Consider the following 49723-nt stretch of genomic DNA (forward strand, 5'->3'; position numbering starts at 1 on the left):
ATGCGCCAGCCGCCGAACATCGTGCCCAGGCCGATGGCGAGATAGCAGGACACGATGACCCAGTATGGCGGCGCAGACTCGCCGGCGCCCATCATGCCGGCGGCAATCAACAGCATCCAGATCAGGCCGATGGTCTTCTGAGCGTCGTTGCCCCCGTGGCCGAGGCTGTAGAGGCCCGCTGAAACGAGCTGCAGCCGCCGGAACCAGCGGTCGATGCGTATGGGCGACTTGCGCCGACAGATCCAGCCAACGACGACCATCAACAGTGAGCCCAGCAAGAAACCCAACAGTGGCGAAACGAGGATGAAGGCGACCGTCTTCCAGATGCCGCCAGCGATCAGCGCCTGCGGCCCGGCTTTGGCGATGACCGCACCGACGATGCCGCCGATCAGGGCGTGCGAGGAGCTCGACGGGATGCCCCACCACCAGGTGATGACGTTCCAGACGATGGCTCCGATCAGCGCGCCGAAGACCACGTGGTGATCCACGATGCCCGGCTCGACGATGCCCTTGCCGATGGTGGCAGCCACCTTCAACTGGAAGAAGGCAATGGCCAGGACGTTGAAGAAGGCCGCGAACAGCACGGCCTGCTGGGGTTTCAGCACGCCGGTGGAAACGACGGTGGCGATCGAATTGGCCGCGTCGTGGAAGCCGTTCATGAAGTCGAACACCAGGGCCAGCACGACGAGCAGGGCCACCACCCAGAAGGCGATCTCAGCGGATGCCATCTAACCGCCTGATCAAGAGTTCTCGAGGACGATGCCCTCGATCAGATTGGCCACGTCTTCGCAGCGGTCGGAGATGGACTCCAACTGTTCATAGATCGCCTTGAGCTTGATCAGCTCACGCACGTCCGGCTCTTCGCGGAACAGGCGCGACATCGCCGAGCGCATCACGCGGTCAGCGTCAGACTCCAGGCGGTCGATCTCTTCGCAGGTCTTCAAAGCGGCCTCGGTGGTCGCCGGCTTGCTCAGATTGGGCAGCAGCGTCACGGCGTGCTGCACACGCTCGCAGCAACGCACGGACAGCGTCGCCAGCTGCAGCACCTGTTCGGGCACGGTGCGCACGTCGTAGAGCGACAGGGTCTCGGACGAGTCCTGCAGCAGGTCCAGGATGTCATCCATCGCATTGATCAGGCCGTGGATCTGCTCGCGATCGATGGGCGTGATGAAGGTTCGGTGCAGCAAGCGGTTGACTTCTGCGGTGATCCGGTCCGCTGCATGTTCGGCCTTGTCGACTTCGTCCGCGTACTGCTGACGCAGCGTCGGGTCGGCATAGTTCTCGATCATCTTGAGAAAGGCACGCGCACCCTGCGCGATGAACCCGCCGTGCTCATTGAAAAGCTCAAAAAAATTGCCCTCGCGGGGCAGCAGCTTGCCAAACAGCATGGCGATCCTTGTATTTCTGGAAGGCGCGCAGTTTAGCGGGCGCTGTCACACAACCGTCATCAAGCAGACCGGAAGATGAAGTAGACAGCGCCCAGCAGGCACAGCCCCGCCCACAGGAAATCGAGCTTCAGCGGCTCGCCCATGTAGTACAGACTGAAAGGCACGAAGATGGCCAGCGTGATCACTTCCTGGGTGATCTTGAGCTGTGCCAGCGAAAACCCGGCGCCGTGACCGATGCGGTTGGCGGGCACCTGCAGCAGGTACTCGAACAAGGCGATGCCCCAACTGATGAGAGCCGCGATCCACCAGGGTTTGGCGGCCAGCCCTTTCAGGTGCCCGTACCAGGCGAACGTCATGAAGACGTTGGACAGCATCAGCAGACCCGCGGTCTGCCAGCCGGCAAGGGTCGAGAACATCGAAGTCTCCTGCGGTCAGATCGGGATGCGGCCGCTGCGCTCGATGCGCTGTTCCTGCCAGCCCTGTCCTGTCGCCAGCGGCGCCAACTCCGGTGCGATCTCCAGCAGCGGACGCAGCACGAAGGCGCGCTCGCCGAGCCGCGGATGGGGCAGCGTCAGGCGTGGCGTGTCCAGCAAGGCGTCGCCATGGAGCAGCAGGTCCAGGTCAAGCGTGCGTGGCGCGTTGCGGTAGGGGCGCTCGCGGCCGTGGGCATGCTCGATAGCCTGCAGCGCATCAAGCAGATCAATGGGCGACAGCGTTGTGTCCAGCGCAGCAACGGCGTTCAGGAAGTCCGGGCCACCGGCATTCACCGGCGCGCTGCGCCAGGCGCTCGACAACGCCACGAGCTGCGTTCCCGGCAACGCGGACAGCGACCGGGCCGCCCGCGTCAGCGTGGCGGTCAGATCGGCACCAAGGTTGGCGCCCAGGCCGACATAGGCGCGTGAACTCACTCGGCGGCTGGCGCGGGCGCTGCGGCGCCATCGCCACCGCCTGGCTGGCGGCGGCCACGGCGGCGCTTCCTGGCAGGCGCGTCGACGTCCGAACCCGCCGCGCTGTTTTGCGTGCTTTCGCTGGCAGGCTTGTCGGCGCGCGGCGCGCGCACGACGCGCGGCTGCTTCTGCTGGGCCGTGCGGGCGTCGGCGAGCAGCGCCTGGCGGTCGTCATCGCTGCCGAGCGCGAAGTCTTCCCACCAGTCGGCCAGCGCCGGGTCGATCTCGCCGACGTCGGCACGCAGGCGCAGGAAATCGAAGCCGGCGCGGTAGCGCGGCTGCTCAATCAGGCTGTAGACGCCAGAGCCGGTGCGGCGCTCGAAGCGGGTCTGCATCATCCAGATCTCACGCATGTCCGCGGCCAACTTGCCGCGGCCGGAGATATCGCCGATGCGGGCGTCGAAGACGGCATCGATGGCCTGGGCCAGTGCCGGTACGGGCGGTTCGCCGCCAGCGCGGATTTTCGTCCAACGGTCCAGCACTTCATGCCAGAGCATGCAGGCGAGCATGAAGCTGGGGCTGACGCCACGGCCTTCCTGCACGCGGCGGTCGGTGTCCTCAAAAGCCTGGCGCACGAAGTCGCCACGCACGCCCTCATACAGGTCGCCGCTGTCCGTCAGCATCGCGTCCAGGACGGCGAAGATGCCGCGGGCCAGGCCAAGCTTCTTCAACTGCGCAATGCTGGCCAGCGAGTGGCCGGTCTGCAGCAGCTTGATCATTTCGTCGAAGAGCCGCGAGGCCGGCACATTGGCCAGCAGCGCCGACGAAGCCTTGACGGGCGCCAGTGTCCTGGGCTCCAGCGTGAAGCCCAGCTTGGCCGCAAAGCGCACCGCGCGGATGATGCGGACGGGGTCTTCGCGATAGCGCGTCTCGGGGTCGCCGATCATGCGCAGCAGCTTGGCCTTGGCATCGGCCAGGCCACCGTGGTAGTCGACGACGAGTCGACGCACCGGGTCGTAGTACAGGGCGTTGACGGTGAAGTCGCGACGCGCGGCGTCTTCGATCTGCGGGCCCCAGACGTTGTCGCGCAGCACGCGTCCACTGGCGTCCACCGCATGCGACTTGCCTTCGAGCTCGCTCTTGGCGGTCTTCTCGTTGCCGCCGACGGCGTCGGACTCGGTGGGCAGCGCACGGAAGGTCGAGACCTCGATGACCTCATGCTCGCGGCCACGACCGTAGACGACGTGGACGATGCGAAAGCGTCGGCCGATGATGAAGGCGCGCCGGAACAGGCCCTTGACCTGCTCCGGCGTTGCATTCGTCGCGACGTCGAAGTCCTTGGGGCGCACGTTGAGCAGCAGGTCGCGCACCGCACCGCCGACGATATAGGCCTCGAAGCCCGCATCCGTCAGCGTCTTGACCACCTTGACCGCGCGCTCGTCGAGCAGGTCGGGGTTGATGCCGTGCACATCCGCCTCGACCTCGACACGCTTGCCGAGCGGGTTGGCCTTCTTGGCAGCCGCGGGCGTGGACTTGCTGAACAGCTTGTCGATGAACTTCTTGATCATGCGAAGAGTTGGAACTGGGGCCAGCCGCGTTCGGCGGCGATTTGAGCGAGTGCCGGGCTGGGATTGGTCGCCACCGGGTGGCTGACGCGTTCAAGCAGGGGCAGGTCGTTGGTCGAGTCGCTGTAGAAGGTCACGCGCTCGAATCCCTGCCATTGTGCCTCCAGGCCCTGTAGCCAGTCCTGCACCCGCGCGATCTTGCCCTCGCGGAAGCTCGGCACACCTTGGATGGCGCCGGTGTAGTGCCCGTCGGGGTCGCGCTCAAGTTGCACGGCGATCAGGTGCTCGATACCGAAGGCCGCCGCGATGGGCGCGGTGACGAACTCGTTGGTTGCGGTGACCAGGGCGATCAAGTCCCCCGCAGCGCGGTGTTGCTCCACCAGCGCGACCGCTTCGGGGCGCAACGCTGGCTTCATCACCTCGTTCATGAAGCGCTCCCGCATCGCATGCGCCTCGGCCAGCGGCCGCGACCGCCAGGCCGAGGTGGCGAAATCGACATAGGCCGGCAGGTCCAGCGTGCCGGCGTTGTATTGGGCGAAGAACTCATCATTCCGGGCGCCCCAGACGGCGCCATCCACCCAACCCACGTCGACCATGAAGGCGCCGAAGGCGTGATCCGAATCGACCGGGATCAAGGTTCCGTCCAAGTCAAACAGCGTGAGGTTCATAAGGCGGGGTCGGCGTCGGTTTTTTCATCGGCGAGCATGGCCTTCAGCAACGGCAGCGTCAGCGCGCGTTTGCTGACCAGTGCGAATTCGTCCAGGCGTTCAAGCAGCTTCATCAGTCCCTTCAGATTGCGCTCGAAGCGCGTCAGCAGAAAGGACAGCACATCCTCGCTCAGCAGCAGGCCGCGGCGGTCGGCTTCACGGCGCAGCGCGGCGCGCATTTCGGCCTCGCGCAGCGGGTGGAGCGCAAAGCTCGGCCCCCAACCCAGGCGCGTGCGCAGGTCCTCACGCACACCCAGGTCGACGGCGGGCACGTCAGCCGTCGCAACGACGGTATAGCCCTGCCCTGCCGAGGCGACAAAGAGGCCGAAGGCCGCATGCTGCTGGCCGGCATCGAAGCGCTGGCTATCGTCCAGCAGCAACAGACTCTCATGGGCCGGCAACTCCCAGGGCAGGGCCGTGTCGGCGTCATACCAGGCCACGCGCTGACCCGCAGCCTGCCACCGTTGGGCAAGCGCCTGCAACAGATGGGTCTTGCCGGACCCGGTCGGGCCCCACAGCAGCACGGGTGGGTCACCCGGCACCAGGCCGAGCAGATAGGCCAGGACCTCAGCGTTGGCGCCGGGTAGAAAGTTGTCGAAACTGAGTGCTGGCGGGGCCAGCAGGGCAAGTGGTATCTGTCTCATGATCGTTCGACCTCTCACTGCGGCGGCGGAGAGCGCTGCCCGCGCAGCACGGCCAGGCGGTCGCGCAATTGGGCGCGGTCGGGCGCGTCGGGGTGTTGAGCGAGGTAGAAGGCCAGGTCTTCGGCGGCGGCGGCAGGCGCGCCGACAGCCTCTAGCATCAGGCCGCGATCACGCCGCTCGGCCGCATCGTTGGGCAACAGCACGACGAGGCGCCGCTGCACGGCCAGCAGACGCGGCCAGTCGCCAGCCGCACGGTAAACCTCCTTCAGGTTGCGCAGCATGCGGGCCAGGATCTGGCGCGGGGTCGCGGCACGCAGGAAGAACTCCAGCGGCAGGTCCAGGTCTTGTGGCAAGTCACTGCCATGGCGGTAGACCGCCAGGCGCTCATCGAGTCGCGCCGCGGAGAGCTGCTGGCCGGTGAATGGGTCGATGACGACCTCGCCCAGCCCGATCCTGCACTTGACAAGGAAATGGCCCGGGAAGGCCACGCCGGCAGCGCGCAACCCGGCCTGCTCGGCCAGCTCGAGCAGCAGCACGGCCAGCGTGATGGGGATGCCCCGCCGCATTTCCAGCACGCGGTGCACGAAGCTGTTTTCCGCCGCGTAGTAGTTGTTCAGATTGCCCGCGAACCCCAGCTCGCCATGGAAAAAGCGCGTCAGCAGCCGCAGCCGCTCGGCCGGTGCGGTCTCCGGCGCGATGCGCTCACGCAGCCGTGCGGCGAGCCGGTCGACCTGGGACAGCACGGCTTGCACATCCAGTTGCGGATCCTCGTCCTGCGCCAGGCTGACGGCGGCCTCAAGCAGGTTCAAGCCCTCATCCTGCGCCACCAGCGTGGCGAAATGGTCGAGCGGCGTCGGTTGGCTGAACTTCATGTCAGCTGGGTCGCCCAAGCGCCTTGGGCCGCATGCCGACAAGCAGAAGCACGCCGAAATACAAGACGGCGCTGCCAGCCAGGCTGGCCGCCATGACAAGGGCCCTCTCGATTTCGTTCACGCCGAGCGCGATCCAGTCGAGTCGAGCCGCCAGTTGCCATTGCAGCAAGCCCATCGCCGCCGACCCGAGCAGGACCCGTACGCCGAAGGCCAGCCAGCCCGGTGAAGGACGATAGCTGCCGAGCCGCATCAAGCCCCACAGCAACCAGCCGGCGTTGACCAGCGCGCCAACGCCGATGGACAAGGCCAGCCCGGCGACGCCGATCCAGGGCACGAACACGATGTTGAGGGCCTGTGTCAGCAGCAGCACGGCGATGGCGATCTTGGCCGGCGTGCCGGTGTCCTGGCGCGCGTAGAAGCCCGGCGCCAGCACCTTGATGGCGATCAGGCCGAGCAGGCCGATGCCCCAGCCCATGACCGATTGCGCGGTGTTCACCACATCGGACGACAAGAACTTGCCGCGGTGATAGAGCACCGCCGTCAGCGGCTCGGCGAACACCAGCAGTGCCACGGCGCAGGGCAGCGCCAGCAGCATCACCATGCGCAGTCCCCAATCCAGCAGATGGCTGTAGCGCTCGGTCTGCCCTCCCGCCTGGGCGGCGGACAGCTGGGGGGTCAGCACGGCGGCCAGCGCCACGCCCAGCAGGCCGATCGGAAATTCCATCAAACGGTCGGCGTAGTTCAACCAGGAGGTCGCACCCTCGCCCAGATGGCTGGAGATCTGCGTGTTGATCATCAAGGACAACTGCGAGACGCCGACGCCGAGCAACGCCGGGCCCATGCCGCGGATGACGCGGCCGACGCCAGGATTGGCGCGCGACTCCTTAAAGCCGCCCCAGCTCAGGCGCATGCGCGGCATGGCGCCGACGGCGCGCAGCGCCGGCCACTGCACCAGCAACTGCAGCACACCGCCCAGCATCACGCCAACGGCCATCGCATAGATGCCCGGATAGCCGGCGCGCTCCAGCGGCGCAGCCAGCGACCAGCCGACGGCGATCACGCTGAGGTTGAGAAGCACTGGCGTGGCGGCCGGCACCACGAAACGCTTCCACGTGTTCAGGATGCCGGCCGACAGCGCCACCAGCGACATGCAGCCGATGTAGGGGAACATCACTCGCGTCATGACAACCGAGGCGTCGAATGCCTCGCCGGGCAGACCCGAGCCGAGCAGCAAGACCAGCAGCGGTGCAGCGATGATGCCGGTCACCGATGTCATGACCAATGCCCACAACAGCACCGTGGCGACTGCATCGATGAGTCGGCGCGTTGCCGCCTCGCCTTCGCTCGCTCTCGTGGCGGCCAGCAGCGGGACGAAGGCCTGAGAAAAAGCGCCCTCGGCAAACAGCCGGCGCAGCAGGTTAGGAACCCGGAACGCGACGAGAAACGCGTCGGTCATTGCCGTGGCGCCAAACAGGCCGGCCACCATGGTTTCGCGGACAAGGCCGGTGATGCGCGAGGTCAGGGTCAGCAGGGATATGGTCGACGCAGCGCGCAGCAGATTCATGGCGGGGGATTATCTGTGTCGTGAATCGCAATCCGTCAGATACTCCGCCCAGCCGCTTGGCTTCACCTGGGATTCCGGGCTATACTCGCTGTCTTTGCACCAACTGGGTATAGATACAGCATGGCAACCAGCTCCAAAGCCAAGAAGAAAACGGTTCGCCTGGCATCGGGCCTCAAGCGCGCCCGCCAGGACGTCAAGCTCAACGCCGCCAACACGGCGCTGCGTTCGCAATTCCGAACCGTTGTCAAGAACGTGCAAAAGGCTGTGCTCGCGGGCGACAAGTCCAAGGCTGCTGATCTTTTCAAGAATGCCCAGGCCGTGATCGATTCGGTCGCCGACAAGGGCATCTTCCACAAGAACAAGGCCGCTCGCCACAAGAGCCGCCTGTCCGCCAAGATCAAGGCGCTCGCCGCCTGATAGAAAAATCCAGCTCTGGTGCAAGCAGAAGGCCCGCGCAAGCGGGCCTTCTGCATTTGTATTTGCGCAGCCCGAGCCGCTCCCAAGCCGGCCCGCCATGGCGAAGCGCTTGCGGCCGGCCGGCCGGCCAACACTCTAGTGCCACTCGCCCGGCTCCACACCCTGGATGCTGCGGTCACGCAGCCATTCCGCCACGGCGCGGGCCACCCACAGCGGGTCGTCAAGCGGCAAATCGTGACCCGCCTTGGTGTGCAAGCGCAGCGGTGCCCCCCATGCACGGCTGATTGCCTGCGAACAACGCCAGTCGACCAGGCTGTCGGCCTTGCTGCACAGCAGCAGCATCGGCGCTGCCGGTCGCGTGCGGCTGGCGCGGTAGCGCACGCTGGCCAGCAACTGGCGCGCCGTATTGCGCACGCCCAGCGGGTGCAGGCGCTGCAGTTCCACCCAACGCTCGATGACTGCCTGCGTGGGCGTCAACCGCGTCGTCAGGCTGAGCACGCGCTCCTCGCGCAGGCGGGCGCTGAAGCGGCTCAGCGACAGCAGTGCCAGTTCCAGAAAATTGAGCGGCCGTGGCTTACGGAAGAGTTCACTGAACGGCCGCAAGCTCGGATTGATGAGCACTCCCGCCACCACCTCATCCGGATAACGGTTGGCCCAGTCGCTCAGTACGGCGGCGCCAAGCGACATGCCGATCAGGGACACCGCCCCCGTCACCCTGCGGCGCTGCAGTTCGGCGCGGCAGGCATCGACGATGGCCGACACCTGCGTCGGGCTGGCCTGGCGACGCAAAGTGCCGGTGCCAGGCAGATCCAGCATCAGCAGTTGGGAGCCGGGTTGCTGGGCACGCAGTTCCCGCAATAGATGCTCCGGGAAGACGCCCCAGTGACCGCTCTCTCGTGACAGGCCGCGAAGCAGCACCCAGACCGACCCTTGCGCACTGGGCCGCTCGGTGTGGGCCGATGTCGGCACGGCGAGGACCGGACTGGCGAGGGGAGCGGCGTTGAGGTCTATCGGCATGTTTCGAAACGTTGCCGATGAGGATAACGGTCACCCACGGCGGTCAGCCCTGGGAATGTCGCTAACCCACCTCAAACGACCGGCTTGCCGTCTGGACCATCGGGCAGCAGGCAGGCCTCAGCGACCTGCAGATTGTTGTCGCGGGCGAAGTTCATCACGAAGTCCCAGGCCATCGGCTCAAGGCGCTTGAGGTCTTCGTTGACGACGACGCACTTCACGCCGTTGATGACGGTCGGCACGCATAGCGGCGAGTAGCCGATGAAGGAGCCGATGCCGCCACGCGTGCCACCCGGGCGGAAGCAGGACATCGCGCCGGCCAGCCGCTCGGCCCAGTCGCTCGGGCGGAAGGTCTTTCCATCCAGGGTCACACCTTGGATAAAGACTTCGCGCGGCGGGGGGGCAACGGTCATGGACGGGGGCTGTACGGCACAGCGGGGCGCCGCTGCCAAAGACCGCTATTGTGCCTCGGCACCGGCTCATCTGCTGCGGCGCAGCAAATGCTGCGGTGCCCGACTCTAGAATCAAAAGCCCACTTTTCCTCAACCTTTTCGGAGACCCGATGAACGCCGACCCCCTTCCGTCCGACGCCCACGTGATGCCGACCTACGGCCGCCTGCCCGTTGCGCTTTCGCACGGCCAGGGCTGCTGGGTCTGGGACACGGACGGCCGACGACTGCTGGACGGGCTGGCTGGCATCGCGGTCAACACGCTGGGGCACAACCATCCGCGCCTCGTGCCGGCGCTGCAGGAGCAGATCGCCAGGCTGATCCACACCAGCAACTACTACCAGTCGCCACTGCAGGCCCGACTGGCCACCAAGCTCTGCGAGATTTCGGAGCTGGAGAACGTCTTCTTCTGCAACAGCGGACTGGAAGCCAACGAGGCGGCCTTGAAGATCGCCCGCAAATTCGGCCACGACCGCGGCAACACAGCGCCCGAGATCCTCGTCTTCGAAGGCGCCTTCCACGGCCGCTCCATCGCCACGCTGTCGGCCACCGCCAATCCCAAGATCCAGGCCGGCTTCGGGCCGCTGGTGCCGGGCTTCGTGCGCGTGCCGCTGAACGATGTCGCGGCGGTAGAAGCCGCCATCGCAGCACACCCCAACGTCACGGCCATTTTCCTGGAGACCATCCAGGGCGAAGGCGGCATCAACCCTGCGCGTGTCGAGTTCCTGCAAGCGCTGCGCCGCGTCTGTGATGCACACGACCTGCTGCTTATGCTCGACGAGGTGCAATGCGGCATCGGCCGCACCGGCAAGTGGTTCGCGCACCAGTGGGCGGGCATCAAGCCCGATGTCATGCCGCTGGCCAAGGGCCTGGGCTCGGGCGTGCCCATCGGTGCCGTCGTCTGCGGCCCGCGCGCGGCTGGCGTGCTCAAGGCGGGCAACCACGGCACGACCTTCGGCGGCAACCCGCTGGCCATGCGCGCCGGCATCGAGACGCTGACCATCATGGAAGAAGATGGCCTTCTGGCCAATGCCGAATCCGTCGGCGCGACGCTGCGCAACGCCTTGGCGCAAGGCCTGGCCGACGAGCCGGGCCTGGTCGAGATCCGCGGCCAGGGCCTGATGCTCGGCATCGAGCTGGACCGTCCGGCCGGCGTGCTGCTGACGCAGTGCCTGGACGCCGGCCTGCTCATCAGCGTGACCGCCGACCGCGTGGTGCGCCTGCTGCCGCCGCTGATCCTCACGCATGACGAAGCGCGTGAGATCGCCGCCCGCCTGGTGCCCCTGATCAAGGCGCTGCTCTCGCAACCCAAGCCATGAAGCCGGGGGACACATTGATGCGCCATTACCTGCAGTTCAAGGACTTCCGCGCCGAGGAATACGCCCACCTGTTCGAACGCGCCGCCATCATCAAGCGCCGCTTCAAGAACTACGAGAAGTACCAGCCCCTGCAAGACCGCACGCTGGCCATGATCTTCGAGAAGGCCAGCACGCGCACCCGCGTCAGTTTCGAGGCCGGCATGTACCAGATGGGCGGCTCGGTCGTGCACCTGACGACCGGCGACAGCCAGCTCGGCCGTGCCGAGCCGGTGGAGGACTCGGCACGCGTCATCAGCCGCATGGTCGACATCGACATGATCCGCACCTACGAGCAGAGCAAGATCGAAGCCTTCGCGGCGCACTCGCGCGTGCCGGTCATCAACGGCCTGACCAACGAATACCACCCGTGCCAGATCCTGGCCGACCTGTTCACCTTCATCGAGGTTCGCGGCATGGACCGGCGCGGCGCCATCGACATGGACTGCCTCAAGGGCCGTGTGGTGGCCTGGGTGGGTGACGGCAACAACATGGCCAACACCTGGCTGCAGGCGGCCGAGATCCTCGGCTTCACGGTGCATGTCAGCACGCCCAGTGGCTACGAGGTCGACCCGGTGGTGGCCGGCGTCAAAAACGCCGGCTGCTACAAGGTCTTCAAGGACCCGCGCGAGGCCTGCGTTGGCGCCGACCTCGTCACCACCGACGTGTGGACCAGCATGGGCTACGAGGCCGAGAACGAAGCCCGCAAGGCGGCGTTCAACGACTGGTGCGTGGACCGTGACATGATGGCCCGCGCCAAGCCAGACGCCCTCTTCATGCACTGCCTGCCCGCCCATCGCGGCGAGGAGGTGGCGGCGGACGTGATCGACGGGCCGCAGTCGGTTGTCTGGGACGAAGCCGAAAATCGCATGCACGTGCAAAAGGCACTCATGGAGTACCTGCTGCTCGGCCGCATCGGCTGAAGCGGGCCGGTTTCACGTTGTCGGTCCGGCGTCAGTCCAGCGTGGCAAGCTGCGGCCCATGCGCTGGGCTCTCATCACCGACATTCATGCCAACCGGCAGGCCTTCGAGGCCGTGCTGGCCGACGCCCGCGCCCAGGGCGCCACGCGCTATGCGCTGCTGGGCGATTTTGTCGGCTACGGCGCGGACCCCGCCTGGGTGCTGGACCAAGTCGTGGCCCTCGTCACCGACGGCGCCATCGCCGTGCTGGGCAACCATGACGAAGCCGTCGCCCGCGGCAGCATGCCCGGCATGCACCCCGACGCGCGCGCCGTCGTCGACTGGACCCGCGCGCAGCTCGACGAAGATCATCTGCGCTTCCTGTCACGGCTGCCGCTGCAAGCCCATGGCGAGCCGGGCCATTGCCTGTTCGTGCATGCCAATGCGTTCGAGCCCAACGGCTGGGAATATGTTCAAGGCCGCGCCGAGGCGGTCAAAAGCCTCAACGCCAGCGCGGCGCGCATCCAGGTCTGCGGCCATATGCACGAGCCGATGCTTTTCCACCTGTCAGGCACCGGCAAGGCGGGCGACTTCCGACCCGTGGCCGGCGTGCCCATGCCGCTGCCGGCCCATCGCCAGTGGCTGGCCATTCCCGGCTCCTGCGGCCAGCCCCGCGACGGGAACCCGGCGGCCTGCTATGCCTTGCTGGACCCGGGCAAGTCGGACCTGGACGATGCCCGCATGACCTTCCAGCGCGTCGCCTATGACGTCGAAGCGGCCTGCGCCGCGCTGCGGGCGACCGATCTGCCGCCGCTGATCGCCGAGCGCCTGGTGCGCCGCCTCACCCTGGGCGAGTGATGACCACCAATCCGCCCTTGGCAGCCCAGCACGCGCCGTTGCAAGTCGGCCAAGTGTTGGACGGCTTCCGCCTGGAAGCGCGGCTGCATCAGGGTGGCATGGCCAACCTGTGGCGGGTCAGTCGCGTGGATGGCGCGCACGACGACGGCGTCGAGCTGTTGATGAAGGTGCCGCGCATCAAGGGCGGCGAGGACCCGGCCACCATCGTCGGCTTCGAGGTCGAGCAGATGCTGATGCCCCAGCTCAGCGGCCCGCATGTGCCGCGCTTCATCGCCCGCGGCGACTGGACGCGCCAGGCCTTCATCGTCATGGAGCACATTCCCGGTGAGACGCTGCGCCCGCGCCTGGACGACGCGCCGCTGCCGCCCGAGGAGGTCGCCGACATCGGCGCCCGGGTCGCCACCGCGCTGGCCGCCCTGCACCGCCAGCATGTCGTGCACCTGGACATCAAGCCCAGCAACATCATGTTCCGACCCGACGGCACCGCCGTGCTGGTCGACTTCGGCCTCAGCCGCCACGAGCAGCTGCCCGACCTGCTGGAAGAAGAGTTCACGCTGCCGATGGGCACGGGGCCCTACATGAGCCCGGAGCAGGTGCAGTTCGTGCGCAACGACCCGCGCAGCGACCTGTTCGCGCTCGGCGTCATGCTCTACCACCTGGCCACCGGCGAGCGACCGTTCGGCCAGCCCGAGTCGGTGCGCGGCCTGCGCCGTCGCCTCTTCATCGAACCGGTGCCGCCGCGTGCCATCCGCCCCGACCTGCCGCCCTGGCTGCAGGAAATCATCCTGCACTGCCTGGAGGTCAGCCCCCAGCGCCGTTACCAAAGCGCCGCCCAGCTGGCCCTGGACCTGCGGGAGCCGGCCAGCGTGCCGCTGACGGCACGCGCCGTGAAGCTGAACACCAGTTCCGCCCTGCTCAGGCTCAAGCGCTGGTTTCTCGCGCTGGGCGCCGAGGCGCCGCCCGCGCCGCCGGCCGGCCAGCAGCTGGCGCGCAGCCCCATCGTCATGGCTGCGGTGGACGTCGACAACGCTACATCTGAGCTGCTCGCCCAGCTCTGCGAGACAGTGCGTCGGATCGTGCAGACCGAGACCGGCGCACGCCTGGCCTGCGTATCCGTCATGCGCGTCAACCGCATCGGCATCGACGAGTTGACCGACAAGCACGGCCAGAGCCTGCACGTGAAGCAGCTCATCGCGCTCAAGCACTGGGCACGACCCATCAGCAAGGCGCTGGACCTGGCGGACGGGCGGCTGACCTTCCATGTGCTGGAAGCACCCGACCCGGCCGGCGCCCTCATCGATTTCGCCCAACGCAACGGCGTGGACCACATCGTCATGGGTGCCCGCGGCACCTCGGCGCTGCGACGCTACCTGGGCAGCGTGTCGGGCCAGGTGGTGGCCGAGTCCGAATGCACGGTCACCGTCGTGCGTGAACCTGCCGCGTCTTGAGCCGCCATGGCGGCTGAAACGCGCTGCAACGCCGCCCCTTGAAACCCTGCGAGCAGCTCCTAAGTCGGCACAGATGCCCGCAGCGGCTGGCTTTGCAGCCGGCCCGGCATCGCAACTTGAAAGGAGGCTTGCATGTACTCGTCGCTTTGGACCTTTCCGTCCAGCTTCTTCTCCGACTTCGACCGCCTGCACCGCGAGTTCGATGAGCACTTCGGCGCGGTCGGCGCGCCGTCGAGCATCCGCTCGGTGGCGCCCGGCGCCTTTCCTGCCATCAATGTGGGCAACACGCCCGAAAGCGTGGAGATCTACGCCTTCGCGCCCGGCCTTGACGCCACCAAGCTCGACGTGACCGTCGACCGTGGGGTGCTGAGCATCGCGGGCGAGCGCGCCGCCGCGGCGCAGGACGACGGCGCCCGCACCTATAGCCGCGAGCGCTTCAGCGGCAGCTTCCGCCGCGCCATCAGCCTGCCCGACGATGCCGACGCCGCCCAGGTCAAGGCCAGCTACCGCGACGGCATCCTGCGCATCAGCGTCGCCCGCCAGGCCAGTGCCCAGCCGCGCCGCATTGCCATCCAGTAAGCCCAACCGAAAAGGAGCCCGATCATGAGCACCAACGCTGTTCAAACCGACAACGGCCGCGGCCGCGCGCCGGCGCGCAACGGCGCTGATGGCGAAAGCCAGCGCGCCATGACCCCGCGCGTGGATGTCAGCGAGGACGACACCGGCCTCACGCTGCTGGCCGACCTGCCCGGCGTGGCGCGCGAGCAGTTGGAGCTGCGCGTCGAAGCCGACACGCTGCATATTGAAGGCGCCGTCGACGCTGCGGCACCCGGTGGCCTGGAGGCCGTCTACGCCGAAGTGCGCCTGCCGCGCTATCGGCGCAGCTTCACGCTCAGCCGCGAGCTTGATCCGTCGCGCATCGAAGCGCAGCTGAAGGACGGCGTGCTGAAGCTGCGCATTCCCAAGCAGGCGCACGCCCAGCCTCGGCGGATCGAGATCGCGGCAGGTTGAGGCGACGGCAGGACCTGGCCTGACACACGCCGTTCGGCGCGCCAGCCAAGCTCAGAGCCCGGGATAGCTGGCGTCAGCCGCTGGCGCCACGCGCTGCCTGCGAGCCGCGACGATCTGCGTCTTGACCGTCACCGCGTTGGCGCCCGCTGCCAGTAGAACCGCTGTCGCCGCGCCTTCGACAAGCTGGTCGGGGTGCCAGATGCGCACCCGCGCCTGCCCTTCCGGAAGCGCCTGCAGCAGCACCTTGCCATCAATGCCGCCGAGCTTGGCCCAGGGCGTGTCCGACACGTAGACATGGCCGCGCATCGAGCTGTGGATGTGGCAGGCCAGCAGATAGGGGCCCGGCTGGCTCAGCACCTTGCTGTCGCTGGCTGGGGCCTTGCCCGCCAGGCGCCCTGCCAGGCGGAACTGCGTGTTGAGCCCTGGGTCCACGTACACGCCGCCGGGGCCCATCACCCCGAGGATGACGTGGTGGTCCCAGGTATCGAGGTTGTTGAAGCTGACCCTGGCGTTCAGCCCGACGACGGTGACGGCGGGGATGAAGCGCAGCTTCTCCTGGCTGACGTTGGCCTCCATCGTGGGGGCGGGCCGGGGTCCCGTCACGCTGCTGTCGACCAGCACGACGGCATCGGCCAGCGGCTTGCCGTTGCGGTCCAGCACGGTCACCGTCAGGTCGGCAGCCTGGGAGGCCGCGGCCGCAAGCATCAGGGCGGAGATGAAAAATGCGCGCATGGTGGACAGCAAAGCGGAGGGCCGCCCAGTGTCACCCCTGCCTACACTGCCACGATGAGTGACAACCCCTGCCTGAGCTGCGGCGCCTGCTGCGCCAGCTTCCGCGTCGACTTCGACCGCAGCGAGCTGGACAGCGAAGGTGGCCGCGTACCTGACGGCCTGGCGACGGAACTGACGGGCCGCATGGTGCGCATGCGCGGCACCGACCACGCGCAGCCGCGTTGCGCGGCGCTCAGTGGCCAGGTGGGTGTCAAGGCGAGTTGCGGCATCCACGAATGGCGCCCGTCGCCCTGTCGGGAGTTCGGCGAACGCGCGCCCATGGGCATTGGCGACGACGCCTGCGCGCGGGCGCGAGCCCGGCACGGTCTCGCACCCATTTGATCGGTACGCCTGAGGCTTGGTCTCAGGAACCGGTCTGCCGCAGCGGGGTGCGCTGGCGCTGCTGGTCGCGCACCTCGTTGAGCCAGGCCAGCTTGGCGCCATAGACCTCGCGGTCCTTGGTGGTGGCGCTGTTCTCGAGCGCCTTGGCGATTTCGCCGCGCGCGCCCGACAGGTCACCCAGACCGTAGTTGGCCAGGCCCAGCCAGAAGTGGAACTCGGGCACATAGGCGGCGCGGGCCAGTTCCTTGCGGAAGAGCTGGCGCGCCGTCGAATACTCGCCCGCCTTCATGGCCGCCACGCCTTCGTCGAAGAACTTGTAGGGCGGCACCGGCTGGATTTGCGCGAGCTGGTTGGCATAGACCTGCGCCTCCTCACGCCGGCCCGTGTCGCTGAGCACGAGCACGAGGTTGGACATGGCCTGCAGGTTCAGCGGCTCGCGCTCCAGCACCAGGCGAAGCGTCGACTCGGCCTTGTCCGACAGTCCCTTGCGGCGGTAGAGCACGGCCAGCGTGTTGTAGGCGGACAGCCAACGCGAGTCGGTGTTGATGGCCTCGCGGGCCCACCAATAGGCGTCGTCGAGGCGGTTCACCGTCAGCGCCTCGGCGGCGCGGTTGTTGAGGTACATCGCGAGGATGGTGGACTCCTCGACCGGCCGGCTGCGTTGGCGGCGGATCTGCTCGGGCGGCAGGAAGTCGATGGTCAGCAGTTCGGGCTCGCCGAAGACTGTCACCCGGTTGGAGGGAAGCGCCTGCGCCAGGCTGATGTTGACGTGGCCGGCGACAAAGAAGATGCCGTTAGAGCGGCTCCAGTTCTCTTCGAGGTAGACGCTGTTGAAGCGCACCGCCAGGTTCAGGTGACGGGCGAAGGCGGCCGTCATCAGCACCAGCGACATGCAGTTGCCGCGCCTGGCGTCAAACGCCTCGGCCGCCGTGCGGGTGACCTCGGCGTCGTAGTCGAGCTGCAGGCGGCCCTTGGTGTAGAGCGCATCGAGGAGGCCGTCGCGCATGCCCTTGCCGCGGATCTCGCTGGCCATCGTGGTCTCGGCAAACTGCCGCATGGCCGGGCTCAGCGTGAGCGCCGCCTGGGCGTCGATGGGCACGCTCGGCGGCTTGAACGCCGCATCCAGGAAGACATGTTTGTAAGGTGGCGCGACGGGTTGCACGGCACAGCCGACCAGCCCGGCGAGCGCAAGCACGGCAAACAGGACGCGTAGGTTTTTCATGTCAGTCTCCTGACACAAGCTTAGTCCTGGCGGGCACCGCTGTCTTGAGTCATCCAGCACGGTTTTGCCAGGTCGTGCGGTGTTGCGAAGGGCTGCCGCCCTGCATCCGGAGCAAGAAGCAAAACTACAACCTACGCTTCACAACACCAAAAAAGTCTCGAATATCGGGACAAAAAGCACGCAAGCCGGCACACAACCTCCGGGATTCCACCAACTATCTGATGTAGTTTTACTTCAATAGCATCCGAGAACTTTCAAGGAGTGCTCGGACATGAAGGCATGGGCAGACGGTTTCGCGCGGCAGGCGCGGAGGGTGGTTGGCGCAGTGGCGCTCGGCCTGTGCGGGCTGATTGCGGCCTGCGGCGGCGGTGCCGAACCAGCATTGCAGGCGCCGACCAGCAGCATCGGTGCGGCCACCGCAGCGGTCGACGACAGCGTCGAGCTGCTGACCGGGGTGCCGGTTGGCGTTGCCGCGCCACGCGCCAGGATCGCCGCCGTGGCCTCGCCCGGCGCGCCGGCCACGTCGCTGCGCGTGCACTACCGCCGCGCCGACGGCAACCACGCCGGCTGGCAGATCCACACCTGGAACGCCGCGCAAAGTCCGAACTGGAACGGGGGCTGGAACGCCGCCGGCAGCGACGACTTCGGCGTCTACTACGACGTGCCGCTGGCCGCGACCAGCGGCACGGTCGGCTTCCTGCTGCATAACCAGGACAACAAGGACAACGGTGGCGCCGACCAGAGCTATGTGCTGCAGGCCGGTGCCAACGAGATCTGGCGCCTGGAGGGGGACAGCACCAACTATCAACAAAACCCGCTGCTGCTGCCGGCGCCCGACATCAAGGTCGTGCGCGTGCACTACAAGCGCTTCGACAGCGGCTACAACGCCTGGGGCCTGCACCTGTGGAACGGCAGCGGCCTGGACGTGGCCGCGCTGCCGGCCGGCATGCAGATCGACAGCTGGGGCCAGCCGGTGCCGCTGAGCGCCATGCCGGGTTACGCCGCCGCCAATGGCGAGGTGGTGTTCGACATCCCCGTGCTGAACCCGCAGGGCGACGTCAACCGCAAGGGCCTGGAATTCATCATCCACGGCATGCCGCCCAACGAGAACGACAAGGACGGCCGCGACAACAACATCCGCGTCGAGTTCGCCGCATTGACGATCCAGAACCAGGTCGGCCATGTGTGGCTGGTCGAGCGTGACGCCACCGTCTACACCGCGCCGCCCGACCTGCGCCAGGTCTCCAGCACCGACGCCCGCGCCGTGTGGCTGAACAAGAGCCTGGTCAAGTGGCCGCGCATGGCGGCGGTCGCCAGCGTGCGCCTCTACCACTCGGCCACCGGCCAGATCAGCGTCGCCCCGGACGCGCCCGTGCAGGGCGCCGATGGCTACATCACGCTCGACGCCTTCACCGGCAGCGTGCCGGCCGCCGATGCACTGCGCTTCAAGTACGTCGCCAGCGGCGCCGTCTTCAGCGTGCGCGCCGCCGATATCGCCCGCCTGCCCGCCTTGCACCAGCAGCAGCTCGTGCTGGTCCAGGAAGACGCCGGCGGCAAGGTGCAGAACGCCACGACCGCGCAGATCGCCGGCGCGCTGGACGACCTCTTCGCCGCCGCCAACAACGTGCCCGACCTGGGCGCCACAGCCAGGAACGGCAGCACCAGCTTCAAGCTCTGGGCGCCGACCGCGCAGAATGTCGCCCTGGTGCTGACCACGGCCCTGGGCAACTCACCACTGACCCGCACCACCACCGAGCCGATGACGCGCGACGCCGCCACCGGCGTGTGGAGCCTGACCAAGCAGGGTCACTTGCAGGGTGCGATCTACCGCTACCAGGTGCAAGTCTTCGTGCGCGGCGTGGGCCTGGTGAAGAACCTCGTGACCGACCCTTATTCCCTGGGCCTGACGATGGGCGGCCAGCAGAGCGTCGTCATGGACCTGCAGTCCCAGGCGACCAAGCCCAATGGCTGGGACCAGGGCGCGCCACCCGCCACGGTGACCGCACCGTCGGACCTGAGCATCTACGAGCTGCATGTCCGCGACTTCTCGATCAATGACGCCACCGTGCCTGCGGCACGGCGCGGCAAATACCTCGCGTTCACCGAGAGCAACTCCAACGGCATGAAGCATCTCGCTGCGCTGGCCGCCGCCGGCCTGACCGACGTGCACCTGCTGCCCGTGTTCGACATCGCCAGCGTCAACGAGAAAAGCTGCGTCACGCCCGCCCCCAGCGGCGCGCCGGACGCCGAGTCGCAGCAGGCCGCCGTCGCCTCCACGGCCGGCACGGACTGCTTCAACTGGGGCTACGACCCCCACCACTTCACGACGCCCGACGGCGCCTATGCCAGCACCGCGGCCAACCCGCTGGCCCGCGTGGTCGAGTTCCGCCAGATGGTGCAGGGCCTGAACGCGGCCGGCCTGCGCGTCGGCATGGACGTGGTCTACAACCACACCACCTCCTCCGGCCAGAACGCCACCTCGGTGCTCGACAAGGTCGTGCCGGGCTACTACTTCCGCTACAACGCCACCGGCGGCATCGAGCGCTCAACCTGCTGCGAGAACACCGCATCAGAGAACCTGATGATGGCCAAGCTGATGATCGACTCGGCCGTCACCTGGGTGCGCGACTACCGCATCAGCTCGCTGCGCTTCGACATCATGGGCCACCACCCACGCTCGGTCATCGAGGCGCTGAAGGCGCGCGTCGAAGCCGCCGCCGGCCGCACGGTGCAGATCGTCGGCGAGGGCTGGAACTTCGGCGAGGTGGCCAATGGCGCCCGCTTCGTGCAGGCCGAGATGCTGTCGCTGAACGGCTCCGGCATCGGCAGCTTCAACCCGCTGATCCGCGATGCGGTGCGCGGTGGCGGCTGCTGCGATGCGGGCAATGCCTTGGTGGCCAACCAGGGCTATGTCAACGGCTTCTTCTACGACTCCAACGGCGCCAACAACAGCCAGAGCCGCGGCGAGTTGATGTGGTTTGCCGACCGCATCAAGGCGTCGCTGGCGGGCTCCATCCGCAGCTTTCAGATGCAAACGAGCTGGGACGCGACATTGCGCCTGGACCAGATCGACGTCGGCGGCATCCCGGCCGGCTGGGTGCTGGAGCCGGGCGAGGTCGTCAACTACGTGGAGAACCACGACAACCTGACCCTGTTCGACAACAACGCGTTCCGCCTGCCCACCAACACCAGCAAGGAAGACCGTGCCCGCGTGCAGATCCTGGCCAATGCCATCAATGCCTTCAGCCAGGGCGTGGCCTACTTCCATGCCGGGGGCGAGGCGCTGCGCAGCAAGTCGCTGGACAGGAACAGCTACGACAGCGGCGACTGGTTCAACCGCCTGGACTGGACCTTCCAGGACAACAACTTCGGCGTCGGCCTGCCGCCCGCGCGCGACAACGCCGACAACTGGAGCCTGGCCCGCCCGCTGCTGGCCAACGCGCTGATCAAGCCGCATGCCAACGACATCGCCTGGACGCGCGACGCCTTCCGCGACTTGCTCAGGATCCGCAACAGCACGACGCTGCTGCGCCTGCGCACGGCCGCCGACATCAAGGCGCGGCTGAGCTTCCTCAACACCGGCTCCAGTCAGGAACCAACCGTGCTGATCGGCCGCCTCAACGGCGTCGGCTATCCCGGCGCCAACTTCAGCGAGCTGGTCTATCTGATCAACGTCGACAAGACCGCCAAGACCCTGACCCTGCCCGCCCTGGCCGGCCGTGCGTTGGCCCTGCATCCGGTGCACACCGCCGCGACCGCGGCCGACAAGCGCGCCGCCCAGGCCAGCTTCAACGGCGCGACCGGCAGCTTCAACGTGCCGGCCCGCACCGCCGTCGTCTTCGTCGCCCCGTGAAAGCCCTCCCCATGAAGCAGCTCCACCACCTCGCCGCCGCGGCCGCACTCGCTGTGGCTGGTTTGGCGGGCTTTGCCGCCAATGCCGCCAACGCCGCCACCGTCGTCGTCGACGTCAGCGGCGCACAAAGCATCAACCTGCCGGACGAGGCCGGCAACACGGTCTGGCTCATCGACGTCGGCGCGGGCACCATGCTGAATTCGCTGAACTGGGCCGTCACGCTGAACGCTCTCGCCCCCAGCAGCCTGTCGGACATGCAGGTCAGCTTCGGCAGCGCCAGCGGCCCTGCCTTCACCTTCGCCCCCGACGCCCTCGACGGCTTCAGTGACAGCGGCAGCTATGCCGGCTCCCTGGACCTGACCGGCCTGGGCATTGCCGCAGGCGCCGACGGCAAGTTGCGCATCGAGTTCAGCGAGGGCTTCAAGGACTTCGGCCTCAACGTGGCCGAAGGACAGTGGCTGTCCGGCAGCCTCAGCTTTGACGTCACGCCGGTGCCGGAGCCCGCCGGCCTCGGCCTGGCGCTGGCAGGCCTGGCCCTCGTCGGCGCCGCAGCACGCCGCGCACGCCGTCACTGAGGCCAGCTCAGCCTTGCGGCCCTGCTGGCGCCAGTGGGGAATCGCGTGCGACCCACCTCCCAGTTGCAAATCGCCACTCGACGACATCTGCAAGAAGACAGACATCTAGGTGCACAAACCGGCAAGCGTCGTGGAGAGCGATCCGCTGCAGCTCAATGCGCCAAGCGGCGCCGGCGTCCATCCAGCCACAGGGCCAGCCCACCGACGGCCATCATCAGCACTGATGCAGGTTCAGGGACCGGCGCCGCAGGCGCCATCACGAAACCGTTGGTGGCGAAGCCATAGGCCGGACCGCGGACTTCCACGCGATCAAACGCCTGGGTCGACTGCGCCGCCACGAAGGTGACGCCGGTGTTGCCTTGCCAGCCCGCCACGCCGCCTGCCGACAGGCTGCCCAGTAGCGTGTCGCCATCGAACAGCGAGACCGTGATGGCGTAACCGCCCGTGATGTTGCCGATGGCCCCGATGCCGAAGGCACCAAGCGGCGCGCCGAAGTCCAGCCGCAGTCCTTCGATGCCGCTGGCAAACAGCAGGTGGTCGCCCCACCAGAAGCCGGGACCGTAGTTGGCGGGTGAACTGCGCACCAGGCGCGCGTCGCCGCCGTCGTAGAGCGCACTGGCCAGGAAGCTGACGCCGCCCACCTGCCCGGTGAACGAGGTGTAGGCCCCAGGGGCGAGTGCCGAGAAATCGTAAGTGCCGCCTGTGAGCGCACCGTTAGGCACGCTGCTCACGGTGGCATGCGCCCGAGGGCCCAGCAGGGCTGCGGCGGTGAGAAGGCAGGCTGCCGCCGGCAGCAGGCGGGCTCGGCAGGCAGGAACAGTGCGCAAATAAACGGTCATGAGGGTCTCACGGAAAAGTGGATGACCCTTTCTGACGCAGGAGCGGCTGGCGATCCGGCTCATTCGACGCCCCCGCATTCGCGGGGCCGTCCCGACGTCAGTCCTGGACGAAGACGACAGCGCTGCGCGCGGGCACCTCGAAGCGCCCCTTCCACGCGCGCGCCTCGCGCCGCACGCGGGCATCGGCGCCCTGACGCTGCACCGGGTGTAGTACCCAGCGCGCGCCGGCTTCCTCCGGTAGCGCCAACGTCTGGGCCGTGGGCGCGGCGTTCATCAAGGTCATCATGGCCTTGAAGCCTGCACCGGGCAGGCCGGCGCCGTCGATGCGCGTCGCGATCAGCACCGGGTTCTGGCCCGCGCCGCCGCCGGGAAAACTGACGCGCTTGCGGATCTCGGCCGCGCTGGTCAGCCGCAGCAGCAGCGTGCCGGCGCGAATCCTGAGCAGATCGCGGAACACATCGCGCGCCCAGGCGATCTCGGCCGGGCGGGGTGCGATCGACGCATCGACCAGACGCTCGCGGGCCAGCGCCCAGTCGCGCCCATCCTTGCCGAAGTTGTCCTGCCTGGGTGGCAGGCCGGTGCCGAAGTGGTTGGTCTGGTAGGTCCAGTCCAGCCGGTTGAACCAGTCGCCACTGTCGTAGCTGTTGCGATCCATGCTCTTGCTGCGCAGGATGTCCTGGCCGGCATGGAAATAGGCGATGCCCTGGCTGAAGGCGACGAGCGCGGCACCCAGCATCTGCACGCGGGCGCGGTCCTCGCGGCTGCTCGCCAGCGGCAGCTTTAGCGCATTGACGTCGAACAGCGTCTGGTTGTCGTGGTTCTCGACATAGTTGACGACCTCGCCGGGCTCCGACGCGAAGCCGGCCGGCTGGTCACCGTAGGGGATGGCGTCCAACCGCTTCTTCTCGCCGCGCCAGGTCGTCAGCTCGTAGCTGCGCAGCGAGCCGGCCAGGCCGACGCGGATCATGTCGGCGGCGGTCAGCAGTTCCTCCCGGCTCGCGTTGGCGAGCGCATTCGGCGCGTAGACCAGGCCGTTGAGCCAGCCCTGGCGGCGCACGCTGTCGTCGCCGCCCTCACCGGCGCTGCCGCCGCGCGCGGCGTCGCGGCCGCGGTCGCTGAAGGACCCGATGCCGCTGCCGTTCAACGACAGTTGCGAGGCCTGCACGAAGCGCGCGCCATTGGCCACTTCGCCGAAGTTCCAGCCCTCGCCCAGCAGCTGCACAGGCCGGCCGGCTTCGGCGTCCACGCGCTTTTGCAGCCGCTGCATCGCGTCGCGCGGCTGGTGGCCCATCAGGTCGAAGCGCATCGAGTCGATCTTGTATTCGCGCACCCACAGGGCTGCCGAATCGATCATCAGCTTGGCCATCATGCGGTGCTCGGTGGCCGTGTTGTCGCAGCAGGTCGAGCGCTCGACCTCGCCCTTGGCATTGAGGCGGTGGTAGTAGCCCGGCACCAGGCGGTCCAGTACCGATTTCGGATGCTGGCCGGCGGCGGTCATGTGGTTGTAGACCATGTCCATGCCCACGCGCAGCCCGGCCTTGTGCAATGCCATGACCATCTGGCGGAACTCGACGATGCGCTTGAACGGGTCGGTGGGCAAGCTGCTGAAGCTGCCTTCAGGCGCATTGAAGTGCCACGGGTCGTAGCCCCAGTTGAAGCAGTCTTCAGCAGCCACGGCCATGACGGCGGCCTGTTGGGCCTCGCCGTCGGGCGGCGCCTTGGGCACGGCCGGCGTCTTGCAGTCGCGTTCGGGCACGCTGGCCAGGTCGAAGACCGGCAGCAGGTGCACGTCCGTCATGCCGGCTTTGGACAGCGCCTTGAGATGCTTCATGCCGTGGGACGCGGCTTCGGTGAAGGCGAGGTATTTACCGCGCCAGGCCGGACGCACGGTCAGGTCGCCGATGGAGAAGTCGCGCACATGCAGCTCGTAGATGAGCTGGTCGGTCGCTGCCTTGACGCGGTCCGGGCGCTTGGCGGCATCCCAGCCGCGCGGCTTGAGCGCAGCAGATGACAGATCCGCCACGACGCTGCGCTGCGAATCGGCCGTCAGCGCAACGGCATAGGGATCGGTGACGAGGTTGCGCACGCGGCCCTGCGTGGGCGTGACGACGTCGACGAGATAGCGATAGGCCTGGCCGCTCAGGTCGCCGGGCAACTCGGCACGCCAGACGCCGGTGGCGGCGTCAAGGCGCATCGCGTCAGCGGCGATGGCGGGCGACTCCACGCCGGCGTAGCGACACAGCAGCAGGCGCTGCGCCGTCGGCGCCCAGACGGCGAAGCGCGTGCTTGACTTGCCCGGATGGGCGCCGAGATCGCCGACGCCTTCGGCCGCTGCATAGAGATCGTCCAGCGCGCCGGGAAGCTGCAGGCCCGTGGCCGCGATGACGCGGCCATCCGCGGCCTCATGCACCAGCAGCAGCTGTTCGCGCAGCAGCGCGGCCACGTCCGTCGCCGCGGGCAGCGCCAAGCGCGGCCCGTCGCCGATGAAGCGGAACTGCGTCGGCAGCGCCGCCCCGCTCGGCGCGAGGTCGATTACGCCCTCGGCACCGGCCACCAATTCGCCGGGCCCCGCCCGCAGCCCCGCCGCCCGGGCGCGGTGCAAACGCACGCGCTCGCCCGCCTGCAGCTTCAAGCCCGGCCACTGCACAGTGCGCGCATCCAGCCAATAAGCCTCGGCGAGTGCCTTGGCCGCGGCCGCGGGTACCGGCACTTCCGCATCGCAGGCCTGCAGGTCATCGGCGTGCGCCGCAGCGGCCATCAGGCTCAGGGCCAGCAGCGCTAAGAGTGTGGAACGGGTTGGCATCGCAGGCCTCCTATTGTTGCTCCGAAGATAGTAGCAAAACTACATCCATTGGAAATCACCGTGGTTGCCTCTGCAGAATAGCCGGTATGCTTGTTGTGACGTCGAGTAGTTTGATTACACCAACGGCCGCCGGAGATGATTTCAAAGCCGGCACCCCATCTCTGCCGATCCCATGTCCAAGCAACTTCTGCTCACCCTTGCGCTGGCTCTCGCCGGTGCATCGGACGCCCAAACCGACATCGACACCCGCCCCGTGGTCGCCCAAGCCCGCAGCAGCGGCCTGCCTTCACACTGGCAGCACGGCGTCTTCATGGAAATCTTCGTGCGCGGCTACCAGGACGGCGATGGCGACGGCATCGGCGACCTGCGCGGCCTCACCAGCCGGCTGGACTATCTGAAGAAGCTCGGCATCAGCGGCATCTGGCTGATGCCCATCACCGCCAGCTCCGACCACGACCACGGCTACGCGACGACCGACTTCCGCACCATCGAGCCCCAGTACGGCACGCTGGCGGACTTCGATGAGCTGGTCCGCGAAGCGCACCAGCGCGGCATCGGCATCGTCATGGACTACGTCATCAACCACGCCTCCTGGCAGTTCCCGCCCTTCCAGCATGCCGTGGCGGACCGCAACAGCCCCTGGCGCAGCTGGTTCGTCTGGAACACCAACCCCGGGCCCGGGTGGGACATCTGGGGCAAGCTGCCCTGGTATGACGCCGCCACCCAGCCCTGGACCTGGACGGGCGCGCTGAAGGACCTGCCGCCCTTCCAGCCCGGCTCGCCGGACATCTACTTCGGCACCTTCGGGCCCCACATGCCCGACTTCAACCTGCGCAACCCCGCCGTGGTGCAGTACCACGAGGACAGCCTGCGCTTCTGGCTCAACCGCGGCCTGGACGGCTACCGGCTCGATGCCGTGCCGCACCTGATCGAGAACAACGCCAAGGACTGGAACGACCAGCCCGAAAGCCGCGTGCTGACCAAGCGCTTCCAGGACCTCATCAAGAGCTACCCGAGCCGCTATGTCGTCTGCGAGGCCACCGCCGAGCCCATCGCCTATGGCGAGCCGGGCCTGTGCGGCGGCGCCTTCGCGTTCAACCAGAACTATGAGATCGTCAAGGCCGCCAAGGGCGACGCCGCGGCCGTGCAGAAGGTGGCCGACTATTACCGCGCCATGGCGCCGACGATGGCGACCTTCCTGCACAACCACGACATCTTCACCGGCCCGCGCGTGTGGGACCAGTTGCGTGGCGACGAGGCGCGCTACCGGCTGGCTGCGGCCAGCTACCTGCTGCTGCCGGGCACGCCCTTCGTCTACTACGGCGAGGAGATCGGCCAGGCCGGCATCCAAGGCACGGGCCCCGAAGACGATGCGCCGCTGCGTGCGCCGATGAGCTGGACGCCCGACAACCGCGGCCCAGGCGGCTTCACGACGAATGCCCAGCCCTTCCGCCCGCTGTCGCTGAACCGCAGCCGCCACAACGCCGCGAGCCAGCAGCGCGACCCGGCCTCGCTGTTCAACTTCTACCGCGAGCTGATTGCGCTGCGCCATGCGTCGGGCGCGCTGACGCTCGGCCGCTACGAGGCCGACAAGGTCGACGGCCAGCTGTGGACCTTCCAGCGCGTGCACGGCAAGGAGCGTGTGCTGGTGGCCATCAACTACGGCGACACGCCAGCTGCGCTGAACCTGCCGGCGCGTGCCCTGCCCCTCTACCCCAAGGCCGGCCCGGCGCGCGCGACGCTGCCGCCGTTGTCCGTGCGCGTCTATCGATTGGAAGCGCGATGAAAGCCGTGATCACCCTTGCCACCGCCCTGCTGATGAGCCTGCCCGCCACCCTGGCCGCCGAGCCTTCCCACCGCGTCGAACCGCCGAACTGGTGGGTCGGCATGCGCGACACCTCGCTGCAGCTGATGCTGCACGGCACCGGCGTTGCCGATGCCCGACCCGTGCTGGCGCCCTACCCCGGCGTGACGCTCAAGGGCAGCCACCGCGCGGCGAGCGCCAACTACCTGTTCGTCGACCTCGACATCGCGCCCGATGCCAAGCCGGGTGAACTGCTGCTGGATGTGGCCGGCCAGACGCTGCGCTACCCGCTGCTGGCCCGCGCGCCCGGCTCGGCCGAGCGCCAGGGCTTCGGGCCCAAGGACGCGATCTATCTCGTCGTGCCCGACCGCTTTGCCCAAGGTGGCAGCGGCAGGCAGGCCGACATGCAGGAAGGCCTCGACCGCGCCGATCAGGGCGGCCGCCATGGCGGCGACCTGGCCGGCATGCGCCAGCACCTGGGCTACATCGCCGGGCTGGGCTTCACGCAGGTCTGGCCGACGCCGCTGGTGGAGAACAACAGCGCCAGGTACAGCTATCACGGCTATGCGGCGACCGACTTCTATCGCATCGACCCGCGCTTTGGCAGCAACGACGACTTCGGCGCCTTCGTGGCCGAGGCAAGGGCCCAGGGCCTCGGCGTCATCCATGACGTCGTGCTCAACCACATCGGCAGCGGGCACTGGTGGATGAAGGACCTGCCGGCACCGGACTGGGTCAACGCCTGGCCCCAGTACACGGAGACCCACCACGCCCGCCTGACGCTGCAGGACCCGTATGCGTCGGCGCAAGACAGGAAGCGCTTCACCGACGGCTGGTTCGTGCCCGGCATGCCCGACCTGAACCAGCGCCGGCCGGAGCTGGCCAACTACCTGATCCAGAAGACGCTGTGGTGGATCGAACGCTTCGGCCTGTCCGGCATCCGCACCGACACCTACTCGTACTCCGACCGTGACTTCCTGGCCCGCTGGTCGGCCCGCGTGATGCAGGAGTACCCGCGCCTGAACATCGTCGGCGAGGAATGGAGCCCCCACCCGGCCGTCGTCGCCTACTGGCAGCGCGGCAAGAAGAACCATGACGGCTACGTGTCGCATGCGCCGAGCATGATGGACTTCCCTCTGCAGGCCAACCTGCTGGCGGCGCTGACCGAGCCGGACGGTGCGCACACCGGCCTGACCAAGCTCTACGAAGGGCTGGCGCACGACTTCGTCTACGCCGACCCGGCCAACCTGGTGCTTTTTGAAGGCAACCACGACACGCCGCGGCTGTTCTCGCTGCTGAAGAACGACGTCGGCCTGACCAAGCTGGCGCTGGCCTATCTGGCGACGACGCGGCGCATCCCGCAGCTGTTCTACGGCAGCGAGATCCTGATGCAGAGCCCCGTCGAGCGCGACGACGGCCGCGTGCGCGCCGACATGCCCGGCGGCTGGGCGGGCGACAAGGTCAATGCCTTCACCGGCGCCGGTCTCATGGCCGAGCAGCGCGACATGCGGGACTGGGTGCGGCGCCTGTTCACCTGGCGCAAGACCGCCACCGTCATCCACGACGGCGCCCTGATGCAGTACGCGCCGCTGGAGGGCGTCTATGTGTTCTTCCGCTACGACGACCAGCGCACGGTGATGGTGGTGCTGAACAAGAACGACAAACCGGTGGAGCTGGACGTCTTGCGGTTCGGCGAGCGCATTAAACCCGGGCAGCGTGCTCGCGATGAGCTCGGCGGTGCGGTCCTCACGCTGGGCGAGCGGCTGAGCGTGCCGTCACGCAGCCCGCTGATCCTCTCGGTGGACCGCTGACCGCCAGCTTCGGCGGCGGCTGCGTTTGGTGCACGCCAACCCCTCGGCTCAGAGCATCAGGAATTGGCTGCCGGCGCAATAGTGGGTGATCTCCGCGCTCACCATGTAGCCACGACGACGACAGAAATCAGGCACCTGGAAGCTCCACGTGGTCAGGTAGGAACTGCGGCAACCGCTCGTGCGGGCGCGGGCCTCGAAAGTACCGCAGCGGCAGGCCACGCCCTGGCCGCGACTTGCGCCGGCGACCCACTACTGCTGCAGCTCGCAGCGCCCATCTAAGGCCTACCAGGCCGAACCCTGCGAGAGCACGCCGAGCAGCGGCCCAAGCTCGTCCGGCGCAAATACCGAGAGATGGGTCGTTGTCAATACCGAGAAACTCACCGTTAGCTCCTGGGCCGCCGTGAGAGCATCCGGCGTCGCCGCGAAAAAACACACAGTCACCGCAGCGGCACGCAGGGAGGGCTCGAAACTGAACGGCCTATCGCCAACCCCTGTGCATCGATTCGTCTTCGGCCGGGCCGGGCCCCAACGTGCGCCAAGGGAGCGACAACAAATGAAGCGACTCATCAACACCTTGTGTAGCGTTCTGGCTGCGCTGGCGCTACCCCTGGCAGCCATCGCGCAGAGCGGCTCGCCTCCGGCCAAACCTGAGCAACCCAAAACTCGCAAGCCGCCGCAGCAACAGAGCACCAACACCCAGAGCGGCGAGCCGTGGATCGAGTGGGAGCAGCGCATGAACGCGGAGCAGCGCCTCACTGCGTTCGGCCCCGACCTGCTCGGTGACCAGATCGACCCCGACACGGGTGCCATCGTCTTCGAACACACGGACGTGGTGCTGCCGGGCAACTCGAGGCTGGACGTGTCCGTACGCCGCCGCGTGTCCCAGGGATACCTGTATGGCGAAGGCGTCAACGCCGAGTTCGGCAACTGGGAATACCAGGTCCCGCGCATTGTGGTCGTCACCCGCACCGCGGGCTGGACGGGCTCGCGATGCAGCAACTCGTACGCCACCAGCTTCCCCGTGGTCTACAGCCCCCAAGGGCAGTACTTGCAGGCTTCAGACTATTCCAATGGCGTGAAGCTGGAGGTGCCGGGACAAGCCGCCCAGCAGATCCTTGAGTTGCCGCAGGGCGCGCAATGGCCTGCCGACCGCAAGTACTCGACTGCGGAGAACTGGTACTTCACGTGCATCACGGCGCAGGATGGTGGACAGGGGCTGCTGGGTCACGCCCCCAACGGCATGAAGTACCGGTTCGACCGCTACATCAACCTGCCGTTCCGGCCGTTGGGCGTGTTGATGTCTTCCAAGTCGACCGGCACACCGCGCACCAAGAGCATCCTGGCTGCCACCGAGGTCACGGACGTCAACGGCAACTGGGTCCGCTACACCACGCCAACGACGGGCGCGAGATCACGCTGACGTACAGCGGCAGCTCGAAGCTGGTTGCGCAGGTGACGGCAAACCCGACGGGAAATGCCCGCACTTGGACTTATTCGTACCGCAACACCTATGGCAGCAAGCCGTTCTGGGAGGGTGGTACCGCCATCAACATCCAGTCGCTCGGATCCGTGACGCAGCCCGACGGTCGTGCCTGGACGTTCAATCTTGACGATCTGTTCCAGGAGCCGACGCCAGGCGAGTGCGACAGCTACCCCAGCCCGATCACGGTCACCCACCCCTATGGCGTGACCGGGACGTTCCAGCTTGCGGAGGTGCGCCACCGCATGGGATTGAACGAGGTGATGCAGCAGATCTTCGACTGCCCGAATGGCGAGAGTTCGCCGCCGGGTCCGGCGAACCCCGCTTGGGTGACGGCGCAGATCGACACTATCTCGGTCGTGTCCAAACAACTCCAAGGCCCAGGCATAGCGACAGCGACCTGGGCGTTTCAGTACGAATTCGACGGCGGCCCGCCCGGCTCGTCGGCTGCCGACCCGACCAATACGACCACCGTCGTGCAGCCCGACAACTCGGTGATCCAGTATCACCACCGCTGGCAGTTCAGCGGCTTGCTCGGCGGCAAGCTACTGCGCAAGGATATCCGCCAGAGCAGTGGCTCAGCGCCGCAGGAGACCACGTCCTACACATACGCGATCGAGGACTGGCCAGGATATTCATTCGCGGCGATGGGCCCGCTCGCCGGGTTCGTCAAGATCCGGCCATCCCAGATCACTATCGTCCGCGACGGCAGCAACGCCTACTCCACAGACTTCGTCTACGACAGCAGCTTCTCGTCGCCCACATACAGCTTCGGCCACCCCACGCAGGTGACCGAGACTTCAACCACCGCACCCGGGTTGTCGCGGCTCACTTCAACCGCGTACCTGCACGACAAGGCGCTGTGGATCGTCGCCTTGCCCACCAGCGAGACCCGCAACGGCAAGCTGTTCGATTCCTACACCTACGACTCGCTACGCCGCGTGCAGACCCACAGCCGATTCGGCACGTTGAAGGGAAGCTATACCTATCACACGAGTGCTGGACAGCAAGGCATGGTCTCGACCTATGCCGACGCACTGAACAACAGCTACACGCTGTCGAACTGGAAGCGCGGCAAGCCGCAAACCGTGGGTCGCCCTGACGGCACAAGCATCAGCCGCGTGGTGGACAACAACGGCTGGGTGACCAGCGAGACCGACGGCCGCGGCATCACCACCGGCTTCGACTACAACCTGATGGGTTGGATGACCTCGGTCTATCGACCGAGCGGTTTCCACGGCACGACAACGAGCTACTCGGGATACGGCAGCGCGCTGCAGGCGGTCAGCATTCGCGGTGCCCAGCGAACGACGGTTTTCTACGACGCCATGCTGAGGCCGACGCTCGTGAAGCGGGATGCAACCGACGCCTCGGTAACGCCGATCTACGATCGCTCCACCTTCGACGCTTTCGGCCGCGAAACCTTCAAGTCGTGGCCCTCGACATCGGCGTCGCCGACGGCAGGGGTCAACACCACGTTCGATGCGCTGGGCCGGGTGGTCACCAGCACCGAAACGGTCGCCCCGTACGCGAACACCACCACCCAATACCTGGCGGGTGGCCAGACCCGGGTGACCGATCCCACCGGCGCGCTGACGATCGCCACCCACCGCGCATTCGGCACGCCGGCCAAGCCGGAAGTGATGCAGGTCATCGACGCGCTCGGCGCCGTGACGGCCACCAGCCGCGACATCTTCGGCAACGTGACCCAGCTCACGCAGTCCGGTACGCAGAACGGCTACTCGGCCGGCGTCACGCGCCAGTTCTGGTACGACACGGGCCTGCGGCTGTGCCGGCACCGCGCGCCGGAGTTCGGCGATGAGCTGTTCACCTACGACGCGATGGACCGTCTGCAGTTCAGCTCGCGCGGCGAGGCGCCGGCCACGGGTTGCACCACCCCGTCGAGTTCGATCCGCACCGCGTACACCTACGACGCCCGTGGGCGGCTCGCCTTCACCGACTTCCCCTCGACCACGCCGGATATCGCGGTCACGTACGACGCCAACGGCAACAAGGCCTCGGTGTCGCGCGGCGGCGTGAACTGGGGCTACCTCTACAACGCCCTGGACCAGTTGGCGCGTGAGACGCTGTCGATCGACGGGCGCAGCTACCAGTTCGATTACGGCTACACCGCGGGCGGCCACCTGGCCTCGCGTACCCGGGCCGGCGGCACCGCCGTGAGTTTTGCGCCCGATGTTTTGGGCCGGGCGAGCGCCCTCACGGCCGGCGGGTCCAGCTACGTCCACGGCGTCGCCTGGCATCCCAACGGCCTGGTGGGGGCCGGCAACTTCGGCAATGGTCAGGTGTTCTCGCAGTCCCTCGACGCGCGCCAGCGTCCGCTGGCGCTGTCTACCGCGCGCTCGGGCGGCCCCACCGCCCTGTCGCGCAGCCACGCCTACGACGTCCGCGGCCAGTTGACATCGATCACGGACCACGTCGATGCTGCGGGAAGCCGCGGCTTCGGCTACGACGCCAAGGGCCGGCTGGTGGCGGCCAACGGGCCCTGGGGCAGCGGCAGTTTCACCTACGACGCGCTGGACAACCTGCGCGCGCAGACCCTGGGCAGCCGCGCCATCTCGGTGGCCTACGACGCGACGAACCGGGTGGCGTCGGCCAACGATGCGGGCATCCATCGCCCCTACGCCTACGACGCCCACGGCAACGCGACCACGGTGGGCCCGCTCACCTTCGCCTACGACTTCTCGAACCAGCCGGTGGCCATCGGCGGCGCCACCAGCGCCAGCTATGTTTACGACGGCAACGGCAAGCGTGTGAAGTCCGTGGCCGGCGGCAAGACGGTGTACAGCGTGTACTCGGCGCTGGGCGGCTCGGTGATCCTGCGCGACGAGGTCAGCGACGGCAAGGTGATCGACTACCTCGCCGTAGGACCGCTGGCCGTGCGGCTGACCAACGGGGCGAGTCCCGAATACACCCATGCCGATCATCTGGGCAGCCCGGTGGCGGCGAGCAATGCCAGCGGCGCGATCAGTTGGCGGGAGACCTACACGCCGTACGGCCAGCCGCTGCTGCGCCCCGCCGGCAACGCCAACCAGCCCGGCTACACCGGCCATGTGCAGGACGCGGCCACGGGGCTGACCTACATGCAGGCGCGTTACCACGATCCGGTGATCGGGCGGTTTTTAGCGACCGATCCGGTGGGGTATGAGGATCAGCTCAATCTGTACGCCTATGTGCGGAATGATCCGGTTAACGCCACTGACCCCGACGGTCGCGAAACCGAGATGAAGACCTGGGCCGACCCAAAGGGGATGACGCACAGCGAGGCGACGTCTGGCCAACGCATGGCTGCTAGCTTCATGCTGGGCATGGTCCCTGGTGTTAACTCAGCGGAGTACGCGGCAAAGGGCCAGCTCGCCATGGCAGCGGCGATGTTGGTGGTGGACCTAGGCCCAGCCAAAATCCTTAAAACTGTTGACAAGGTGACAGATGCGACAAAGGCAACATTGCCGCATGTGCCGACAGGTCCAGGGACTGTCCCAAAAGCAGAGCGAGATCCTCAAAGACTATTTACGCCTGCTCAGCGCGAAGCCAAGCGCGCTGAGCAAGGAGGCCAGTGTGCGAACGGATGCGGCACAAAGATTGATGACGCAAATTCGGCCGGTCACCACAAACAGCGTCATGCAGATGGCGGCAAGACCAACTCAGACAACCATGCGGAAGTTTGTCTCGACTGTCACGCAAAGATTCACGGAAGAAAACCTGATTGATGATTATGGCAATCGACGTATTTAAGGACGCGAGCGGGCCGCGTCCAGTTCCGACTGTCTGGCGTGAGACGCTTGCTGCAATAGTGCACAGTTTTAGGAATGGTGACTTCGGACTCTCCTTGAGAATGCCGAATGTGCCAACACTGAGTGAAAGCGTCGCAAGACAGATCGAAGAAAACATCGCGTCGTATGGTGCGACGTTGGCAGCCTTGCCCGAAGCAACGTGGAGCACCTCCGTGTGTCAATGGATGGGGAACTACTGGGATCTCCTCGTCGATCTGTACACGGAGGAGGAGGGCTCGAGCGACTTGGTACTGTCTGCTCGGGTAAGAGAGGCAGGCTCAAGCTTTAGCTTTGAGGTCCTCGGGATTCACGTCCCGTAGCAATAAGCTACTGCGCAAGGATCAGTTGAACCGAACCGCGCTCGACCTCTTCGATTCGGCGACGAAGCTCCTCGTCCCACGCAGCCTCGACCTCGGCATCGCGAGGATCGAGGCTGGCCAGCAGCTCTTCGGCAAGGCGTGCACGCTCTTCCGGAGGCAGCGCATGCGCTTGGGCAGACAGTTCGGCAACAAGGTCAGACATTCGGCACTCCTGAAACCACGAAAGGCCGTCTACGCCGGCGACCCACCCGGGTGCCGCCGACAACGGCCGGCAATCACGCCGGCAGATTCAGCAGCTCGAACGGCCCGCGGCCGGACGCCGCCGTGATGAGCCCGAGTACCCGCGCCGGCTCCACACCGAGCATGCCCCAGTGGAAACGCCAGCCCCAGTTGCCGCCGAGCACGCCGGGCACGTTCATGCGGTGGCTGCTGTTCAGGCCGAGCACGTCCTGCAACGGGTAGACGGCCATGTTGGCCACCGAGTTGGCGCAGGCGCGGATCATGGCCCAATGCACGTCGTGCTCGCCGCACGCGAGATACGAGCCCGCGAACGCGCGTTCACGTGGTTTTGCCTGGTCCCACCAGCCGCGCACGGTATCGTTGTCGTGCGTGCCGGTGTAAGCCACCGACGCCCTGGGCCACATGTGCGGCAGGAACTCGTGGTCCCCCTCGGCGCCGAAGGCGAACTGCAGGATCTTCATGCCGGGGAAGCCGCAGCCATCGCGCAGCGCATGCACGTCGTCGGTGATGAAACCCAGGTCCTCGGCCACGATGGGGAGCGGCCCCAAAGCACTCTTGATGGCGTCGAACAGCGCCATGCCGGGGCCGGCCTTCCACTGGCCGCGCTTGGCATCCGGGCTGTCGCCGGGGATCTCGTAGTAGCCGGCAAAGCCGCGGAAGTGGTCGATGCGAAAGACATCGGCCTGGCTCAACGCACGCTGGATACGCGCCGTCCACCAGGCGTAGTTCTCCTCGGCCATCTTGTCCCAGCGGTACAGCGGGTTGCCCCAGCGCTGCCCCAGCGGGCCGAGGTCATCGGGCGGTACGCCGGCGACCACCGTGGTCTGGAACTCATCGTCCAGCTCGTAGAGGTCGGGCCGCGCCCAGCAGTCGGCGCTGTCGTGCGCGACGAAGATGGGCAGGTCGCCCATGAGGTGCACGCCGCGCTCGTTGGCATAGGCCTTGAGCGCCTGGATCTGCACATCGAACTGCCATTGCACGAACTGCCAGAAGGCGATCTCGTCGGCGTATTCCTTGCGCGCTGCCGCCAGTGCCGCGGGCTCGCGCTTCTTCAGGCCTTCGCACCATTCCCACCAGGGCTGGCCGTTCAGCGGCGAGCGGATGGCCATGAACAGCACATAGTCGTCCAGCCAGCTCTGTGCCTCCAGGCACCACTTGGCAAAGGCGATGCGATCGACGTCGGCGGCGTGGGTGAAGAACCCCTGGGCGGCGGCGCGCAGTTGCTGTTCGCGCCAGGGCGTGACTTCGCCGTAGTTGATCAGCTCGCCGCTGAAGGCCGGCACGTCGGGCTGGGACAGCCAGCCCTTGGCGATCAACGGCTCCAGGGCCACCATCCAGGGGCTGCCGGCAAAGGCTGATACGCCTTGATAGGGGCTGTCGCCGGGGCCGATGGGTGTCGTCGGCAGCAGCTGCCAGATGCGCTGGCCGGCGGACTGCAGCCAGTCGACGAAGCGGTAGGCATCGGGGCCGAAATCGCCCATGCCGTGCGGGCCGGGCAGCGAGGTGATGTGCAGCAGCACACCGGAGGCGCGTTGGTTCAGGTTCATGTCGGTGTGTGCCGAAGGACGAGCAGGGAACGGGCCGGCACGTTGAGCGGCTGGCCAGGAAGGATGAGGGGCGCAGCCGATTCGCCGCTGCTGTCGAGCACCAGCCGCCATGGCCCGTTGCAGAGCAGGAAGGGGAGCGGCGCCGGGTCGGGGTTGAAGACGATCATCAGACGCGGCGCGGCGGCGTCCGCCTCGCGCAGCTGCGCACCGAAGGCGCGCTGGCCGGCGTCGTGCCAGTCGTGCGGGCTCATCTGGTGGCCACTGGGCGCATACCAGGCGATGCTGGCCTCGCCGGAGGATGCAAACCAGCGCGGGTGGCGCAACAGCGGCTCGGCGGCGCGCAGTGCCAGCAGTTCGGCCACCAGTTCGGTCATGCGGCCGTCGGCGCTGTCCCAGTTCAGCCAGGTGGTCGGGTTGTCCTGGCAATAGGCGTTGTTGTTGCCGCCCTGGCTGTTGCCGATCTCGTCGCCGGCGCAGAGCATGGGCGTTCCCTGGGCCAACAGCAGCGTGGCGAGCAACGCGCGGCGCACGCGCTCGCGGGTGGCGTTGATGGCCGCGTCGTCGGTGGGGCCCTCGGCGCCGAAGTTGGCGGCCAGCTCGCCGTCGCGGCCGTCGTGGTTGTCCTCGCCGTTGGCGTGGTTGTGCTTGGTGGAGTAACTCGTCAGGTCGGCGAGCGTGAAGCCGTCGTGCACGGCGACGAAGTTGACCGACGCGGTCGGCAGGCGCTGGCCGTGGTGGAAGACATCACTGGAAGCCATGAAGCGCCGCGCAAACTCACCACGCCCGACACCCGGACCAGCGCCCAACCAATAGCCCCGGACGGCGTCGCGGAACTTGTCGTTCCATTCCAGGAAGCGGCCCGGGAAGCGCCCCACCTGGTAGCCGTCGTAGGCCGCGTCCCAGGGCTCCGCGATGAGGTGCACGCCCGCCAGCACCGGGTCCTGGCGCAGCGCGGTGAAGAAGGCCGCATCGGTCTCGAAGCCATGCGCGCCGCGGCCCAGCACGGGTGCGAGGTCGAAGCGGAAGCCATCGACGCCCATCTCGGCCACCCAATAGCGCAGCGAGTCGAGCACGAACTGCGTCACGCGCGGATGCGAGCAGCGCAGCGTGTTGCCGCAGCCGGTCAGGTTCTCGTTGCGGCTTTGGTCATCGGCGACGAGGCGGTACCAGGTGGCGTTGTCCAGGCCACGGAAGCTCAGCGTCGGGCCGAACTCGTTGCCCTCGGGCGTGTGGTTGTAGACGACGTCGAGCACGACCTCCAGGCCGGCGGCATGCAGGGTGTCGACCATCAGGCGGAATTCGGCCGTCACGGCGGCCGGGTCGTGCCGGTGCTCGGCCTTGGCCCAACGCGGATCAGGGCAAAAGAAGCCCAGCGTGTTGTAGCCCCAGTAGTTTTGCAGGCCGCGCTCGGCAAGGTGGGGTTCGGCTATGCAGTAGTGCACCGGCAGCAGCGAGAGCGTCGTCACGCCCAGGCGCTTGAAATGCGCAATTGACGCCGAGTGGGCCAGGCCGGCGTAGGTGCCGCGCAGGTCTTCCGGCACACCGGGCAGCAGCTTGGAGAAGCCCTTGACGTGGACCTCGTAGAGCACGACCTCGCTGGGCGGGCGGCGCGGCTTGTGTGCGCGCGCATGCACAACTGGTGCAGCCGCGACGCGCGCCTTGAGCGCCTGCGTGGCGTTGTCCCGCGTGTCCAGCGAGCGGGGGCCGTCCGGATGGCCCAGCTCGTAGCCGTGGTGTTCGGCGCGCCAGCCGAAGTGGCCGACGATCTCGCGCGCGTACGGGTCGAGCAGCAGTTTGTGCGGGTTAAAGCGGTGGCCCTGCTCGGGCGCATACGGCCCGTGCGCACGCAGGCCGTAGACGAGGCCCGCGCCAACGCCGGGCAGGAAGCCGTGGAAAACGCCGTCATGCGGGCCGTCCAGCGTGTAGCGGCGCAGCTCGCGCTGGCCTTCGGCGTCGAAAACGCAAAGCTCGATGCGCGCCGCATGCTCGCTGGCAAAGGCGAAGTTGACGCCGCCGTCCCGCGTGAGGGAGCCCAGCGGCTCATGCCAGCCGGGTTGCAGATCAGGCAGATGAGCCATGGACTACAGACTCAAATAGGAACGAAGAACAGCGTGGCCAGCGGCGGCAGGTTGATCGTGATCGACAGACGGCGACCATGCGCTGGCTGCGCCTGCACCGGCAAGCCGGCCGCCGCGACGCCATTGCCCATGTTGCTGCCACCGTAATAGGCCGAGTCGGTGTTCAGCGCTTCCTTCCAGGCCGTCACGCCGTCCGGCACACCGAGCGAGTAGCCCTCACGCGGCACCGGCGTCATGTTGACCACGACGATGACCATGCGGCCCGTGCCGTCGCGGCGCACCCAGGCGTAGATGGAATGCTCGGCGTCGTGGGCGCTGATCCACTCGAAGCCGCCGGCCTCGCAGTCCAGCCGGTGCAGCGCGGAGTGGTCGCGGTAGAGCTTGTTGAGGTCGCGCACCAGGCGCTGCACGCCGGCGTGGCGGTCGTCTTCCAGCAGGGCCCAAGGCAGCGGCTCGGCATGGTTCCACTCCTGCCGCTGCGCGAACTCCTGGCCCATGAAGAGCAGCTTCTTGCCCGGGTGCCCCCACATGAAGCCGTAGTAGGCGCGCAGGTTGGCGAACTTCTGCCAGTCGTCGCCGGGCATCTTGCTGAGCATGGAGCCCTTGCCGTGCACGACCTCGTCGTGGGAAATCGGCAGCACGAAGTTCTCACTGAACGCGTAGATCAGCCCGAAGGTCATCTTGTCGTGATGCCAGCGGCGGTTGATCGGGTCCTCGGCCATATAGCGCAAGGTGTCGTTCATCCAGCCCATGTTCCACTTGTAGTGAAAGCCCAGGCCGCCCGCGTAGGTGGGGGCCGAGACGCCAGGGAAGCTGGTGCTTTCCTCGGCCACGCTGATGGCGCCCTCGACCTCGCCGACATGCTCGTTCATCTCGCGCAGCAGCGAGATGGCCTCCAGGTTCTCGCGGCCGCCGCGAGCGTTCGGGATCCACTCGCCTTCGGGGCGCGAATAGTCGCGGTAGAGCATGCTGGCCACGGCGTCCACGCGCAGGCCGTCCACGCCCCAGCGCTCGATCCAGTACAGCGCGCTGCCGATCAGGAACTGGCGCACCTCGGTGCGGCCGAAGTTGTAGATCAGCGTGTTCCAGTCGCGGTGGAAGCCTTCCTTGGGGTCCGCATATTCGTAGATGCGCGTGCCGTCGAACTCGACCAGGCCGTGCGGGTCTGCGGGGAAGTGCGCCGGCACCCAGTCCAGCAGCAGGCCCAGGCCCTGTTCATGGCAGGCCTTGACGAAGCGCGCGAAACCCTCGGGCGGGCCGAAGCGGGCGCTGGGCGCATACAGGCCCAACGTCTGGTAGCCCCAGGAGCCGTCGAACGGGTATTCGGTGATGGGCATCAGCTGCAGATGCGTGAAACCCATGTCGGCCACATAGGCCGGCAGTTGCTCGGCAAGCTCGTCCCAGGTCGGGAACTCCCCCGCGCCGCGGCGCCAGGAGGCCGCATGCACTTCGTAGACGCTGATGGGCGACTCGCGCCGGTTGGCGCGCTCGCGCTGGCGCGGCAACGCTGTCGGTTCGGGCAGGGTCGCGACGATGCTGGCCGTGTCGGGCCGCAGTTGGGCGCGGCGGGCATAGGGGTCGGCCTTGAGCGGCAGCAGCGTGCCGGCGCCGCTGACGATCTCGAACTTGTAGAGGTCGCCCAGGGTGGCGTGCGGGACGAAGATCTCCCACACACCAGCCGTGTGCCGCAGCCGCATCGGGTGACGGCGGCCGTCCCAGTTGTTGAAGTTGCCGACGACGCTGACGCGCCGCGCGTTGGGCGCCCAGGTCGCGAAGCGCACGCCGCTGACGTCGCCGTACTGCACGACATGGGCGCCCAGACTCAGGTAGGGTCGGGTGTTGCGCCCCTCGGCCAGGGCCTGCAGTTCCGCGTCGCTGAGCTGCGGGTAGAAGTTGTAGGGGTCGGCATAAACGCCCTCGCCGCCGCCCGTCCAGCTCACCGCCAGGCGGTAGTCGAAGCGGTGCTTGCGCCGCGGCACCAGGGCCTCGAACAAGTCACCGCGGCGACGCTCCAGCTCGACGATGCGCTTCTTGCTGCCAGCGTCCAGCAGCGCTACCTCGTCGGCGCCCGGCAGCAGCACACGCACCCAGAGCCGACCGTTGTCGTCTGCGTGCAGGCCCAGCCGGCCGAAGGGATCGGCATGGCGACCCGCCAGCAGGGAGTCAACGTCGGCGTCGTTCAGCATCAGTTCAGTGATCCAGACTCTTCACGGACCAGACACGGTCCACGTACTCGGCGATCGTGCGATCGGACGAGAACGGGCCCATGCCGGCAATGTTGCGCAGGGCGCGCTCGGCCCAGGCGGCACGGTCGGCGAACAAGGCGTCGACCTTGGCCTGGGTGGCCACGTAATCGGCGAAATCGGCCATCAGCAGGTAGACGTCGCGGTGCAGCAGGCTGTCGACAAGGCTGCGGTAGCGCTCGGTGTCGCCGTTGCTGAAGACACCCGCGGAGATGGCGTCGATGACGCGCTTGAGCTGGCGATTCTCTTCGACATACAGGCGCGGGTCGTAGCCCAGCTGCTTGATCTTGGCGACCGCGTCGGCACGCAGGCCGAACGTGAACATGTTCTCCGCTCCACAAGCCTCGGCCATCTCGATGTTGGCACCGTCCCAGGTGCCGATGGTGACCGCGCCGTTCATGCCGAACTTCATGTTGCCGGTGCCCGAGGCCTCGGTGCCGGCCGTCGAGATCTGCTCCGACAGGTCGGCCGCCGGGATGATGGCCTCGGCCAGCGTGACGCCGTAGTTGGGCAGGAAGACGAGCTTGAGCTTGTCGCCCACGCGCGGGTCGCTGTTGATGACGCGGGCCACGTCATGCGCCAGCCGCACGATGCTCTTGGCCGTCTGGTAGGCGGAGGCCGCCTTGCCGGCAATGATGACGGTACGCGGCACCCAGTTCGCGTCCGGGTTGTCGCGGATCGCCTGGTAGCGGCTGACGACGTGCAGGATGTTCAGCAGCTGGCGCTTGTACTCGTGGATGCGCTTGATCTGGATGTCGAACAGGCTGTCGACGTTGACCGAAATGCCCAGCTCGCGGCGGATGACCGCGGCCAGGCGCTCCTTGTTGGCGCGCTTGATGGCCAGGAACTCATCACCCAGCCCGCGGTCGGCAGCCAGGGCCTTGAGCTCACCCAGTTCAGACAGGTCCTTGCGCCACCCTGCGCCGATGCGGCTGTCCAACAGGCCGGACAACAGCGGGTTGGCCTGCTCCAGCCAGCGCCTGGGCGTGACGCCGTTGGTGACGTTGTGGAAGCGCTCGGGCCACAGGCGCGCGTAGTCGGCAAAGATGGTTTGCACCATCAGCTCGGAGTGCAACGCGGCCACGCCGTTGACGCGGTGTGAGGCGACCAGCGCCAGGGCCGCCATGCGCACGCGGCGCTCGCTGCCATGGTGGCCCTCGTCGATCAGCGATACGCGCGCGGCGAAGGCATGGTCGCCGGGGAAGCGCGCCTGTACCTCTTCCAGGAAGCGGTGGTTGATCTCGTAAATGATCTCAAGGTGGCGCGGCAGCAGGTTCTCGAACATGCGCACGGCCCAAGTCTCCAGCGCCTCGGGCATCAGCGTGTGATTGGTGTAGGCCACCGCCTGGCGCGTGATTTTCCAGGCCTCATCCCAGCCCAGGCCGTGCTCGTCCAGCAGCAGGCGCATCAGCTCGGCGGGCGCCAGCGCAGGATGCGTGTCGTTGAGGTGGACGGCGTTGGTCTTGCCGAGGTTGTGCAGCGAGCCGGACTCGCGCAGGTGGCGCGCGATCAGGTCCTGCAGCGAGGCGCTGACGAGGAAGGCTTCCTGCTTCAGGCGCAGTTCGCGGCCGGCCTCGGTCGAGTCGTCCGGGTACAGCACCCAGTTCAGCGCATCGGCCAGCACCTGGTGACGGGCCGCGCGGGCGTAGTCGCCCTCGCAGAAGGGCTTGAAGGCGATGGGCGCGGCCGTGGCCTGCCACTGGCGCAGCGTCGAGACGCGGTCGCTGTGGTGGGCCGGCACGATGAAGTCGAAGGCCTGCGCTTCGATGCTGTCGGCGGGCTGCCAGCGGCGCACGCCGGACGCGTCGACCTCGATGCGGCCGCCGAAGCCGACGTGGTAGCGCAGGTCCTGGCGCGGCAGCTCCCACGCGGGCGAGTCGCGCGTCCAGTCGTCGGGCTGCTCCAGCTGGCGGCCCTGGCTGATGATTTGCGCAAACGTGCCGTAGCGATAGCGCAGGCCGTAGCCGAAAGACGGCAGCTCCAGCTCGGCGAAGGAGTCCAGGAAGCAGGCCGCCAGGCGACCGAGGCCGCCATTGCCCAGGGCCGCATCGGGCTCGCGCTCCAGCACGTCGCCCAGGGCCAGACCCTGTTCGGCCAGCTTGGCTTCCAGCGGCTCGACCAGCCTCAAGGCAGCCAGCGCGTTGGACAGCGCACGTCCCATCAGGAACTCCATCGACAGGTAGTGCACGCGGCGGACCGGCGCCTTGTCGCCGCGCTGCGCGTCCTGCGCCTGCGTGGTGGCCCAGCGGCGCGCCAGCGTCTCGCGGCAGGCCAGTGCGGCCGCATGCAGGGCGGCCTGGGGCGTGGCGCCGTGGCTGGACTGCGACAGCTCGCGCTCGTAGGCGGTCTCGAAGGCGGCGCGCAGTGCTGCGTCTTCGGCGGAGAGGGCAGTCGGCTTCTTCATGGCGGCGGAGGCCTTGGGGCTGGACTTGCGTTGAACGGGCATGCGGGTTGGGGAGTTCATCAGTGCCGGCCCCCGGCGACGGGGGCAAGAATGCTACTCGACGGGCAGCGTCGGCCGAAGTATCGAACAGCTCCGGCCCATTGTGTAGTTTGACTACATCGGGAAAACCCGACACGTTTTGCAAGCTGTTGATTTTCAACGAATTGATGGAGATTCAGGCGGGAAACCGCTGTTGTTTCATGCGGCCTGGAAATGTATATTGTCTACAAAGGTGGTCGACGAGAAGAAATTTCGACACCGAAGACGAGGCAAGCCGGCGACGTTCAACAGAACCAGCCGCCCGGCGACTGAAAGGTTAGAAGTGGCAGACGTTCGACTGACCGGCGTGGAGAAGGCCTATGGCGACATCCGCATCCTTCACGGCATCGACCTGGAGATCCGCGACGGCGAGTTCATGGTGTTTGTCGGCCCCTCGGGCTGCGGCAAGTCGACGCTGCTGCGCACCATTGCCGGGCTGGAGGAGATCACCGGTGGCGAACTGACCATCGGTGGCCGCGTCGTCAACGACATCCCGCCCAGCGAGCGTGGCATCGCCATGGTGTTTCAGTCCTATGCGCTCTACCCGCACATGAATCTGTACGACAACATGGCCTTCGGGTTGAAGCTGGCCAAGGTGCCGAAGGCGGAGATCGAGACCGCGGTGAGAAACGCCGCAAAGATTCTCCACATCGAACACCTGCTGGATCGCAAACCCAAAGACCTGTCCGGCGGTCAACGCCAGCGCGTCGCCATCGGTCGCGCCATCGTGCGCAAGCCCGAGGTCTTCCTGTTCGACGAGCCACTGTCCAACCTCGATGCCGCGCTGCGCGTGCGCATGCGCTACGAGTTCGCCAAGCTGCACGAGGACCTCAAGACCACGATGATCTACGTGACCCACGACCAGGTGGAGGCCATGACGCTGGCCGACCGCATCGTCGTGCTGAGCGCCGGCAAGATCGAGCAGGTCGGCTCGCCGCTGGAGTTGTACGAACACCCGCGCAATCTCTTCGTGGCCGGCTTCATCGGCAGCCCGAAGATGAACTTCATCGCCGGCGTACTGGTCAACGTCGACGCGGCCCACGTGGATGTGAAGCTGGACGGCAGCGGCGTCGTGCTGCGGGCGCTGGTGGACGGCAGCGGCGCCAAGGTGGGTGACAAGGTCACGCTGGGCGTGCGCCCGGAGCACATCCGCCAGGGCGGCAGCCAGAGCAACCTGCTGCAAAGCACCGTGGCCTTCGTCGAGTCGCTGGGCGGCGTCACCTTCGCCTACTGCCCCTACCCGGGGCTGGAAGAGCCGTTGACCTGCCAGTTCGAAGGCCGCAATGGCTGCGACCGCCTGCGCACCGGCCAGGCGCTGGACCTGCATCTGCCGGCCGAGGCGCTCTACGTGTTCGATGCCAACGGCCTGGCGCTGCGCCGGCTGGCCGCGCCGGAGCTGTCGGCATGAACGCGATTCAAATGCAACCACAGAAGCGCAGAGGCACAGAGAAAAATGCCTTGAGGTCCCTTTTGCATTTCTCCGTGTCTCTGTGCCTCTGTGGCTGCGTTTCCGCAGTCTCCGCACAAGCACCCAAGCTGCTGGTCTGGATCAACGGCGACAAGGCCTACAACGGCCTGCAGAAGGTGGGCGACGCCTTCGAGAAGGCCTCGGGCGTCAAGGTCGTCGTCGAGCATCCGGTGGACGCGACCGACAAGTTCCAGCAGGCCGCCGGCGCCGGCAAGGGGCCGGACATCTTCTGCTGGCCGCACGACCGCGTCGGCGAATGGGCCAAGGCCGGGCTGCTGACGCCGCTGCGCCCTTCGGCCAGGTTGAAGGCCGAATCCGAAGCGACCGCCTGGCAGGCGCTGAGCTACCGCGGCCGCATCTGGGGCTATCCGCTCGCCATCGAGACGACCGGCCTGATCTACAACAAGGCCCTGGTGCCCAAGCCGCCCGAGACCTGGGACGAGGTCATTGCCATCGACAAGCGGCTCAAGGCCGAGGGCAAGAGCGCCATCCTGTGGGACTACAACAAGAGCTTCTTCACCTGGCCGATGGTCGCGGGCGCCGGCGGCGTCATCTTCGGCCGCGATGCGCAGGGTGACTTCGACCCGCGGCAGGTCGATGTCAACAACGCGGGCGCGCTGGCGGGCGCCCGCATGCTGGAGCGCCTGATCAAGGACGGCCACATGCCCAAGGGCGCGCGCTACTCCGAGATGGAGACGGGCTTCGCGCGCGGCCAGGTCGCCATGATGATCTCCGGCCCCTGGGCCTGGGACAACGCGCGCAAGGCCAAGATCGACTTCGGCGTCGCCGGCATTCCCGCCGTCGTCCCGGGCAAGCCGAGCAAGAGTTTCGTCGGCGTGCTGGGCTGCATGATCGCGGCGCCCAGCAAGCACAAGGACATCGCCAAGGAGTTCATCGAGAACCACCTGATGCGCCCCGAGGCGTTGAAGGTGCTGGACGCCGACGTGCCCATCGGCGTGCCGGCCAACAAGGCCTTCTATGCCGAGCTGTCGGTCAACCCGCTGATCGCGGCCAGCATGATCAATGCCCGCAACGGCGCGCCCATTCCCAACATCCCCGAGGTGGGCCGCTTCTGGACCGCCATGGACGCGGCGCTGGAGGCCATCACCAACGGACTGCAATCCCCGAAGGACGCGCTCGACGGCGCGGCCGGCCGGATGCTGCTCAACAAATGACCGCCGCCACCTCCACCCTGGGCCAGGGCGCCTACACGACGCTGCCCGTCACCACCACCGAGAAGCTCGCCAAGTGGCTGCACTGGCCGCTGGCCCTCGCCGGCATGCTCGCGGCCCTGTACTTCGTCTTCCTGGTCTACACCACCGGCCAGGCCGCCTGGGCCGCGGGCGTGCTGCTGTTGTTCACCGCCGGCTTCTACGTCTACCTGAGCCGCGGCGGCTTTGCCTGGCGCTACCTCTTCCCCGGCGTGGCCGGCATGTTGGTGTTCATCGCCTTCCCGCTGGTCTACACGGCCCAGATCGGGCTGACCAACTACTCCAGCATCCATCTGCTCAGCGAAAGCCGCGTGCGCGAATACCTGTTGGAGCAGCGTGACGCCGTGGAAGACCGGGTGCTGAGCTACAGCCTGCATGCCAGCGGCGCCGAATACCGCCTCGCGCTGCAGGCCGAGGGCGAGGCCAGGCCGCAGTGGGTCTCGCCCCCCCTGGCCCTGCGCGCCGGCAAGCCACTGCGCGTGGACGTTGCCGCCGCCGACGCCGCGACACCGCCTCCAAACACCGCCCTGCCCTTGCGGGAGCTGATCAAGCACCGCGAAGCGCTCGCCGCGCTCGTGCTCGTGGCTCCGGACAAGACCGAGCTGCACTACCTCGGCCTGCGCGAGTTCGGCCCCGTCAAGCCGCAGTGGACCGCCAATGCCGACGACAGCCTGACCCGCACCGCCGACGGCGCCGTCTTCAGGCCCAACCGCGACACCGGCTTCTTCGAGTCGACATCCGGCGAGACGCTGCAGCCCGGCTTCAAGGCCTTCATCGGCATGGCCAACTACGCGCGCATGGTCTTCGACGCCGAGTTCCGCGGGCCCTTCCTGTCCATCTTCACGTGGACGGTGGTGTTCTCGGCGCTGTCGGTGTTCTTCGCCACGGCCATCGGCATGCTGTTCGCCGTGATGCTGAACTGGGAGGGCATGAAGTACCGCACCACCTACCGCACCCTGCTCTTCCTGCCTTATGCGGTGCCGGGCTTCATCTCCATCCTGGTTTTCAAAGGCCTGTTCAACCAGAACTTCGGCGAGATCAATGCCATCCTGGACGCGCTGTTCGGCGTCAAGCCCGCCTGGTTCGCCGACCCGCTACTGGCCAAGAGCATGCTGGTCATCGTCAACGTCTGGCTCGGTTATCCCTACATCATGATCCTGTGCTCGGGGCTGCTGAAGTCGATCCCGGCCGACCTGTACGAAGCCTCGGCGCTCGCCGGCGCCAGTCCCGCGACCAACTTCTTCAAGATCACCGCGCCGCTCATCATCAAGCCGCTGGCGCCGCTGCTGGTCAGCGCCTTTGCCTTCAACTTCAACAACTTCGTGCTGATCGCGCTGCTGACCGACGGCCGCCCGGACTTCCTGTCCACCAAGCTGCCCGCGGGCCAGACCGACATCCTCGTCAGCTACACCTACCGCATCGCGTTCAAGGACTCGGGCTCCGACTTCGGGCTGGCGGCGGCGATCTCGACGCTGATCTTCTTCCTGGTGGCGGCGCTGTCGTTGATCAACCTGCGGATGTCGGCGAGGGCGCAGAAGTGAAATGCAGGAAATGCAACCACAGAGGCACTGAGGCACTGAGAAAAGCCTCAATTGCATTTCCTCTGTGTCTCTGTGCCTCTGTGGTTAAGTCTTTGGAGTTCTGAATGGCCATTGTTCTCGGCAAACAAGCGCGCTGGCGCACCTTCGCCGCGCATGCGGTGATGTGGGTCTTCATCGCGATCACGCTGTTCCCGCTATTGGCCGTCGTGTCCATCTCGCTGCGCCCGGGCAACTTCGCCACCGGCAGCCTGATCCCGACCGAGATCAGCCTGGAGCACTGGCAGCTCGCGCTGGGCATCCCCTATCAAGCGGCCGACGGCAGCCTCGTGCAGCCGCCCTTCCCCGTGCTGACCTGGCTGTGGAACTCCATCAAGATCGCCACCATCTCGGCCTTCCTGATCGTGGCCATCTCCACCAGCGCGGCGTATGCCTTCGCGCGCATGAAGTTCCGCTTCGACAAGCCGGTGCTCAACGGCATGCTGCTGCTGCAGATGTTCCCGCCGGTGCTGGCCCTGGTGGCCATCTACGCCATTTTCGAGACCATCGGCACCTATGTGCCGGCGCTGGGCATCGAGACCCACGCCGGCCTGGTGCTGGCCTACCTCGGCGGCATCGCCACGCATGTGTGGACCATCAAGGGCTATTTCGAGACCATCCCCGTCGAGATCGAGGAGAACGCCAAGGTCGACGGCGCGACGCACTGGCAGGCCTTCTCGCGCGTGCTGCTGCCGATGGCCGTGCCCATCTTGATGGTGGTCTTCGTGCTGGCATTCATTGGCACCATCATCGAGTACCCGGTGGCCAGCATCCTGCTGCGTGAAGAGGGCAACCTCACGCTCGCCGTGGGCTCCAAGTACTACCTGCACGACCAGCGCTTCCTGTGGGGCGACTTCGCGGCTGCGGCCGTGCTGTCGGGCCTGCCGATCACGCTGGTTTTTCTACTCGCCCAGCGCTGGATCGTGTCCGGCCTCACCGCTGGCGGCGTCAAAGGCTGAACATCATGCTCAACAAACTCGCGCTGTGCGCAGCGCTGCTCTCATTCGTCCCTGCGGCCCATGCCGCCTGCGTCAAGGCGCCGTTCGGCGACGCCACGCTCTACCTCCGCGGCGGCATCAACAACTGGGCCGCCCAGGACGAGCAGGCCTTCGAGTACCGCTGCAACGCCTACTTCCTCAACCTCAGGGCCAAGGGTGCGCAGGAGTTCAAGCTCGCCGACGAGGAGTGGACGCCCGCGCTCACCATCGGCGGCGACGCCAAGGGGGAGCCCGCGCGCGGTGGCGCCGGCAACATCCGCCGCGAGTTCACCGGCGAGCACACCCTGCGCCTCACATTTGCCGCCGATGGTGCGCCCAGCCTGCAGGTGGGCCCCAAGACCTTCAAGCCCATGCCACCCAAGCCCATCACCGACAAGGCGGCGCTGACGACCCACTTCGACTCGCGCAACGCCGAGTTCAAGGCGCCGTTCGGCGCCCAGCCGGCCGGCAGCGAGATCAAGTTCAGCATCGGCAACGACGTACCCGGCCTGAAGCGCGCCACCCTCGTCATCGAACGCCGCCAGATGACCGGCAACCAGGAACAGCTGGCCTATGAGCCTGTCGCGCGCATCGACATGGCGCCGCAGTCGCGCGGCATGGGCACCGGCTTCGCGGCCAGCTACCGCTTCGATGCGACCGGCATTTATGGCTACTGGTTCGAGATCGAGACGGCCCAGGGCATCTACGCGCTGCAGAACAACAAGGACAGCATCTACTGGACGCGGGAGAAGGGCTCGATGGGCGTCGCGTCGATCGAACGGCTGCCCAACAACACGAACCGCGTGCGCCGCTATCGCCAGACCATCCACGCGCCCGGCTTCGAAGTGCCGCCCTGGGCGCAGGACGGCGTCTACTACTACGTCTTTCCCGAGCGCTTCCGCAATGGCGACAAGACCAACGACCCTCGCCCGGGCGGCGGCCGCCCGCAGGACCGCTACCAGGACCGCGACGTGGAACGCCACGCGAGCTGGATGGAGAAGCCCTTCAAGCCCGGCACGGGCGACGGCTCCGACCAGCTGTTCAACAACGACTTCTTTGGCGGCGACTTGGCCGGCCTCATCGACAAGCTCGACTACATCAAGGGTCTCGGCGCCAACGCCCTGTACCTGACGCCCGTCTTCCGCGCCCCCAGCAACCACAAGTACGACGCGGCCGACTACAAGCAGATCGACCCGGCCTTCGGCAGCAA

Annotated in this window: 40 protein-coding genes; 20 read left to right on the top strand and 20 right to left on the bottom strand. The window is 67.1% G+C overall.

Going from position 1 to position 49723, the window contains the following annotated elements; all coding sequences use genetic code 11:
- From ACT6S0_RS07630 to murJ, 9 genes are all read right to left on the bottom strand, one after another.
- On the bottom strand, positions 1-728 hold a 728-nt coding region (locus ACT6S0_RS07630), incomplete at its 3' end, for an anion permease (RefSeq protein WP_444763298.1).
- Positions 729-740: 12 nt separating this feature from the next.
- Positions 741-1388 (bottom strand): DUF47 domain-containing protein, encoded by a 648-nt coding sequence (locus tag ACT6S0_RS07635; RefSeq protein ID WP_056270746.1) that lies wholly within the window; start codon positions 1386-1388, stop codon positions 741-743.
- Between the two features lie 59 nt (positions 1389-1447).
- Positions 1448-1804 (bottom strand): DMT family protein, encoded by a 357-nt coding sequence (locus ACT6S0_RS07640; protein WP_444763299.1) that lies wholly within the window; start codon positions 1802-1804, stop codon positions 1448-1450.
- A gap of 15 nt (positions 1805-1819) precedes the next feature.
- A complete protein-coding gene (folK, locus tag ACT6S0_RS07645; RefSeq protein ID WP_444763300.1) occupies positions 1820-2296 on the bottom strand; it encodes a 2-amino-4-hydroxy-6-hydroxymethyldihydropteridine diphosphokinase in 477 nt (158 codons plus the stop codon).
- A complete protein-coding gene (gene pcnB, locus ACT6S0_RS07650; protein WP_444763301.1) occupies positions 2293-3843 on the bottom strand; it encodes a polynucleotide adenylyltransferase PcnB in 1551 nt (516 codons plus the stop codon). The genes folK and pcnB overlap by 4 nt, the downstream gene beginning before the upstream one ends.
- Positions 3840-4508 (bottom strand): HAD family hydrolase, encoded by a 669-nt coding sequence (locus ACT6S0_RS07655; RefSeq protein ID WP_444763302.1) that lies wholly within the window; start codon positions 4506-4508, stop codon positions 3840-3842. The genes pcnB and ACT6S0_RS07655 overlap by 4 nt, the downstream gene beginning before the upstream one ends.
- Positions 4505-5191 carry an HdaA/DnaA family protein gene (locus ACT6S0_RS07660; RefSeq protein WP_444763303.1) on the bottom strand — a complete coding sequence of 229 codons (687 nt, stop codon included), beginning with the start codon at positions 5189-5191 and terminating at the stop codon, positions 4505-4507. Before ACT6S0_RS07660 ends, ACT6S0_RS07655 begins: the two co-directional genes overlap by 4 nt.
- Positions 5192-5205: 14 nt before the next feature.
- Positions 5206-6063 (bottom strand): SirB1 family protein, encoded by an 858-nt coding sequence (locus ACT6S0_RS07665; RefSeq protein ID WP_444763304.1) that lies wholly within the window; start codon positions 6061-6063, stop codon positions 5206-5208.
- A 1-nt stretch (position 6064) separates the two neighbouring features.
- Positions 6065-7627 carry a murein biosynthesis integral membrane protein MurJ gene (gene murJ / locus ACT6S0_RS07670; protein WP_444763305.1) on the bottom strand — a complete coding sequence of 521 codons (1563 nt, stop codon included), beginning with the start codon at positions 7625-7627 and terminating at the stop codon, positions 6065-6067.
- A 120-nt stretch (positions 7628-7747) separates the two neighbouring features.
- Between murJ and rpsT the strand changes: the two genes are divergently transcribed.
- Positions 7748-8044, top strand: a complete 297-nt coding sequence (gene rpsT, locus ACT6S0_RS07675) for a 30S ribosomal protein S20 (protein WP_444763306.1) — start codon at positions 7748-7750, stop codon at positions 8042-8044.
- A 135-nt stretch (positions 8045-8179) separates the two neighbouring features.
- Here rpsT and ACT6S0_RS07680 read toward each other — a convergent pair whose 3' ends face one another.
- Both ACT6S0_RS07680 and ACT6S0_RS07685 read right to left on the bottom strand, forming a co-directional pair.
- Positions 8180-9061: an alpha/beta fold hydrolase gene (locus ACT6S0_RS07680; protein WP_444763307.1), complete on the bottom strand. Its 882-nt coding sequence runs from the start codon at positions 9059-9061 to the stop codon at positions 8180-8182.
- Positions 9062-9132: 71 nt separating this feature from the next.
- Entirely contained in the window at positions 9133-9471 is a 339-nt protein-coding gene (locus ACT6S0_RS07685; protein ID WP_444763308.1) for a DUF3579 domain-containing protein, read from the bottom strand.
- A 149-nt stretch (positions 9472-9620) separates the two neighbouring features.
- Here ACT6S0_RS07685 and ACT6S0_RS07690 point away from each other — a divergent pair, with 149 nt between their 5' ends.
- The 6 genes from ACT6S0_RS07690 to ACT6S0_RS07715 all read left to right on the top strand — a co-directional run bounded on the left by ACT6S0_RS07690 (position 9621) and on the right by ACT6S0_RS07715 (position 15079).
- Positions 9621-10826: an aspartate aminotransferase family protein gene (locus ACT6S0_RS07690; protein WP_444763309.1), complete on the top strand. Its 1206-nt coding sequence runs from the start codon at positions 9621-9623 to the stop codon at positions 10824-10826.
- Positions 10823-11785 (top strand): ornithine carbamoyltransferase, encoded by a 963-nt coding sequence (gene argF, locus ACT6S0_RS07695; protein WP_444763310.1) that lies wholly within the window; start codon positions 10823-10825, stop codon positions 11783-11785. The genes ACT6S0_RS07690 and argF overlap by 4 nt, the downstream gene beginning before the upstream one ends.
- A gap of 58 nt (positions 11786-11843) precedes the next feature.
- Complete coding sequence (locus ACT6S0_RS07700) at positions 11844-12620, top strand: metallophosphoesterase family protein (RefSeq protein WP_444763311.1); 777 nt, start codon at positions 11844-11846, stop codon at positions 12618-12620.
- The gene (locus tag ACT6S0_RS07705; RefSeq protein ID WP_444763312.1) at positions 12620-14068 is read left to right on the top strand and encodes a protein kinase domain-containing protein; all 1449 of its coding nucleotides are present in this window, start codon (positions 12620-12622) and stop codon (positions 14066-14068) included. Before ACT6S0_RS07700 ends, ACT6S0_RS07705 begins: the two co-directional genes overlap by 1 nt.
- Before the next feature lie 132 nt (positions 14069-14200).
- A complete protein-coding gene (locus ACT6S0_RS07710; protein ID WP_444763313.1) occupies positions 14201-14647 on the top strand; it encodes an Hsp20/alpha crystallin family protein in 447 nt (148 codons plus the stop codon).
- A gap of 24 nt (positions 14648-14671) precedes the next feature.
- The gene (locus ACT6S0_RS07715; protein WP_444763314.1) at positions 14672-15079 is read left to right on the top strand and encodes an Hsp20/alpha crystallin family protein; all 408 of its coding nucleotides are present in this window, start codon (positions 14672-14674) and stop codon (positions 15077-15079) included.
- Between the two features lie 51 nt (positions 15080-15130).
- On the opposite strand, the gene ACT6S0_RS07720 is transcribed toward ACT6S0_RS07715, so the two are convergent.
- Positions 15131-15811, bottom strand: coding sequence for a plastocyanin (locus tag ACT6S0_RS07720; RefSeq protein WP_444763315.1), 681 nt, complete (start codon positions 15809-15811; stop codon positions 15131-15133).
- Between the two features lie 54 nt (positions 15812-15865).
- Here ACT6S0_RS07720 and ACT6S0_RS07725 point away from each other — a divergent pair, with 54 nt between their 5' ends.
- Complete coding sequence (locus tag ACT6S0_RS07725; RefSeq protein ID WP_444763316.1) at positions 15866-16192, top strand: YkgJ family cysteine cluster protein; 327 nt, start codon at positions 15866-15868, stop codon at positions 16190-16192.
- A 22-nt stretch (positions 16193-16214) separates the two neighbouring features.
- Here the strand turns inward: ACT6S0_RS07725 and ACT6S0_RS07730 are convergent, their stop codons facing one another.
- Positions 16215-17414: a tetratricopeptide repeat protein gene (locus ACT6S0_RS07730; protein ID WP_444763317.1), complete on the bottom strand. Its 1200-nt coding sequence runs from the start codon at positions 17412-17414 to the stop codon at positions 16215-16217.
- A 271-nt stretch (positions 17415-17685) separates the two neighbouring features.
- On the opposite strand from ACT6S0_RS07730, the gene ACT6S0_RS07735 reads away from it, so the two are divergent.
- Both ACT6S0_RS07735 and ACT6S0_RS07740 read left to right on the top strand, forming a co-directional pair.
- Positions 17686-21267 carry an alpha-1,6-glucosidase domain-containing protein gene (locus ACT6S0_RS07735; RefSeq protein ID WP_444763318.1) on the top strand — a complete coding sequence of 1194 codons (3582 nt, stop codon included), beginning with the start codon at positions 17686-17688 and terminating at the stop codon, positions 21265-21267.
- Positions 21268-21278: 11 nt separating this feature from the next.
- Positions 21279-21842 (top strand): PEP-CTERM sorting domain-containing protein, encoded by a 564-nt coding sequence (locus ACT6S0_RS07740; protein ID WP_444763319.1) that lies wholly within the window; start codon positions 21279-21281, stop codon positions 21840-21842.
- A 152-nt stretch (positions 21843-21994) separates the two neighbouring features.
- Here the strand turns inward: ACT6S0_RS07740 and ACT6S0_RS07745 are convergent, their stop codons facing one another.
- Positions 21995-22681: a PEP-CTERM sorting domain-containing protein gene (locus ACT6S0_RS07745; RefSeq protein WP_444763320.1), complete on the bottom strand. Its 687-nt coding sequence runs from the start codon at positions 22679-22681 to the stop codon at positions 21995-21997.
- 97 nt (positions 22682-22778) lie between these two features.
- Positions 22779-25484: a pullulanase-type alpha-1,6-glucosidase gene (gene pulA / locus ACT6S0_RS07750; protein WP_444763321.1), complete on the bottom strand. Its 2706-nt coding sequence runs from the start codon at positions 25482-25484 to the stop codon at positions 22779-22781.
- A gap of 172 nt (positions 25485-25656) precedes the next feature.
- On the opposite strand from pulA, the gene ACT6S0_RS07755 reads away from it, so the two are divergent.
- From ACT6S0_RS07755 to ACT6S0_RS07775, 5 genes are all read left to right on the top strand, one after another.
- Positions 25657-27270 (top strand): alpha-amylase family glycosyl hydrolase, encoded by a 1614-nt coding sequence (locus ACT6S0_RS07755; RefSeq protein ID WP_444763322.1) that lies wholly within the window; start codon positions 25657-25659, stop codon positions 27268-27270.
- A complete protein-coding gene (locus ACT6S0_RS07760; protein ID WP_444763323.1) occupies positions 27267-29099 on the top strand; it encodes a glycoside hydrolase family 13 protein in 1833 nt (610 codons plus the stop codon). The genes ACT6S0_RS07755 and ACT6S0_RS07760 overlap by 4 nt, the downstream gene beginning before the upstream one ends.
- A gap of 553 nt (positions 29100-29652) precedes the next feature.
- Complete coding sequence (locus ACT6S0_RS07765; RefSeq protein ID WP_444763324.1) at positions 29653-30519, top strand: hypothetical protein; 867 nt, start codon at positions 29653-29655, stop codon at positions 30517-30519.
- A gap of 32 nt (positions 30520-30551) precedes the next feature.
- Positions 30552-34307: an RHS repeat-associated core domain-containing protein gene (locus tag ACT6S0_RS07770; RefSeq protein WP_444763325.1), complete on the top strand. Its 3756-nt coding sequence runs from the start codon at positions 30552-30554 to the stop codon at positions 34305-34307.
- A 5-nt stretch (positions 34308-34312) separates the two neighbouring features.
- Positions 34313-34690, top strand: coding sequence for a DUF7668 domain-containing protein (locus ACT6S0_RS07775; protein ID WP_444763336.1), 378 nt, complete (start codon positions 34313-34315; stop codon positions 34688-34690).
- A gap of 7 nt (positions 34691-34697) precedes the next feature.
- Here ACT6S0_RS07775 and ACT6S0_RS07780 read toward each other — a convergent pair whose 3' ends face one another.
- The 5 genes from ACT6S0_RS07780 to ACT6S0_RS07800 form a co-directional block, all read right to left on the bottom strand.
- The gene (locus ACT6S0_RS07780) at positions 34698-34892 is read right to left on the bottom strand and encodes an addiction module protein (RefSeq protein ID WP_444763326.1); all 195 of its coding nucleotides are present in this window, start codon (positions 34890-34892) and stop codon (positions 34698-34700) included.
- A gap of 73 nt (positions 34893-34965) precedes the next feature.
- Complete coding sequence (malQ, locus tag ACT6S0_RS07785; RefSeq protein ID WP_444763327.1) at positions 34966-36477, bottom strand: 4-alpha-glucanotransferase; 1512 nt, start codon at positions 36475-36477, stop codon at positions 34966-34968.
- Positions 36474-38555 carry a glycogen debranching protein GlgX gene (glgX, locus tag ACT6S0_RS07790; RefSeq protein ID WP_444763328.1) on the bottom strand — a complete coding sequence of 694 codons (2082 nt, stop codon included), beginning with the start codon at positions 38553-38555 and terminating at the stop codon, positions 36474-36476. The genes malQ and glgX overlap by 4 nt, the downstream gene beginning before the upstream one ends.
- A gap of 11 nt (positions 38556-38566) precedes the next feature.
- Positions 38567-40741 carry a 1,4-alpha-glucan branching protein GlgB gene (gene glgB / locus ACT6S0_RS07795; RefSeq protein ID WP_444763329.1) on the bottom strand — a complete coding sequence of 725 codons (2175 nt, stop codon included), beginning with the start codon at positions 40739-40741 and terminating at the stop codon, positions 38567-38569.
- A 4-nt stretch (positions 40742-40745) separates the two neighbouring features.
- Complete coding sequence (locus ACT6S0_RS07800; RefSeq protein ID WP_444763330.1) at positions 40746-43244, bottom strand: glycogen/starch/alpha-glucan phosphorylase; 2499 nt, start codon at positions 43242-43244, stop codon at positions 40746-40748.
- Positions 43245-43563: 319 nt separating this feature from the next.
- On the opposite strand from ACT6S0_RS07800, the gene ACT6S0_RS07805 reads away from it, so the two are divergent.
- The 5 genes from ACT6S0_RS07805 to ACT6S0_RS07825 form a co-directional block, all read left to right on the top strand.
- Positions 43564-44688: an ABC transporter ATP-binding protein gene (locus tag ACT6S0_RS07805; RefSeq protein WP_444763331.1), complete on the top strand. Its 1125-nt coding sequence runs from the start codon at positions 43564-43566 to the stop codon at positions 44686-44688.
- Between the two features lie 74 nt (positions 44689-44762).
- Entirely contained in the window at positions 44763-45923 is a 1161-nt protein-coding gene (gene malE / locus ACT6S0_RS07810) for a maltose/maltodextrin ABC transporter substrate-binding protein MalE (RefSeq protein WP_444763332.1), read from the top strand.
- On the top strand, positions 45920-47500 hold the full coding sequence (gene malF, locus ACT6S0_RS07815; protein ID WP_444763333.1) for a maltose ABC transporter permease MalF: 1581 nt from the start codon (positions 45920-45922) through the stop codon (positions 47498-47500). The genes malE and malF overlap by 4 nt, the downstream gene beginning before the upstream one ends.
- Positions 47501-47604: 104 nt before the next feature.
- A complete protein-coding gene (gene malG, locus ACT6S0_RS07820; RefSeq protein ID WP_444763334.1) occupies positions 47605-48495 on the top strand; it encodes a maltose ABC transporter permease MalG in 891 nt (296 codons plus the stop codon).
- A gap of 5 nt (positions 48496-48500) precedes the next feature.
- On the top strand, positions 48501-49723 hold a 1223-nt coding region (locus ACT6S0_RS07825; protein WP_444763335.1), incomplete at its 3' end, for an alpha-amylase family glycosyl hydrolase.

Source organism: Roseateles sp., from assembly GCF_052436255.1.
Lineage (GTDB): Bacteria > Pseudomonadota > Gammaproteobacteria > Burkholderiales > Burkholderiaceae_C > Pelomonas.

Bases quoted from the DNA above. Each gene is read 5' to 3' on its own strand.
- ACT6S0_RS07635 (WP_056270746.1), bottom strand. From the start codon at position 1,388: ATGCTGTTTGGCAAGCTGCTGCCCCGCGAGGGCAATTTTTTTGAGCTT.
- ACT6S0_RS07640 (WP_444763299.1), bottom strand. From the start codon at position 1,804: ATGTTCTCGACCCTTGCCGGCTGGCAGACCGCGGGTCTGCTGATGCTG.
- pcnB (WP_444763301.1), bottom strand. From the start codon at position 3,843: ATGATCAAGAAGTTCATCGACAAGCTGTTCAGCAAGTCCACGCCCGCG.
- ACT6S0_RS07655 (WP_444763302.1), bottom strand. From the start codon at position 4,508: ATGAACCTCACGCTGTTTGACTTGGACGGAACCTTGATCCCGGTCGAT.
- ACT6S0_RS07660 (WP_444763303.1), bottom strand. From the start codon at position 5,191: ATGAGACAGATACCACTTGCCCTGCTGGCCCCGCCAGCACTCAGTTTC.
- ACT6S0_RS07665 (WP_444763304.1), bottom strand. From the start codon at position 6,063: ATGAAGTTCAGCCAACCGACGCCGCTCGACCATTTCGCCACGCTGGTG.
- murJ (WP_444763305.1), bottom strand. From the start codon at position 7,627: ATGAATCTGCTGCGCGCTGCGTCGACCATATCCCTGCTGACCCTGACC.
- rpsT (WP_444763306.1), top strand. From the start codon at position 7,748: ATGGCAACCAGCTCCAAAGCCAAGAAGAAAACGGTTCGCCTGGCATCG.
- ACT6S0_RS07680 (WP_444763307.1), bottom strand. From the start codon at position 9,061: ATGCCGATAGACCTCAACGCCGCTCCCCTCGCCAGTCCGGTCCTCGCC.
- ACT6S0_RS07685 (WP_444763308.1), bottom strand. From the start codon at position 9,471: ATGACCGTTGCCCCCCCGCCGCGCGAAGTCTTTATCCAAGGTGTGACC.
- ACT6S0_RS07690 (WP_444763309.1), top strand. From the start codon at position 9,621: ATGAACGCCGACCCCCTTCCGTCCGACGCCCACGTGATGCCGACCTAC.
- argF (WP_444763310.1), top strand. From the start codon at position 10,823: ATGAAGCCGGGGGACACATTGATGCGCCATTACCTGCAGTTCAAGGAC.
- ACT6S0_RS07700 (WP_444763311.1), top strand. From the start codon at position 11,844: ATGCGCTGGGCTCTCATCACCGACATTCATGCCAACCGGCAGGCCTTC.
- ACT6S0_RS07705 (WP_444763312.1), top strand. From the start codon at position 12,620: ATGACCACCAATCCGCCCTTGGCAGCCCAGCACGCGCCGTTGCAAGTC.
- ACT6S0_RS07710 (WP_444763313.1), top strand. From the start codon at position 14,201: ATGTACTCGTCGCTTTGGACCTTTCCGTCCAGCTTCTTCTCCGACTTC.
- ACT6S0_RS07715 (WP_444763314.1), top strand. From the start codon at position 14,672: ATGAGCACCAACGCTGTTCAAACCGACAACGGCCGCGGCCGCGCGCCG.
- ACT6S0_RS07720 (WP_444763315.1), bottom strand. From the start codon at position 15,811: ATGCGCGCATTTTTCATCTCCGCCCTGATGCTTGCGGCCGCGGCCTCC.
- ACT6S0_RS07725 (WP_444763316.1), top strand. From the start codon at position 15,866: ATGAGTGACAACCCCTGCCTGAGCTGCGGCGCCTGCTGCGCCAGCTTC.
- ACT6S0_RS07730 (WP_444763317.1), bottom strand. From the start codon at position 17,414: ATGAAAAACCTACGCGTCCTGTTTGCCGTGCTTGCGCTCGCCGGGCTG.
- ACT6S0_RS07735 (WP_444763318.1), top strand. From the start codon at position 17,686: ATGAAGGCATGGGCAGACGGTTTCGCGCGGCAGGCGCGGAGGGTGGTT.
- ACT6S0_RS07740 (WP_444763319.1), top strand. From the start codon at position 21,279: ATGAAGCAGCTCCACCACCTCGCCGCCGCGGCCGCACTCGCTGTGGCT.
- ACT6S0_RS07745 (WP_444763320.1), bottom strand. From the start codon at position 22,681: ATGACCGTTTATTTGCGCACTGTTCCTGCCTGCCGAGCCCGCCTGCTG.
- pulA (WP_444763321.1), bottom strand. From the start codon at position 25,484: ATGCCAACCCGTTCCACACTCTTAGCGCTGCTGGCCCTGAGCCTGATG.
- ACT6S0_RS07755 (WP_444763322.1), top strand. From the start codon at position 25,657: ATGTCCAAGCAACTTCTGCTCACCCTTGCGCTGGCTCTCGCCGGTGCA.
- ACT6S0_RS07760 (WP_444763323.1), top strand. From the start codon at position 27,267: ATGAAAGCCGTGATCACCCTTGCCACCGCCCTGCTGATGAGCCTGCCC.
- ACT6S0_RS07765 (WP_444763324.1), top strand. From the start codon at position 29,653: ATGAAGCGACTCATCAACACCTTGTGTAGCGTTCTGGCTGCGCTGGCG.
- ACT6S0_RS07775 (WP_444763336.1), top strand. From the start codon at position 34,313: ATGGCAATCGACGTATTTAAGGACGCGAGCGGGCCGCGTCCAGTTCCG.
- ACT6S0_RS07780 (WP_444763326.1), bottom strand. From the start codon at position 34,892: ATGTCTGACCTTGTTGCCGAACTGTCTGCCCAAGCGCATGCGCTGCCT.
- malQ (WP_444763327.1), bottom strand. From the start codon at position 36,477: ATGAACCTGAACCAACGCGCCTCCGGTGTGCTGCTGCACATCACCTCG.
- glgX (WP_444763328.1), bottom strand. From the start codon at position 38,555: ATGGCTCATCTGCCTGATCTGCAACCCGGCTGGCATGAGCCGCTGGGC.
- glgB (WP_444763329.1), bottom strand. From the start codon at position 40,741: ATGCTGAACGACGCCGACGTTGACTCCCTGCTGGCGGGTCGCCATGCC.
- ACT6S0_RS07800 (WP_444763330.1), bottom strand. From the start codon at position 43,244: ATGCCCGTTCAACGCAAGTCCAGCCCCAAGGCCTCCGCCGCCATGAAG.
- malF (WP_444763333.1), top strand. From the start codon at position 45,920: ATGACCGCCGCCACCTCCACCCTGGGCCAGGGCGCCTACACGACGCTG.
- malG (WP_444763334.1), top strand. From the start codon at position 47,605: ATGGCCATTGTTCTCGGCAAACAAGCGCGCTGGCGCACCTTCGCCGCG.